The sequence below is a fragment of the Limimaricola sp. G21655-S1 genome, from assembly GCF_027213785.1.
In the GTDB taxonomy this organism is placed as follows: Bacteria; Pseudomonadota; Alphaproteobacteria; order Rhodobacterales; family Rhodobacteraceae; genus Limimaricola.
The window spans coordinates 1-54926 of record NZ_JAPWGO010000012.1 but is presented as its reverse complement, the minus strand read 5'-3'; the positions used below and the strand labels follow the sequence as shown (position 1 = coordinate 54926).

The following is a 54926-nucleotide window of genomic DNA, read 5'->3' as shown; positions in this document are numbered from 1 at the left end:
TGCGGCGTCGAATTGCGCGATCCCGGGCCGCGCCGTTTGCCCGGCGATATCGCCGCAGCGGTATCGCGCGACCGGCCGCATGTGGTGATCTTCGCCATCCATTCGCCGCAATCGGTCGAAATGGCGATCGAAAGCATCGACGCATTGAGACAAGCCGGTTTCGGCATGATCCCGATGCTCTGCCTCCTGGGCTTCGATTGCAAATACGCCACAAAAGATGAATTTCCGAAGGAGGTTCACCTCAGAGTGGCCGGCGAAATATCGGCTCAGGCCTTTCTGAATGACTTGGCCGAGCTCGTGACGTTGCGAAAATCCGATACATCCTGATACAAAATACTGGTTCGCCTGAACTTTTAGCCATCTCGCAGCTTTCCAATATTCACTACAATGAGCAGTGATGAAAACATCGCTCTAATACGGAAAGAGAAACCATGGCGCATAACCTGCACGAAATGTCCCGCAAGGAACTCGAGAAGCTTCGGAAGGATATCGACGAAGCTTTGTCGACCGTTTCCCAGCGGGAGCGTAAAGCCGCCCTCGAGGCTGCCGAGCGGGCCGCGGCCGAGCACGGGTTTTCGCTGGCCGAGCTGGCCGACGCCGCCGGCAAGGGCCGGAAATCCAAGACGAAGAATCCCGCGAAGTACCGCAACCCCGAAGATCCGACCCAGACCTGGTCGGGCCGTGGCCGCAAGCCGCGCTGGATCAACGAGGCGGAAGCGGCCGGCCGGCCCCTGTCGGATTTCGAAATCTGATTTATCGACGCCGGGTCGCAGGACCCGGCCTGACCCATCGTAATGAGCGAGGCGCATATGAGCACGCATATCGGAGCGGAACCGGGGGACATCGCATCGACCGTGTTGATGCCGGGCGATCCGCTGCGCGCCAAATGGGCCGCGGAGCGCTTTCTCGATGCGCCGCGCTGCATCAACGAGGTTCGCGGCATGCTCGGCTTTACCGGGAAATGGCGCGGAAACGAGGTCACGATTCAAGGGTCGGGCATGGGAATGCCCTCCCTTTCGATCTATGCGAACGAGCTGATCCGGGAATACGACGCCCGGACGCTCATTCGCATCGGCTCCTGCGGCGCGATGCAGGCGGATATCGCGGTTCGCGACGTGGTGCTCGCGATGACCGCCTCCAGCGTCGGAAATCCGTCGCGCGCGATGCTGCGCGAAATTCATTACGCGCCGCATGCCGATTACGCGCTGCTGCGCGCGGCGCATGACGCGGCCGCGCGTCGCGGCACGCCGGTGCATGTGGGCGGGATCTATTCCTCGGACACCTTCTATGACGAGCGCCCCGACCTGCACGAGCAGATGGTGCGGCACGGCATCCTCGCGGTCGAGATGGAGGCGGCGGAACTCTACACCCTCGCCGCGCGCCACGGGCGTCGCGCCCTCGCCGTGCTGACCGTCTCGGACCATCTCGTCACCGGCGAGGACCTGCCGGCGATCGAACGCGAACAGAGCTTCGGCGACATGGTCGAGATCGCGTTGGAGGCGGCCTTCACCTAGGCCCCGTGCCCGCCCGCATAGCCGTTGCGCGGCGGGCTCTCCCACCCGCTCAGCACACCCGGCTCCGGCTGTAGCACGGTCATGGAGAGCGGGTAGCAGGCTGCGCGGTCGCTCGAATGCCCGGCCCCGCAATCACCGCCCGGGCAGGCGCTCATCACCGCCAGCAGATCGATCTCGGCAAAGAGGTCGAGGTGGTCCCCCGCCCTGACCGGGCTCGCCTTCATGAAATAGCGCCCGGTATTGCGGGTGAAGCCGGTGCACATGAAGACGTTCAGCACATCATGCACATGGCGCTCCGCTTCGGCCAGCGACAGCCCCGCATGCGTCGCCAAGGCGCGGGTCAGATTGGAGTGGCAGCAGCGGTCGTAATCCTCACCCGAGAGCAGGTGTTGCGTATAGGGATCGCAGCGCGTGCCGATCACGTCATGCACCGAGGCGCCATCGGCGTCGATGCCGTACCAATCGAGGCTGTCGGCGATGATCGTGGCCATCGGGCGCAGATACGGGAAGCAGGACCAGAGCCGGTCGCCGGTACTCACATGGGTGCCGTGCAGGGCGCGGGTCTTGCCGGAGAAAAAGCGCTCGCAGAGGCCGCCGCGGGCGAAGAGGTTCAGATCCCCCACCTGGGGCCCCTCCGGGCAGCCCAGCCGCAGGATCGAACCCGCCGGGACCTCGATCGCGGCCGCGTCGCGCGGCGGCACGATCACCTCCGACACCGGCCGCGCCGTCGCGGCGGCGCGGGCGTAGAGGTGCATCGGCGGCGGACTCAGGCTCCCGTCAGGATAGACGAGAACCGGGGACGCCGCCCGGCGCGCATCGGCGTCGGGCGGCCGCTGCGTCATACGGCGCGCTCGACCATCATGTGCTTGATAGACTGGATCGCCTTCGCGGGGTTCAGCCCCTTGGGGCAGGTCTTGGCGCAGTTCATGATGGTGTGGCAGCGGTAGAGCTTGAACTCGTCCTCGAGATCGTCGAGCCGCTCGCCCGTGGCCTCGTCGCGGCTGTCGACGATCCAGCGATAGGCATGCAGCAGCGCCGCCGGCCCGAGATAGCGATCGCCGTTCCACCAGTAAGAGGGGCAAGCCGTCGAGCACGACGCGCACATGATGCACTCGTAGAGCCCGTCGAGCTTCTTGCGGTCCTCGATCGACTGGCGCCATTCCTTGGCCGGGGTGTTGGTCTCGGTCTCCAGCCACGGCTTGATGCTCGCGTGCTGGGCGTAGAAATGGGTCAGGTCGGGGATCAGGTCCTTGACCACCGGCATGTGCGGCAACGGGTAGATCTTGATGTCGCCCTTCACCTCGTCGAGGCCATAGGTGCAGGCCAGCGTGTTGATTCCGTCGATGTTCATCGCGCAGGAGCCGCAGATCCCCTCGCGGCAGGAGCGGCGGAAGGTCAGGGTCGGGTCGATCTCGCTCTTAATCTTGATCAGGGCGTCGAGAATCATCGGTCCGCAGCTGTCGACATCGACGAAATAGGTATCGACGCGCGGGTTCTTCCCGTCATCGGGGTTCCAGCGATAGATCTGCACCTTGCGCAAGTTGGTCGCGCCCTCGGGCTTGGGCCAGGTCTTGCCATGGGTGATGCGGCTGTTCTTCGGAAGGGTGAGCTGGACCATGGTCAGGTCTCCTTGGGGAAAGCGCCGGGGGTCGTGCCCCCGGTCGTCGTCGCATGGATCTGGATCATCTGAGGCGCGGCGGCCGCACCGGCGCCTGACCGCTGCGGGCCACGACGCAATCCTCGTAGACCGCGTAGGGGTCACGACCGCGCAGGTAGTCGTCGGTCACCCCGATCGAGATGCCCGAGGACAGGCCGCTGCGCGAGCTGGCGCCGACGCTGACGCTGCCGGTGGGGCCCTGCGCGGCGCGCGCGCGCTCCTCGCAGACCCGCGCCGCGTCGAGTGGCGAGAGCGGGGCCTGCGTACAGGCCCCGGCCAGCAGCGGCAGCGCCAGGAAGAGCGCCGCGCGCATCAGTAGACCCGCGCCTTGGGCGCGATCTTCTTGAGATCGATACCACCCTCTTCGGCCTTGGTCAGCGGATCGAGATGCACCGGGCGATAGTCGAGCCGCGCGGTGTTGCCCTCGATCCAGGCGAGGGAGTGCTTGCGCCAGTTCTCGTCGTCGCGGTCGGGATAATCCTCGTGCGCATGGGCGCCGCGGCTTTCCTTGCGTGCCTCGGCGGCGGTGATGGTGGCCAGCGCGTTCGGCATCAGGTTGGCCAGCTCCAGCGTCTCCATCAGGTCCGAGTTCCACACGAGGCTGCGGTCGGTAACATGGATGTCGTCCATCTTCGCCGCCGTGGCCTGCATCTTCTGCATGCCTTCTGCGAGGGTCTTGTCGGTGCGGAACACCGCCGCGTCGGCCTGCATGTTGCGCTGCATCTCAAGCCGCAGCTCGGCCGTCGGCACGCCGCCCTTGGCGTGGCGTAGACCGTCGAAGCGGTCGAAGGCCTTCTCGATCGACGCCTTGGCCGGGGCCTTCACGGAGGTCGCGGGATCGACCACCTCGCGCGCCCGGATCGCCGCGGCGCGGCCGAACACCACGAGGTCGATCAGCGAGTTGGAGCCGAGCCGGTTGGCGCCATGCACGCTGGCGCAGCCCGCCTCGCCCACCGCCATCAGACCCGGGGTCACCGCGTCGGGGTTCTCGGCCGTCGGGTTCAGCACCTCGCCCCAGTAGTTCGTGGGGATGCCGCCCATGTTGTAATGCACGGTCGGCAGCACCGGGATCGGCTCCTTGGTGAGATCCACGCCGGCGAAAATCCGCGCCGATTCCGAGATGCCGGGCAGACGCTCGGCCAGGGTCTCGGGCGGCAGGTGGTTGAGGTGCAGATGGATGTGGTCGCCATCCTTGCCGACGCCCCGGCCTTCGCGGATCTCCATGGTCATGCAGCGCGAGACCACGTCGCGAGAGGCGAGATCCTTGTAGGTCGGCGCGTAGCGCTCCATGAAGCGCTCGCCCTCGGAGTTGGTGAGGTAGCCGCCCTCGCCACGCGCGCCTTCGGTGATCAGGCAGCCCGCGCCGTAGATGCCGGTCGGGTGGAACTGCACGAACTCCATGTCCTGCAGCGGCAGCCCGGCCCGCGCCACCATGCCGCCGCCATCGCCGGTGCAGGTATGCGCCGAGGTGGCGGAGAAATAGGCGCGGCCATAGCCGCCGGTGGCCAGAACCACGGTCTTGGCGGCGAAGACATGCATCGTGCCGTCATCAAGCTTCCACGCCAGAACGCCACGGCAGGTGCCGTCATCGTCCATCAGCAGGTCGATGGCGAAATACTCGATGTAGAACTCGGCCTTCTGCTTGAGGCTTTGACCGTAGAGCGTGTGCAGGATCGCGTGGCCGGTCCGGTCGGCGGCGGCACAGGTGCGCTGCACCGGCGGGCCCTCGCCGAACTCGGTGGTGTGGCCGCCGAAGGGGCGCTGGTAGATCCGGCCCTCCTCGGTGCGCGAGAAGGGCACGCCGTAATGCTCCAGCTCGTAGACCGCCTTCGGGGCCTCGCGGGCGAGGTACTCCATGGCATCGGTGTCGCCGAGCCAGTCGGAGCCCTTCACCGTGTCGTACATGTGCCACTGCCAGCTGTCGGGGCCCATGTTGCCCAAGCTGGCGGCGATGCCGCCCTGCGCCGCGACGGTATGCGAGCGGGTCGGAAAGACCTTGGAGATGCAGGCGGTGCGCAGGCCCTGCTCGGCCATGCCGAGCGTGGCACGCAGGCCCGCGCCGCCGGCGCCGACCACCACCACGTCGTATTCGTGGGTCTCGTATTCGTAGGCTGCCATCAGGGGTCTCCGATCAGAGGGCGAGGCGGATCAGGGCGAGAACGCCGATCGCGGCCAGAGCATAGGAAAGACAGGTCACGCCGATGATCAGCGCCTTGCGGGTCAGGCCCTGCGCGTAATCCTCGATCATGATCTGGGCGCCGGCCCGGAAGTGCCAGAAGCCGACGAGGAAGGTCAGGACGGCGATCGCCGCCGGGATCGGCCGCTGGTAGTAGATCACCACCTCTTCATAGGTGCCGCCCAGCACGGCGCCGAAGGTGAAGACGAAGAGCGGGATCAGCAGCGCCAGCGCCACCGAGGACATGCTCATGCGCCAGTGCTGCCGGGTTCCGGAATGCGACGCCCCGAGGCCGTGCGCGCGCTTGCGATCGGTCAGATAAGCCATTGGGTGCCCCTTCAGAGAACGACGACGGTGAAGATGGTCAGCAGGACCGAGACGATCAGGATGATCTGGCTCAGCAGCTCGGCCTTGTCGATCTCGAGCATCTTCACCTCGTCCCAGATCAGGTGCCGGATGCCCGCGAGCGTGTGGTACCACAGGCCGAGAACCGAGAAGAACAGCACCAGATCGCCGAACCAACTGCGCAGGAAACCGTCGGCGGTGGCAAAGCTTTCGGGCCCGGCAGCGGCGGCGGCGAACCACCAGACGATCAAGGCGGCGGCGACGATCATCGCGTTGCCGGTGATCCGGGTCAGGATCGAGGTGATCGCGGTGATCGGCCATCTGTAGATCGTCATATGGGGCGAAAGCGGGCGGTTGCCCCGGTTCACGTCGGCCATGGCGTCGTCCTTATCTGGCGTGCGGGCCGGCCCTCGGGCGGCCCCGGCTGGCTTATCCCTAGCGATTTTGGGCCGTCTGTCACCCATGCCTTCGCTGAAACCCGTGGGAAATTCGGCAAATCAGGCGGGAAAATGCCGGCCGTGATCACAGTCCTCAAGACTGTGATCACGGGATCTTCCATGCGGGTTGCGCTGCGAATGACCGACATGCGCCTCATTTAGAGGCCGCGATTCCCCTGCCCAGCCTCTGCGGCGATCCGCCTCGTCCCGGGGCGGGCTCGAGGCCGGCTCAGAGTTGGCCGAGCTTGAGATCCGTGGAATAGTCGACATCCGCCTCCTTGGTGACGGCCTGCCCGCAGCGCATCACGCCATTGGCGGCGTCATAGGCGTAGCTGGGCTCGCCATAGAGTTCCCAGCCCTTCGACAGGGCCTCGGTCACCTTGTGGCAGAAGGCCGAGGTGTCGTCCCCGGTGAGAAAGCGGTAGATCTTCATGAAATGGCTCCGAATGGGTTGGGTCCGATCCAGCCATGCACCAGCCCGATCAGGATGAAAACCACCACCCCGCCGATCACGGCCCGCACCTCGCGCGCCGTGGTGGAAGGCGCGAATTGCGGGACGGGCGCGCGGGCGTCGAGCAGCGCCATCTCGGTCACGGCCCAGAGCCCGAGCCCTCCGAACAGCACGAAGGAGGCCCAGTCGCCATTGGCCAGCAGATGCGCCCCCGCCCAGAGCGTCACCGCGAGAAGCTGTGGATGGCGCAGCGCGGTGGCGGCGCGGGTCTTCAGCCCCGAGGCGGCGAAGAGATAGACGGCGACCAGCATCATCAGGTTGTTGAGGTGGCGCGTCCACGAGGCGGGCGCGTGGTGATGGGCCGCGTCCCAGGCGCCGTATCCGAAGATCATCAACAGCAGCCCGAGCAACACCAGCCCCGCCACGACCCCGCGCGCGGAGCCGCCCAGCCGGGCATGCAGCCCGGGCGCGAGGCGCGGCATCAGATGCGCCGCGCTCCACAGCGCAAGCCCGAGGACAAGCGCCGTCATGCGTCCGCTCCCGCTGCGATCCGCTCGGCGAGCGCCAAGGTCCTGCGGGCGGTTTCCACGTGCAGCGCCTCGACGATCTCGCCATCGACCACCGCCACCCCCTGCCCTGCCGCCTGCGCGGCCTCGAAGCCCGCGATGCGGCGCCGCGCCAGGTCGATCTCCTCGGCGCTCGGCGCGAAGGCCGCGTTGGCGGCGGCGATCTGGGCCGGGTGGATCAGGCTCTTGCCATCGAAGCCCATGTCGCGCCCCTGCGTGCATTCGGCGGCGAAGCGCTCGGGCTCGTCGAGCGCGTTGCACACGCCGTCGATCGCCGGCACCCCGGCGGCACGCGCCGCGAGCAGCACGCCCTGCAGCGCGGTCCAGAGCGGCATCCGATCGGCGCGCGATCTCGCGCCCAGTTCGCGCGCGAGATCGTTGGTCCCCATGATCACCCCGGCGAGGCGGGGATGCCCGCAGATCGCGGGCGCCGACAGCACCCCGCGCGCCGTCTCGATCATCGCCCATAGCGGCAGATCGCAGCTCGCGGCCACAGCGTCGAGATCGGCAGGGTCGGAGACCTTGGGTACCGCAACCCCGTCACAGCCGAGACCGCCCAGCGCGACGAGATCGTCTTGGCCCCAAGGGGTCGACAGCGCGTTGATCCGCACCAGCCGCAGCCGGTTACGGCTCCCGCCCCCCTCCAGAGCGGCGGGCAGCGCCGCACGCGCGGCCGCCTTCGCCTGCGGCGCGACCGCATCCTCGAGATCGATGATCAAGCCGTCGCATGTCAGGGAGCGCGATTTTTCCAGCGCGCGGGCATTCGAGGCGGGCACGTAGAGAAGGGAGCGGATCGGCAAGGCAGGCCTCCTGGAATGGACCACCCGGAGAGTGCAGCGCCGCGACCCCGGGCGCAACGGGGGCACCGTTAACGGCATTTTCGCCGGAAGGCGGCAGGCTGTCCGGTGACCGAAAGGCTGCCCGATACCGAGGAGACACCCATGGACCCGATCCGGACGATGCTATTCTCGCTGCCGCTCTGCGCGCTCGTTCTTCCTGCGGCCGCGATGCCACGCTGCGGTGCGCATGACGCGATCGTGGCGCAGCTGGCGGAACGCTACGGAGAGAGCCGGAAGGCCATCGCGCTCGACGGTGCGAATCAGGTGGTCGAGGTTTTCGCCTCGGACGACACGGGCAGCTGGACGCTGCTGGTGACCCGCGCCGACGGGCAAAGCTGCCTTCTGGCGGCAGGGCAGGCATACGAGCCGCTCGAAGAGCACCCCACCCTGACGGATCCCGAGGCCTGAGTGGCTGAAAACAGCTTGTTTTGCCCTCGGGGTTGCGCCGGTTTCAGCCACCCGCGCCCAGAGTGAAAAAAATTCGTTCCAGCCATGCAACCCGTGTCCACACCACGTGTTCAACCTTCGTGACGGGTAGCGCATCCGAACCGGATCGGCGCGGAACCCGGAAGGACGAAAGGTTCTGGAACGATGAAAATTCTTCTGACCACTGCGGCGACCGCGCTCGTCATGGGGACGACCGCCTACGCCGAATCGCATGCGATGGGCATGGGGAGCTACGAAGTCTCGGCAGACGACTTCTACGCCTCCAACCTGATGGGAATGCGCGTCTACTCCTCCGAGCAGGAGCTTGGCGAGAATGGCGACCCGATCAACTTCACTGAACAGCAGTGGGACGACATCGGCGAGATCAACGACCTGATCATCTCCGAAGACGGTTCGGTGCAGGCGGTGATCGTCGGCGTCGGCGGTTTCCTCGGGATCGGCGAGAAGGACGTCGCCCTCACCATGGATCAGATCCGCACCTATGATGACGAGAACGGCGAGCGGTTCCTCGTGATCAACTCCAGCCAGGAGGCTCTCGAGGCCGCCCCGGCCTTCGAGCGCGCGACCGCCGAAGAGACCGCGATGACCGAGGGCGAGGCCGCCGAGCCGGGCATGGTCGAGCAGACCGATGCCGCCGCCGCGACGGCGGCCGCCACGGCCACCATGGCCGAGGGCGAAGCCGAAATGGAAACCGAAGCCGAAGCCGAGACCGAGATGGTCGAGGGTGAGGCCGAGATGGAGACCATGGAAGCCGAGGTCGAGACCGAGATGGCCGAAGGCGAAGCCGAGATGGAGGCCATGGAGACCGAGGTCGAGACCGAGATGGCCGAGGGCGAGGCCGAGATGGAGGCCATGGAAGCCGAGGTCGAGACCGAGATGGCCGAGGGCGAAGCCGAGATGGAGGCCATGGAGACCGAGGTCGAGACCGAGATGGCCGAGGGCGAAGCCGAGATGACCGAGACCGCCCCGGTGGCCGGTGCCACCGGCATGGTCGATCGTGAAGGCTACACCACCGCGGCCGTCAGCGATCTCAGCACCGACGAGCTGAACGGTGCCACCGTCTACGGCGCCGATGACGACAATATCGGCGAGATCGAGGACCTCGTGGCTTCCGACAGCGGCGAGATCACCGAGGCCGTGATCGGCGTCGGCGGCTTCCTCGGCATCGGCGAGAAGAAGGTCGCCGTGAACTTCGAGGATCTGCAGATCCTGACCAACGAAGACGGCTCGGACATCCGTGTCTATATCAGCGCCACCGAGGACGAACTGAAGGCGCTGCCGGCCTATGAGGCGCCCGAAGAGGCGGCGATGGATGCCGGCATGGAGACCGAAACCGAGATGGAAGTGGAAACCGAAACCGCGCCCGCCGCGCAGTAAGGTCTTTCCCTGCCTGACGAGATGGCCGCCCTCCGGGGCGGCCATTTGCGTTTGCGCAAACATCCGGCGCCTCGGCCCCCGCCGGGCCCGTCAGCCTTGCAAGAGCGTTCCGCGCGGCTTAGGCAAAGCCTCGCAAACACATTCTCGACAGGAGCCATTCATGGCCAGACCCAAGATCGCCCTCATCGGCGCCGGTCAGATCGGCGGCACGCTCGCCCATCTCGCCGCGATCAAGGAACTCGGCGATGTCGTGCTGTTCGACATCGCGGAAGGCACTCCCCAGGGCAAGGCGCTGGATATCGCCGAATCCGGTCCGGCCGAGGGCTTCGACGCCGTCCTCAAGGGCACCAACGACTATGCCGACATCGCCGGCGCCGATGTGTGCATCGTCACCGCCGGTGTGCCGCGCAAGCCCGGCATGAGCCGCGACGACCTGCTCGGCATCAACCTCAAGGTCATGAAATCGGTGGGCGAGGGCATCGCCAAGCACGCCCCCGACGCCTTCGTCATCTGCATCACCAACCCGCTCGACGCGATGGTCTGGGCGTTGCGCGAATTCTCGGGCCTGCCGCATGAGAAGGTCTGCGGCATGGCCGGCGTACTCGACAGCGCCCGCTTCCGCCACTTCCTGAGCCTCGAGTTCAACGTCTCGATGCGCGACGTCACCGCCTTCGTGCTGGGCGGCCATGGCGACACGATGGTGCCGCTGGCGCGCTACTCCACCGTCGGCGGCATCCCCCTGCCCGACCTGGTGCAGATGGGCTGGACCACCCAGGAAAAGCTCGACGCGATCATCCAGCGCACCCGCGACGGCGGTGCCGAGATCGTCGGCCTGCTGAAGACCGGCTCGGCCTTCTACGCCCCGGCGACCAGCGCGATCGAGATGGCCGAGGCCTATCTCAAGGACCAGAAGCGCGTGCTGCCCTGCGCCGCCTATGTCGATGGCGCGCTGGGCCTGAACGGCATGTATGTCGGCGTGCCGACGGTGATCGGCGCCGGCGGCGTCGAGCGGATCATCGACATCAAGATGAACCGCGACGAGCAGGCGATGTTCGACAAATCCGTCGATGCGGTGAAGGGCCTCGTCGACGCCTGCAAGGGCATTGATCAGAGCCTCGCCTGATCGTAGGCCTTCGGGGCGGGCCATACCGGGCCCGTCCCAGCAAGGACCCCGGCGCAGATGACGGATCAAGACCTCGACCGCGGTTTCGTTTTCGCGGTGACCGGCAAGGACTACGTCACCCTCGCCCGGCGCGCGGCGCGCAACCTCAGGGGGGTCATGCCCTCGGCGAAGATCGACCTCTTCACCGATGCGCCCCTCGAAGACGAGGTCTTCGACAGGGTTCACCTTCTCGAACAGGTGTCCCGCCGCCCCAAGATGGAATCCCTGCAGCGATCGAGATTCGCGCGGACCATCTATCTCGATGCCGACATCGTCACGCTGGCGCCGCTCGACGACGTATTCGACATTCTCGACCGCTTCGACGTCGCCGTGACGGCGAGTCAGCGGCGCAACGACTACCGAAACCGCGAACAGTATCCGGGCCATCCGGTGCCGCCAGCCTTTCCGCAGATGAATGGCGGTGTGATGGCGATCCGGCGCAACCCCGCGACCGACCGCTTTCTCGAGGACTGGCATGCCATGGTGCATGACGGCACCCAGAAATTCGATCAACCGGCGCTGCGGGTGCTGCTCTACGAGGGCGACCTTCGGCTGCATGTGCTGCCGGTGGAATACAACGTCATGTTCTTCCGCCCCTTCATGCTGAACGGCAACGGCTACACGGCGCCGCGCCTGCTTCACGAACCCAAGCTGCACCAGAAGCCCGCAGGCGATCCGCTCCGCCCCTTTTCGGCGGATGAGGTTCTGGCCCCGCCGCAGATCGCCAAGCTGGCGGAGTTCCTCGACAACGACCAGACGCTGACCCACTACGCCCCGGTCACCGGTGGCACGCCGGTCGCGCCGACGCCGCACCGTACGGGCTGGCGCAGCTTTCTGGGCAACCTCAAGCGCCGGGTCATCTGAACGATCCGATACGGAGACTGCTGGTCACCTTTCGAAGCGCGCACAGATGTAGCCTGTATCGGCGGGACTCCGAATCTTCTGCCGGCAGAGGAGGCCCAATGACCTCTCCTGCAGGTTCTTTTCGGATATTGCGCAGGCGGGTTTTTGCCGGTGCGAAGACGCACCCTGAACATAACGATCATGCCCGTTCCAAACGTGATCACATGATTTTTTCTTGTGATCACGTTGGTCGCATTTATGGGCCGCGATCCGACAAACCGGTTCTTTTGTAGGTTTCGATATGGTTCAAGGGGCCAAATCACGGCAACCGAGGACCGGTCCATGAACATCCACGAATATCAGGCCAAGGCCCTTCTGCGCAGCTACGGCGCGCCCGTCTCGGACGGGCGACCCGTCATGCGCGCCGAAGAGGCGAAAACCGCGGCTGGCGAACTCGACGGCCCGCTTTGGGTGGTGAAGGCGCAGATCCACGCAGGCGGCCGCGGCAAGGGCAGCTTCAAGGAGGCCGATGCCGGCGAGAAGGGCGGCGTCCGCCTGGCCCGCTCCGTCGAGGAGGCGGCCGAGGAAGCCAAGAAGATGCTCGGCCGCACGCTGGTCACGCACCAGACCGGCCCGGCGGGCAAGCAGGTCAACCGCATCTACATCGAGGACGGCTCTGAGATCGAGACCGAACTCTATCTCGCGCTGCTGGTCGATCGCGCCACCTCGCGCATCTCCTTCGTCTGCTCGACCGAGGGCGGCATGGATATCGAGGAGGTCGCCGAGAAGACGCCCGAGAAGATCCTGAGCTTCTCGGTCGATCCGGCCACCGGCTACCAGCCCTATCACGGCCGCCGCATCGCCTTTGCCCTCGGCCTCAAGGGCCAGCAGGTCAAGCAGTGCGTCAAGCTGATGGACACGCTCTATCGTCTCTTCGTCGAGAAGGACATGGAGATGCTGGAGATCAACCCGCTGATCGTCACCGACAAGGGCGACCTGAAATGCCTCGACGCCAAGATGGGCTTCGACGGCAACGCGATCTACCGCCACGACGACATCGCCGCGCTGCGCGACGAGACCGAGGAGGACAGCAAGGAGCTGGCCGCCTCGAAATACGACCTGAACTACATCGCGCTCGACGGCGAGATCGGCTGCATGGTGAACGGCGCGGGCCTCGCCATGGCGACGATGGACATCATCAAGCTCAAGGGCGCGGAACCGGCCAACTTCCTCGACGTGGGCGGCGGCGCGACCAAGGAGAAGGTCACCGAGGCCTTCAAGATCATCACCTCCGACCAGAACGTCAAAGGCATCCTGGTCAACATCTTCGGCGGCATCATGCGCTGCGACGTCATCGCCGAGGGCGTGATCGCGGCGGTCAAGGAAGTCGGTCTGCAGGTGCCGCTGGTCGTGCGTCTCGAAGGGACGAATGTCGATCAGGGCAAGGAGATCATCAACAATTCCGGTCTCGACGTGATCGCGGCGGACAACCTGTCCGACGCCGCCGAGAAGATCGTCAAAGCGGTGAAGGGGTAACAGCAATGGCGATTCTCGTCGACGAAAACACCAAGGTCATCTGTCAGGGCCTGACCGGCTCGCAGGGCACGTTCCACACCGAGCAGGCGATCGCCTACGGCACCAAGATGGTCGGCGGCGTCACCCCGGGCAAGGGCGGCCAGACCCATCTCGACCTGCCCGTGTTCGACAGCGTGCACGAGGCCAAGGCCAAGACCGAAGCCAATGCGAGCGTCATCTACGTGCCGCCGCCCTTCGCGGCCGACAGCATCATGGAGGCGATCGACGCCGAGATGGAGCTGGTGATCTGCATCACCGAGGGCATCCCGGTGCTCGACATGATGAAGGTCAAGCGGGCGCTTCTGAACTCCAAGACCCGGCTGATCGGGCCGAACTGCCCCGGTGTCATCACGCCCGACGCCTGCAAGATCGGCATCATGCCCGGCCACATCCACAAGCGCGGCTCGGTGGGCGTCGTGTCCCGCTCGGGCACGCTGACCTACGAGGCGGTCAAGCAGACCTCGGATTCGGGCCTCGGCCAGTCGACGGCCGTGGGCATCGGCGGCGACCCGATCAAGGGCTCGGAGCATATCGACATCCTCGAGATGTTCCTCGCCGATGACGAGACCCAGTCGATCATCATGATCGGCGAGATCGGCGGCACCGCCGAGGAAGAGGCGGCGCAGTTCCTGGCCGACGAGAAGAAGCGCGGCCGCTGGAAGCCGACCGCCGGCTTCATCGCCGGGCGCACCGCCCCTCCGGGCCGCCGCATGGGCCACGCGGGCGCGATCGTCTCGGGCGGCCAGGGCGACGCGGAGAGCAAGATCGAGGCGATGAAATCCGCCGGGATCGTGGTCGCCGACAGCCCCGCCTCGCTCGGCGAAGCCGTGCTCAAGGCGATCGGCTGAACCCCTCGCGAAGGGGGCCGCGCCGCCCCCTTCGCATGACATCCGCGCCGCGCGCCCTATCTGGGCCCGGCGCATCCCCAGTTTTTGCCCCGAGGATCAAGGATCCTGCCATGACCGAGCAAAGCCCCAACGACGTGTTCCACGCCTCTTCCTTCCTGCAGGGCACGAACGCCGACTACATCGAACAGCTTCACGCGCGCTATGCCGAGAACCCGTCGAGCGTCGACGAGGCCTGGCAGGAGTTCTTCCGCAGCCTCGGCGACAGCGGCTCGGATGCCCGCGCCGAGGCCGCCGGCCCGTCCTGGGCCCGCGCCGATTGGCCGATGCAGCCCAATGACGACCTGACGGCCGCGCTCGACGGGCAGTGGGCCGCGCCTGCCGAAGCCAAGGGCGCGCGCGACAAGATTGCCGCCAAGGCCGCCGAGAAGGGCGTGGGCCTGTCCGAGCAGCAGCTGCGCGCCGCCGTGCTCGACAGCATCCGTGCGCTGATGATCATCCGCGCCTACCGGATCCGCGGCCATCTCGCCGCCGATCTCGATCCGCTGGGCCTGCGCGAGCAGACGCCGCATCCCGAGCTGGACCCCGCGAATTACGGTTTCACCAAGGCCGACATGGACCGGCCGATCTTCATCGACAACGTGCTCGGCCTCGAGATCGCGACGATGAACGAGATCCTGGCGCTGGTGAAGCGCACCTATTGCGGCACCTTCGCGCTGCAATACATGCACATCTCCGATCCCGAGCAGTCGGCTTGGCTCAAGGAGCGGATCGAGGGCTACGGCAAGGAGATCCAGTTCACCAAGGAAGGCCGCAAGGCGATCCTGAACAAGCTGGTCGAGGCCGAGGGCTTCGAGAAATTCCTGCATGTCAAGTACATGGGCACCAAGCGCTTCGGCCTCGACGGCGGCGAGGCGCTGATCCCGGCGATGGAGCAGATCATCAAGCGCGGCGGCCAGCTCGGCGTGAAGGACATCGTGATCGGCATGCCGCATCGCGGTCGCCTCTCGGTGCTCGCCAACGTCATGCAGAAACCCTACCGGGCGATCTTCCACGAATTCCAGGGCGGCAGCTTCAAGCCCGAGGAGGTCGATGGATCGGGCGACGTGAAGTACCACCTCGGCGCCTCCTCGGACCGCGAGTTCGACGGCAACAAGGTGCACCTGTCGCTGACCGCGAACCCCTCCCACCTCGAAGCGGTGAACCCGGTGGTGCTCGGCAAAGCGCGCGCCAAGCAGAGCCAGCTCGGCGACACCGACCGCACCCAGGTGATCCCGATCCTGCTGCATGGCGACGCGGCCTTCGCGGGACAGGGCGTCGTGGCCGAGGGCTTCGGCCTGTCGGGCCTCGTCGGTCACCGCACCGGCGGCACGATCCACATCGTCGTGAACAACCAGATCGGCTTCACCACCGCGCCGCATTTCTCGCGCTCCTCGCCCTACCCCACCGACATTGCGCTGATGGTCGAGGCGCCGATCTTCCACGTCAACGGCGACGACCCGGAGGCCGTGGTGCACGCCGCCAAGGTGGCGACCGAGTTCCGGCAGAAGTTCCACAAGGACGTCGTCATCGACATCTTCTGCTACCGCCGCTTCGGTCACAACGAGGGCGACGAGCCCATGTTCACCAACCCGGTGATGTACAAGAAGATCAAGAACCAGAAGACCACGCTCACGCTCTATACCGAGCGGCTCGTCCGCGACGGGCTGATCCCCGAGGGCGAGATCGAGGACATGAAGGCGCAGTTCCAGGCGATGCTGGGCGAGGAGTTCGAGGCCGGCAAGACCTACCGCCCGAACAAGGCCGACTGGCTCGACGGGCGCTGGAGCCATCTCGACCGGCGCGACCACGAAAGCTACCAGCGCGGCCAGACCGCGATCGACGAGAAGACGATGACCGAGATCGGCCGCGCCATCACCCGCGCGCCCGAGGGCTTCCCGTTGCACCGCACCGTCTCGCGCCTGCTCGACGCCAAGGGGCAGATGTTCGAGACCGGCAAGGGCTTCGACTGGGCCACGGCCGAGGCGCTGGCCTTCGGCTCGCTGCTGACCGAGGGCTACCCGGTCCGGCTCTCGGGCCAGGACAGCACCCGCGGCACCTTCTCGCAGCGCCACTCGGCCTTCATCAACCAGGAGAACGAGGAGCGCTACTACCCGCTCAACAACATCCGCGACGGACAGGCGCGTTACGAGGTCATCGACTCGATGCTCTCCGAATACGCGGTGCTGGGTTTCGAATACGGCTACACGCTGGCCGAGCCCAACGCGCTGGTGATGTGGGAAGCGCAGTTCGGCGATTTCGCCAACGGCGCGCAGATCATGTTCGACCAGTTCATCTCCTCGGGTGAATCGAAGTGGCTGCGCATGTCGGGCCTCGTGATGCTGCTGCCGCATGGCTACGAGGGCCAGGGCCCCGAGCACTCCTCGGCGCGGCTCGAGCGGTTCCTGCAGATGTGCGGCCAGGACAACTGGATCGTCGCCAACTGCTCGACCCCGGCGAACTACTTCCACATCCTGCGCCGGCAGCTGCACCGCACCTTCCGCAAGCCGCTGGTGCTGATGACGCCGAAATCGCTGCTGCGCCACAAGATGGCGATCTCGGACGCGGAGGATTTCACCACCGGTTCGTCCTTCCACCGCGTGCTGTGGGACGACGCCGAGAAGGGCCACAGCGACACCCAGCTCAAGCCCGACAGCGAGATCAAGCGCGTCGTAATGTGCTCGGGCAAGGTCTATTACGACCTTCTGGAAGAGCGCGACGCGCGCGGGCTGGACGATGTCTACCTGATGCGGATCGAGCAGTTCTATCCCTTCCCGGCGTTGAGCCTCGTGAAGGAGCTGGAGCGGTTCAAGGGCGCCGAGATGGTCTGGTGCCAGGAAGAGCCCAAGAACCAGGGCGCCTGGAACTTCATCGAGCCCAACATCGAATGGGTGCTGAGCCGGATCGACGCCGCGCATAAGCGCCCCACCTATGTCGGCCGCCATGCGAGCGCCTCGCCCGCGACCGGCCTCGCCAGCCAGCACAAGACCCAACAGCAAGCGCTGGTGAACGAAGCGCTGAGCATCGAAGGAAACTGAGAATGAGCACCGAAGTCCGCGTCCCCACCCTGGGCGAAAGCGTCACCGAGGCGACCGTCGCCACCTGGTTCAAGAAGCCGGGCGACGCCGTCGCGGTGGACGAGATGCTGTGCGAGCTGGAAACCGACAAGGTCACGGTCGAGGTGCCCTCGCCCGTCGCCGGCACGCTGTCGGAGATCGTCGCGGCCGAAGGCGACACCGTCGGCGTCGACGCGCTGCTCGCCCAGGTGAGCGAGGGCGACGCGCCCGCCAAGTCCGAGCCCGAGGCGCCGGCCGAGGATGGCCCCAAGGAGCAGCAGGCGGCGACCAATGTCTCGGGCGACCCCAAGGGCGAGCCCGCGGAGAAGGGCGAAGCCAAGGGTGACACCGAGGACGCGCCCTCGGCCAAGAAGCTGATGGCCGAGAACGACCTCAAGGAAGGCGACGTCAAGGGCACCGGCAAGGATGGCCGGGTGATGAAGGAAGACGTGCTGAAGGCGCTCAACGCGCCCAAGCCCGCCGAAACCTCCAAACCCGCCGCGCGCGGCCCGGTGTCGTCGGACGACGCCGACCGCGAGGAGCGGGTCAAGATGACCCGTCTGCGCCAGACCATCGCCCGCCGCCTCAAGGAGGCGCAGAACACCGCCGCGATGCTGACCACCTACAACGAGGTGGACATGACCGCGGTGATGGAGCTGCGCAACGAGTACAAGGCGCTGTTCGAGAAGAAGCACGGCGTGAAGCTCGGCTTCATGTCCTTCTTCACCAAGGCCTGCGTGCACGCGCTCAAGGAGGTCCCGGACGTCAACGCCGAGATCGACGGCGATCACGTGGTCTACAAGAACTACGTCCACATGGGCATCGCGGTGGGCACCCCCACCGGCCTCGTGGTGCCGGTGATCCGCAACGCCGACAGCATGGGCTTTGCCGAGATCGAGAAGTCGATCGCCGAGATGGGCGTGAAGGCGCGCGACGGCAAGCTCAGCATGGCCGACATGCAGGGCGGTTCCTTCACCATCTCCAACGGTGGCGTCTACGGCTCGCTGATGTCCTCGCCGATCCTGAACCCGCCGCAGTCGGGCATCCTCGGCATGCACAAGATCCAGGACCGCCCGATGGCGATCAACGGCAAGGTCGAGATCCGGCCGATGATGTATCTGGCGCTGAGCTACGATCACCGCATCGTCGACGGCAAGGGCGCCGTGACCTTCCTCGTGCGCGTCAAGGAAGCGCTCGAGGATCCGCGCCGGCTGTTGATGGATCTGTGAACATGTGAGGGGGCCGGGCGTTGAGCCCGGCCCCATTCTACAACGAAGGCCCGTGCCATGCAGATGCTCTGTCAGATCGACACCCCCGATTTCGCCTCATGGAAGGCCGCCTTCGACGATGATTACGAAGAGCGGATGCAGGCCGGCCTGAGCCAGCTGCAGATCTGGCGCGACGCCGATCACGGCTCCACCGTGCTGGTGCTGTTCGAGGTCAACGACCGCAAGCGCGCCGAGGCGTGGATCGCCAAGGAGCAGGGCTTTGGCGGCGCGATGACCTGCACCTTTCTCGAGACCGCCTGACATGGCCCCTGCCTCTTCCGAGCACTTGCCGCACGCGATCGTGTTACACTCGCCGCGTGCAGATCGGTTGTGGGAGGGGTTTCATGTCCAGCGAACTCAATATCTTGGCAATCTACGGGCTTCTGGTGCTCGCGCTGATCCTCGTGCAGGTGCTCTACGCCATATCGCAGGTCGGCCTGCCGATGCTGGCGCGACCGCGCGACGACATGCCCCGGCTGACCGGCGTGGCCGGGCGGATGGAGCGCTGCGTCGCCAACTCGGTCACCGCGATGACGCTCTTCGCGCCCGCCGTGCTGATCCTGGCGGTGCGCGAGGGCTTTGGCGGCGGCACGCTGCTGGCGGCGCAGGTCTTCCTGATCGCACGGCTGGCCTATGCGCTGCTCTACCCGGCCGGCATTCCCTGGGCGCGCACCGCCGTCTGGGGTCTGGGCTTCTTCGCGACGCTCTATCTCTACGCCGCCGCCCTCTAACGTCGCTGGGGCCGCGATGACGGCCCCCGAGCTTCAGGTTCTGGCCTTGGCCGGGCTGCTGCAGGCCGGGCAATATGTCTGGCTGTCGGTGCGCGCCAACCGCGAGCTGGGCTTTGGCCGCACGCTCGGGCCGCGCGATCCGCAGCGGCTCGGCGCGCCGCTCGAAGCCTTGGCCAGCCCGCGCACCGGGCGGCTCTATCGGGCGCTGAACAACCATTTCGAGGGGTTGATCCTGTTCACCCTCGCCGTCGTCGTGCTGATCCTCGGCGACAAGACCACTGGTCTGTCGGGCCTGCTGGCCTGGACCTATCTCGCGGCGCGGGTGCTCTACGTCCCCGCCTATTATTTCGGGCTCCGGCCCTGGCGGTCGCTGATCTGGCTGGTGGGGTTCTGCGCCACCATCGCGATGATCGGCCTCGCCCTCGTCTGACACCCCACAGGAGTTTTCCATGGCATCCTACGATCTCATCGTCATCGGCGCCGGCCCCGGCGGCTATGTCTGCGCCATCAAGGCGGCCCAGCTCGGCCTCAAGACCGCGGTGGTCGAGGGGCGCGAGACGCTGGGCGGCACCTGCCTCAACGTGGGTTGCATCCCCTCCAAGGCGCTGCTGCACGCCACCCACGCGCTGCACGAGGCCGAGCACAACTTCGCCAAGATGGGCCTGAAGGCCGAGACGCCGACGGTGGATTGGGACCAGATGCTCGCCTACAAGCGCGACAGCGTCGGCCAGAACACTGGCGGCATCGAATTCCTGTTCAAGAAGAACAAGATCGACTGGCTCAAGGGCTGGGGCTCGATCCCCGAGGCGGGCAAGGTCAAGGTCGGCGACGAGACCCACGAGGCCAAGCACATCGTCATCGCCTCGGGCTCCGTCCCCTCCTCGATCCCCAATGTCGAGATCGACGAGAAGGTCGTCGTGACCTCGACCGGCGCGCTGGAGCTGGGCCGCATCCCCGAGAAGATGGTGGTGATCGGCGCCGGCGTGATCGGGCTGGAGCTGGGCTCGGTCTATCGCCGTCTCGGCAGCGAGGTCACCGTGGTCGAGTATCTCGACGCGATCACGCCGGGCATGGATGCCGAAGTCGCTCGCAACTTCCAGAAGATCCTGACCAAGCAGGGGCTGAAGTTCGTGTTGGGTTCGGCGGTCCAGGGTGTCGCGGTCGAGGGCGAGAAGGCCACCGTGACCTGGAAGAGCCGCAAGGACGACAGCGAGGAAAGCCTGACGGCCGATTGCGTGCTCGTGGCCACCGGTCGCAAGCCCTATGTCGAAGGGCTGGGTCTCGAAGAGCTCGGCGTCGAGATGACCGATCGCGGTCAGATCAAGATCGACGATCATTTCAAGACCAGCGTCGACGGCGTCTATGCGATCGGCGACGCGGTGCCCGGGCTGATGCTCGCGCACAAGGCCGAGGATGAGGGCGTGGCGATCGCCGAGATCCTCGCGGGCCAGAAGGGCCACGTGAATTACGAGGTGATCCCCGGCGTCGTCTACACCCACCCCGAGGTGGCGACCGTCGGCAAGACCGAGGAGCAGCTCAAGGAGGAAGGCCGCGGCTACAAGGTCGGCAAGTTCCCGTTCCTCGGCAACGCGCGGGCAAAGGCCAACTTCTCGGCCGAGGGCTTCGTGAAGATCCTCGCCGACAAAAAGACCGACCGGATCCTCGGCGCGCATATCATCGGCCCGATGGCCGGCGACCTGATCCACGAGGTTTGCGTGGCGATGGAGTTCGGCGCCGCCGCCGAGGATCTGGCCCGCACCTGCCACGCCCACCCCACCTATAGCGAGGGCGTGCGCGAGGCGGCGCTGGCACTGGGCGACGGCGCGATCCACGCCTGATCGCCACGGCTGCCGCAAAACGAGAGACGGCCGCCCGGAGGCGGCCGTCGAAGTTCTCCGAGCTGGGCGCAGCCTCGATCAGGCGAGCCAGTCCTCGGCGCTCAGCGTGGTGAGGGTGAAAACCTCCCACTCGCCGGAGTCCTGCCCGTCGGAGGCCCGCACCTCGAGTTCTGTCTCGCCGAGACGGCGATTGACCCGCAGCCGGATCATGTCGAGATCGTCGGCGGCGATCCGAACCCCGTCATCGGCATCGATCCGGCCCTGGCCCTTGAAGATGAAGTTGTCGCGCCCCGCGGTGTCGCGCAGTTCGAACCACTTGATCGCGTCGCCATCGGTGTCGGCAACCTCGAGATGCTTGTCGAGACGGGTCCGATAGCCGCCCTTCGCCTTGCCGAGCGTCACATCGTCCACGGTAACGACCGGTGCGGTGTCCTGAGCGACCGGCGTGTTCTGGGGCGCCGAGGTGTCCGAGGGTGTCGTCGAAGCGCCATTATCCAGATCAACCTGTCCGCCGGTGCGGGCAAAGTTCTGGGTGACCATGACACCATCCCAACCCTTGAAATCGCCGCGCTCGATCCCGATGCCGACATATTCGAAGTCGGGGTTCAGGATGTTGGCGCGGTGGCCCGGGCTGTTCATCAGCGATTCGTGCAGATCGACCACGTCATCGGAGAGCCCGGAGGCGCCGCGCTCGGACTGCCAGGCGAGGTTCTCGCCCGAGGCCCAGCTTCCGGAGAAGTCGAAATCGGCGGCGCGCATGCGGTCGGTCGCGCTCGAGCCGCCCTGGCCGGTATGGGAGAAGGTATCGCTCTGCAGCATCCAATTGCTGTGATCCTCGCTCGAGTCGTTCAGGTTGAGTTCGAGCTTGAGGGAGCTGAGACCGAGCGTGCTCCGCTCTTCGTTGATCAGCGACAGCATCTGCCGTTCGAGGTCGTTCGCGATAGACATGTGTAGTGGTGATCCTTGATCGGTACCGGTTTGCGCCGGTTGCCCTATGCAGGATCATGCGAATTGCGAAGCCGGTGAGGCGGTACGGGGGAGAAAAGGCGGTTTCGCGCCGCGAAACGCCGTTCGACCTAGCCGAACTTTGCCGAACAAGTACCACTTAGCGGCTATGCCCCCCGGCCGCGAAAACATGCCTGATGGTTGTAAAAGCGCAACGGGACGGCCTGCGTATGGGGTGGCAGCCCCCGAACCCGCGGTCATGGGCTTACGGCAGACCGGGGCGGACGCACGCGGCGCGGAACGTGTGATTATCCTGCCGGGCGGCACTACGAAGAAGCGGAGATAGGCCGTTTGCACGCTCGAGGGCCCGTCGGGACCGCTCAGGGCAAATGAAGCATGTTCGGATCAGGTTCGATCCGCATAGCTAATATAAAGGCGTCTGGAGGATGATGGTGGAGCCTAGGGGGATCGAACCCCTGACCTCTTGCATGCCATGCAAGCGCTCTCCCAGCTGAGCTAAGGCCCCATCATGTCCGGCGTTTCCGCCGTGTCGGTCAGCGTCGCTGCCCGTGTGCCGCTCTCTAAGGGTGGCGCCGGGCGGGTGCAAGCGGAAAACACGCGCCCGGGCCGAAAAATCTTACTCGTCGTCCTCGGCCGGAACATCGGCCAGCTCGTCGAGCGACACGTCATCGCTGTCGTCGTCATCATCGAGCACGTCATCGCCCAGATCGACGTCGTCATCGTCGCTGTCGTCGTCGTCGAGCAGCAGCTCCTCGTCATCCTCCGAGGACTTCTTCATCTTCTTGGTCTGCGCGTCCTCGGCATCCGCCACCATGGTGCGGTGCTTGCCGGTGTCGAGCGTGACCACCTGCCCGGTATAGGGGCTGATGATCGGGTTTGCGTTCAGGTCATAGAAGCGCTTGCCCGTGGTCGGGCAGATGCGCTTGGTTCCCCATTCTTCCTTCGGCATGGGCTGTCCTTCCAGTTCCGTGCGACGATGATCGGCGGGCGCGCCGGCCCGGGCGCGAAACGCGCCTCGGCCTTGCGGCGGATCGCGCTCCCCTGCCATAAGCGCGGCAGGCTGTCAAAGCCTTTGGGCGGAGGGAGGCAAGCGGGATATGGGTGAACACGTGCTGCCGGGCAACCCGCCCCTAACGGTGGCGCTGCGCCGCTCGGATCGGGCGGGGCGAATCACGCTTCGGGTCTCGCATCGCGACGGGCGGGTGACGCTGACGCTGCCCCGCCGCACGCCCGAGCGCGAGGCGCTGGCCTTCCTGCGCGAACGCGAGGCCTGGGTGCGCGGTCATCTCGAACGGGTGGCGCCGCCACGCGCGGTGCGGCTGGGCGGCTCGCTGCCCTATCTGGGCGAGGAAATCGCGCTGCGGCCCGCCGCCCTGCGCAGCCCACGGCTCGAGGGGCGGGTGCTGCTCCTGCCCGATGACGCGGCGCGCGCCCCGGCGCGGGCGATGGCCTTCCTCAAGGCCCGCGCCCGCGATCGCCTTTCGGCCGCCGTGGACCGCCACGCCGCCGCGCTGGGCCGCCGTACCGGGCGGCTGAGCTTTCGCGACACCCGCTCGCGCTGGGGATCGTGCAGCTCGAAGGGCGACATCATGCTGTCCTGGCGGCTGGTCATGGCGCCGCCCGAGATCGGCGACTACGTCGCCGCCCACGAGGTCGCGCATCTGGCCGAGATGAACCACTCGCCCGCCTTCTGGGCGGTGTGCGAGCAGCTGTTCCCGCAGCATCGCGCCGCGCGCGACTGGCTGCGTCTGCATGGCGACGCGCTGCAGCGGATCGATTTCACCGCCCCCGCCGGAGCCACCGCGTGATCCCGCCCGCCGTCGCCACCCCCCGCGCCCCCGACCCCGCCGGGGCGGCGCATGACCGGGTGTATCGCTCGCTCAGAACCCGCATCATGCATGGCGAGATCGCCCCCGGTGAATCGCTGACGCTGCGCGGCATCGGCAAGCTGTTCGAGGTGTCGATGACCCCCGCCCGCGAAGCGGTGCGGCGGCTGGTGGCCGAGGGCGCGCTGTCGCTCTCCTCCTCGGGCCGCGTCGCGACGCCGGCACTCACCAACGAGCGGATCGAGGAACTGGCAGCGCTGCGCGCCATGCTCGAGCCGGAACTGGCCTCGCGGGCGCTGCCACGGGCGCATTTCGCGCTGATCGACCGGCTCGAAGCGATCAATGCCGGGGTCAGCCAGATGGTCGCCCGGCACGACGCCACCGGCTATATCCGCATGAATCTCGAATTTCACCGCACGCTCTACCTGCGGGCCCAGTCGCCCGCGATCCTCGCCATGACCGAGACCGTCTGGCTGCAGCTCGGCCCCACCATGCGGGCGCTTTACGGGCGACTGCGCCGCACCGAGCCGCCCTATCATCACAAGCTGATCCTCGCGGCGCTCAGGGCCGGGGACGAGCCGGGACTGCGGCTGGCGGTGCGGACCGATGTGACCCAGGGGCTGCGGCTGCTGAAGGGGTGATTGACATACACGACATTTATTGTCAGGTATGGCTCAGCCACGACGGACCAGCCGTCGCAAGCCGGACGCGTTCAGGACCATCGAGGCCCGTCATGCCCCGCGACTTTCCCCAAGATTTTCCTTCCGACGATTCCCGTCCCCGCAGTCCCATCGGCGGTGCGCCGGTGGGGCGTCTCGACGATCTCGGCGCGGTCGAGGCGCGCGCCGTGCGGCTGCTCAGGCTGTGGTGCGATGCCGGCTTCGAGGCCGTGGCCGCCCGGCTCGCCCCCGATCTCGACCCCGGCTCGGCCGGTGCGGCGGCGCGCGCGCTCGACGCGCTGGCGCGGCTCTGCGCCACGACGGGACGTCGGCCGCTGATGCGCCACGCCGCCGACTGCGCCTGTCTCGGTGCCGATGAAGCCTGGTTCGCGCGGCTGATCGGCCATGGCTCCGAAGCCGCGCGGGAAGAGGCGATGATGCTCGCCATGGCGTTCCTGCGGCCGGAGGCCGCGGCGGAGGCCGCCCATCTGGCCGAGGCGCTGGGCCTCGGCCTGCGCCGCGCCGGGATCAGCCGGCGACGGCTGCACTGAGCGCCGGCGCCCGCTCGATCCGGGTGCCGGTCTCGATGTCGAACAGGCACAGCCCCTCTCGCGCCACCGCGAGATCGACATGGTCGGTGGCGTCCTCGGGGATCCGGCCCGGCAGCCGCGCGGTGATGGTTTCGCCACCGAGCACGAAATTGACATAGGCCTCGGCGCCGGTGTTCTCGATCATCTTCGGCGCGACCACGAGGTCGGGGGTGCCGGTGGCCCGGCTCAGATGCTCGGGCCGGATGCCGAGCGTCACCCGCGCCGGCAGATCGGCCGCGCGCCAACCCGGCCCCATGGCGAGCGGGGTGCCGTCGATGTCGAGGCCGGTTTCTGTGACGCGGGCGGGTACGAGGTTCATCGGTGGCGAGCCCATGAAATCCGCGACGAAGGTATTGGCGGGCGTGTCGTAGATCTCCTGCGGCGTGCCGATCTGCTGCACCACACCGCCCTTGAGCACGACGATCCGGCTGGCCAGCGTCATCGCCTCGATCTGGTCGTGGGTGACATAGACGATCGAGGCATGGGTGGTCTTGTGGATGCGCTTGATCTCGGCGCGCATCTCGACGCGCAGCTTGGCATCGAGGTTCGACAGCGGCTCGTCGAACAGAAACAGCTTGGGATCGCGCACCAGCGCCCGGCCCATCGCGACGCGCTGGCGCTGGCCACCCGAGAGCTGGGAAGGCTTGCGGTCGAGCAGGTGGTCGATCCGCAGGAGCTTCGCGACCTCCTCGATCTTGCGCTGCGCCTCGGCCTTGGGGACCTTGCGCACCTTCATGCCGAAGCCGATGTTCTCGGCCACGTTCATCGTCGGGTAGAGCGCGTAGGACTGGAACACCATGGCGATGTCGCGGTCCTTTGGCGGCTCGTGCGTCACGTCGCGCCCCCCGATCTCAAGCGCGCCGCCCGAGATCTCCTCGAGCCCGGCGATGCAGTTGAGCAGCGTGGACTTGCCGCAGCCGGACGGGCCGACGAGGACGAGGAATTCGCCCGGCTTCATGTCGATATCGATCGAATGCAGCACCTCGACGCCGCCATAGCTCTTCTTGAGCCGGTCGGCGCGCAGCGCGCTGGTCACGGGGTCTGCCATGGTCTCTCCTCTCCCTTCGGGACGGGGCCGGTCGAGGCCCGGACGATCAGCCCGGCCCGGTTCACGGTTTGCAGGCGCGCGGGCGGCGCGCCGTTCAGATGGTCGACGAGCATCTGCGCCAGCGGTGCGCAGGCGTCGCGCAGCGGCGCGTGGGTCACGGTCAGGGCCGGGTTGAAATGCGCGGGCCGGATGCCGGGCAGCGCGTCGTCATGCGCGATGACCGAAAGGTCCCCCGGCATCGAAAGCCCGAGATCGCGCGCCGCGCGCAGCACGCCCTGTGCCACCGGGGTGGTGGCGCAGAGAATCGCGGTGGGCCGCGGCCCGGCTCGTCCCGAGAGCCACGCCAGCGCCTGCGTGTAGCCGGTGCTCTCGGTCGGCGCGCCACCCGCGACGAAGCCATCGGGCACCGCCAGCCCCTCCACCGCCATGGCGGCACGAAATCCCTGCTCGCGATCCTCGGCAAAGGCGAAGCGCGCCTCGCCGTTGATCAGCGCAATCCGGGCATGGCCGAGGCTGGCAAGCAGCTCGACCGCGTCGGCGCAGACGGCGCGATTGTCGATGCCGAAGAAGGCGTAATCCGGCGCGGCATGGGCCTGGCCGTGCATCACGAAGGGCACGCCGCGCGCACGCAGAAAGCCCGGCCGCGGATCGTTCGGCACCGGCGCGTTCAGCACGAAGCCGTCGAGCAGGTCGCGCTCCAGCATCCGCTCGTAGGGCGCGACCGGGTCGTTGCCCTGATCGACCGAGAGCACGAGGTCGAGATCGCGCGCCGCCAACTCGGCAGTCAGCGTGGTCAGCACGTCGAAGAAGGTCTGGTCGGCCGACATGTCGGCGCGCAGCTTGACGATCATGCCGACCACGCCCGAGCGGCCGGTCGCCAGCCGCTGCGCCGAGCGGTTGGGCCGGTAGCCCAGCCGCGTCGCCGCCTCCTGCACCCGGGCCCGGGTCCGGGCGCCGACCTCCGGAAAGCCGTTGAGCGCCCGGCTCACCGTGGCGACCGAGAGACCGAGCTCGGTGGAGATGTCCTTGAGAGTCGCCATGCCGCGACCCCTCCCCCGGCCGTTCAAAGCGCTTGCAGCGGCAATCTATGCCTCGCGCCCCCGCAATTGCAACGAAAAGCTCGGTGTCCCGCCGTCAGCCTCAAAGCGGTTTGAGAAAACCGGCCGCTTTGCTATCGTGCCGCGAATCGCGCCGTGGGGAGGACCCGGCGGCGGGACGATCTGGGAGGATGACATGACCAAGACCAAGACCCTCGGCGCCGTGGCGCTGTTGATGCTGTCGGCCGCGCCGGCGCTGGCCTTCGAGGATGGCAAGCTGCTGATCTGGACCGGCGACAACCGCGCCCCCGACGCGCTGCGCGAGATCGGCAAGACCTTCGAGGAGGAGTTCGGCGTGCCGGTCGAGGTGGCCGTGGTCGAGCCGCTGCCCGAGAAGTTCCAGCAGGCCGCCGCCACCGGTGACGGGCCGGACATCGTGATGCACGCGCATGACCGTCTCGGCGAATGGGCCACGGGCGGCATCATCGCCCCCGTGACCCCCGGCGCCGATTTCACCGACGGCATCCTGCCCGCCGCGATGGAGGCCGTGACCTTCGACGGCGCCACATGGGGCTACCCGGTCGCGGTCGAGGCCGCGCACCTGATCTACAACAAGGAATACGTCGACACCCCGCCCGCCGATTTCTCGGAGATTGCGGCGATGGAGCTGCCCGAGGGCGTGGCGCCGATCCTGTGGGACTACAACAACACCTATTTCACCTTCCCGATGCTCGCGGCCAACGGCGGCTTCGCCTTCCAGAAGGTCGAAGGCTCCTATGACGGTGCGACCTCGGGCGTGAACACCGAGGGCGCGGTCGAGGGCGCCGAGGTGCTGGCCTCGCTGATCGAGGACGGCGTCATGCCCAAGGGCGTCGATTACGGCGTCATGGAAGGCGCGATGAACAATGGCGAGGTCGCCATGGTCATCAACGGGCCGTGGGCCTGGGCCAACCTCGCCGGATCGGGCATCGATTTCGGCGTGGCGCCGCTGCCCAAGGTCGATGGCGAGCTGGCCCCGCCCTTCCTTGGGGTGCAGGCGCTGGCCCTGAACGCCGCCTCGCCCAATCTCGACCTCGCGCAGGAGTTCATCGAAAGCTACCTGCTCACCGACGAGGGGCTGAGCGTCTGGAACGAGAGCGGTGCGCTGGGTGCGCTGGCCGACCAGTCGGCCGCCGCGGCGCAGGACGACGAGAAGGTGAGCGCCATGCTCGACGTCGCCAAGGACGGCATCCCGATGCCCTCGAACCCCGAGATGGGCGCGTTCTGGGCCGCGATGCAGCCGGCGCTGACCAATATCACCAACGGCGCGCAGGAGCCGCAGGCGGCGCTCGACGACGCCGCCGCCCGGATCAAGGGCGAATAAGCGCCAAGCCCGGGGCGGCATCGTCGCCCCGGCCCCCTGCCCCGTCGCCGCCGGGGCAGCCCAAGGGCCAAGGACGCGGCGTGCTCCGGGAGGGATCACCGACATGACCATCGCCGATGCGGGCCCCGGCCCGTCCGAGACGCATATCGAAACCTGGCCTTGGCTGCGCCTGGCCGTCGTGGCGGTGCTGGGCGTGGCGATGCTCTACGGCGCCTTCTTCCTCTACCAGATCGCGCAGCCGCTCTTCGGCGCGATCCTGCTCGCGGTGGCCACTGGATTCGTGGTGATCTTCGGTGCCAACCGCTTCTACGGCGCGCGTTTCATCTTCCCCGGCGTCGCGGCGGTGCTGGTCTTCATCGCCTTCCCGGTCGCCTATACGATCTGGCTCGGCTTCACGAACTACTCCTCGTTCAACCTGCTGTCCTACGAGCGGACGATCGAGGTGCTGACCTCGCGCGGCACGGTTGATCCCGAGACCGAACAGCCTTTCACGGTGGCCCGCGATGGCGACGGCTACCGCATCTGGCTGCCCGAAAGCGGGCTCCTCTCCGAGCCGGTGACGCTGGCGGTCGAGGAGGAGGCGGTGACGCTTGCGCCTGCCGAGCCGCCGCTCGACCTGCTCAGCCCCCGAGAAGCGATCAAGCTGCGCGCGGGTCTGCAGAGCCTGACGCTGACCACCCCCGACGAGATCGACCTGCGCAATGCCGGGCTCAGGACCTTCGCCAGCGTCACGCCCGACTTCGTGCGCAGCGGCGAGGACATGCTGACCCGCAGCTCGGACGGGCTCGTCCTCACCGCTAATCACGACACCGGTTTCTTCGAGACGCCGGATGGCGAGCCGGTGCCGCCGGGCTGGCGCGTGGGCGTCGGCTTCGACAATTTTCAGCGCATCCTCGAATCCAAGGGCGTACGCGGCCCGATGCTCTCGATCTTCGCCTGGACCTTCGCCTTCGCGGCGCTGTCGGTGGCGGGCGTCTTCGCCGTGGGGCTGTTGCTGGCGGTGATCCTCCAGTGGGAGCATCTGCGTTTCAAGACGCTGTACCGGATCCTGCTGATCCTGCCCTACGCGGTGCCGGGCTTCATCTCGATCCTCGTGTTTCGCGGGCTGTTCAACCAGAATTTCGGAGAGATCAACCTGATCCTCGAGGCGCTGTTCGGCATCCGCCCCGACTGGTTCACCGACGGCAATCTCGCCCGGGTGATGATCCTCTTCGTCAATATCTGGCTCGGCTATCCCTACATGATGCTGCTCGCCATGGGCTTCCTGCAGGCGGTGCCGCAGGACCACAAGAAGGCCGCCGCCCTCGAAGGGGCATCCAGCCTGCGGGTGTTCTTCACCATCACCCTTCCGCAGATCATCCCGCCCTTCCTGCCGCTGCTGATCGCGGCCTTCGCCTTCAACTTCAACAACCTCGTACTGATCCTGCTGCTGACGCGCGGCGGGCCCGACATCCCCGGCACGGTGATCCCGGCGGGCGAGACCGACATTCTCGCGAGTTTCACCTACCGCCTCGCCTTTCAGGATTCGGGCCAGCAATTCGGCCTCGCGGGGGCGATCACGCTGCTGATCTTCCTCGTCGTGGCCGCCATCTCATATGCCAACTTCGTGGCCATGCGCCGCGCCGCAGCCAAGAGGTCCGGCCGATGATCGTCGAACGCCCGCGCGACCTGAGGATCAAGAAGATCGCCGCGCATGGCTTCATGCTGATCTTTCTGGCGCTGATCCTGTTCCCATTCTTCATGATCGTCTCGATCAGCTTCCGGGAGGGCAACTTTGCCACCGGATCGCTCTGGCCCGAGAACCCGACGTTGGAGCACTGGTACCTCGCCTTCGGGCTCGACTACACCCGCGCCGACGGCACGGTGGTCGCGCCGCCCTACCCGGTGCTCCTGTGGATGTGGAACTCGATCAAGATCGGGCTGATCGCCTCCGCGGGCGTGCTCGCGCTCTCGACCATCTCGGCCTATGCCTTCAGCCGGATCCGCATCCGTGGCAAGCAGGGCCTGCTCGACGGGCTGTTCCTGATCCAGATGTTCCCGACGACGCTGGCGCTGGTGGCGATCTTCGCGATCTTCGACGCGCTGGGCGAGGTGACGCCCGCGCTCGGGATCAACAGCCACCTCGCGCTGATCCTCGTCTATCTGAGCCAGATCACGCTGCATATCTGGACCATCAAGGGCTATTTCGACAGCGTCGACACCGCGCTCGACAAGGCCGCCGAGATCGACGGCGCGAGCGCGTGGCAGACCTTCCGCTACATCTTCCTGCCGCTTGCGGTGCCGATCATGGCGGTGGTCTTCGTGCTGAGCTTCATCGGCGTGATCAACGACTACCCCATCGCCAGCGTGCTGATCCGCTCCGAGGACCAGATGACTCTGGCGGTCGGCTCGCGGCTCTATCTCAACGAGTTCAAGTATCTCTGGGGCGATTTCGCCGCCGCCGCGATCCTCTCGGGCCTGCCGATCACCATCGTGTTCCTGATCGCCCAGCGCTACCTCGTCTCGGGACTCTCGGAGGGGGCGGTCAAGGGCTGAGGCCTCCGCCGAGCTTCGGAGAAAGGGGCCCGCAGCGGCCCCTTTCTTTTGTCTTCCGAGCGGCCTAGCGTCACCCCATGGCAGCGGCGCATTCCTCATATGACGTGGTGATCATCGGCGGCGCGATGATCGGCAGCGCCGTGGCATGGTGGCTCGCGCGCGATCCGGGATTCGACGGTCGCATCCTCGTGGTCGAGCGCGATCCCTCCTTCGAGTTCGCTTCGACCAGCCACACCAATTCCTGCATCCGCATGCAGTTCGGTACCGAGGTGAACGTCGCGATCAGCCGCTTCGGGCTGGAGTTCATTCGCGCTTTTCGGGATTACGCGGGCGAGGACGCGCCCGACATCCACCTCGACGATTTCGGTTATCTCTATCTCGCCGCCGATCAGGCCTCGGCCGACAGGCTGCGTGCGGCGCAGGCGCTGCAGGCGCGGATGGGCGCTGGCACGCGGCTGCTGTCACCGGCGCAGCTGCGTACGGCCTTTCCCTTCATGGCGTGGGACGACATCCTGCTCGGAAGCCACAATCCCGGCGAGGAAGGCTGCTTCGACGGCGGCACCATGTTCTCGGAGTTCCGCCGCCGGGCGCGGCGCATGGGCGTCGAGGAAATCCGCGCCGAGGCCACCGGGCTGCGGCTGGAGGGCGATCGCGTCACCCATGTCGAGCTGTCCGACGGCAGCGCCGTCGCCTGCGGCCAAGTCGTGAACGCCGCCGGGCCGCGTGCGGCGCGGGTGGCAGCGATGGCCGGCATCGCCATCCCGGTCGAGCCGCGCAAGCGCTATACCTTCATCTTCGAGGCCGAAGACAGGCTGCCGCGCAAGCTGCCGCTGACCGTCGATCCCTGCGGCATCCATTATCGCTCGGACGGCGCGCTCTACATGGCGGGCTGCCCGCCCGAGACGGACGGCGCCTGCGACGCCGGTGATTTCGCCATGGACCACGCGATCTGGGAGGACCGCGTCTGGCCGGCGCTGGCCGCCCGCATCCCCGCCTTCGAGCGGGTGAAGCTGCGCAATTCGTGGGTCGGTCACTACGCCTACAACACGCTCGATCAGAACGCGCTGCTGGGCCCGCATCCGGCGGTCGCGAACCTGTTCTTCGCCAACGGCTTTTCCGGCCACGGGCTGCAACAGGCCCCGGCGGTGGGGCGCGGCATCGCCGAGCACATCATCCACGGGGCCTGGCGCAGCCTCGACCTTGCACCGCTCTCGGTGGCACGCCTCGTCGAGGGCCGGGCGCTCACCGAAGCGGCGGTGATCTGACCCGACGACCAAGGAGACTCCCATGAAGAAGATCGTCCTCACCGGCGCCTGCGGCGCTCTCGGCTCGAAGCTGCGCGAACCGCTCTCGAAGCTCGCGGACGAGTTGCTCTCGACCGACATCGCCGAGGCTCCGGCCGAGCTCCTGCCGAACGAGCGCTTCGTGCAGGCCGATCTCGTCGATCTCCCCGCGATCGAGACGCTGATGCGGGACGCCGAGATGGTCGTGCATTTCGGCGCGATCCCCGACGAGCGGCCCTTCGAGGAGTTGCTCGGCCCGAACTACATCGGCGCCTACACGGTCTGGGAGGCGGCGCATCGTGCCGGCGCGCGGCGCGTGGTCTATGCCTCCTCGGTGCACGCGGTTGGGCTGCAGGAGACGATGGCCGGCCACGATACCGACGTGCCGCACAAGCCCGACAGCTTCTACGGCCTGTCGAAATGCTTCGCCGAGGACATGGGCCGGATGTTCTGGGAAAAGCGCGGTCTCGAGGCGGTCTGCCTGCGTATCTTTTCCTGCACGCCCGAGCCGCAGAACGCCCGGGCGCTGCACACATGGCTGAGCCATGGCGATCTGGTGCGACTGGTCGAGGCCTCCGTGACGACGCCGGTTACCGGCTTCACCGTGGCTTGGGGCGTCTCGGCCAACAGCCGCGCGCCGGTGTCGAACCACAAGGTCTCGTTCCTCGGCTACCACCCGCAGGACAATGCCGAGGACTGGGCCGACCGGCTGCTGCCGCCTACGAAGACGCCGGACCCGTCCGACCGGGCGCAGCGCTGCCTCGGCGGGCCCTTCGCGGTGGTGCCGCTCGGAGAAAGCGGGGTCGAGGCGATCCGGAGGATGAGCGCGGGCGACTGAGGACGCACGACCCCGCCCTCGCGCCAGCGGAAACGAGGGCATCCGCGTATTCGGGAGAAAGACGAAGGGGATGGCGCGACCGTCCCCTTCGTCTTTCGTCAAATACGCATGGCGCGCCGCCTCAGCCCTGCGCCGCGGCGCGAATCGCGGCGATGTTCTCACCATAGACCGAGGCCGTCTCGACCGAGCCGCCCCGGAACACCGCCGAGCCCGCGACCAGCGCGTCGGCACCTGCCCGCGCCACCAGCGGCGCGGTGGCGGTGTCGACGCCGCCATCGACCTCGAGATGGATCTCGCGGTCGCCGATCATCGCGCGCAGGGTCGCGATCTTGTCGAGCATCGAATGCAGGAATTTCTGCCCGCCGAAGCCCGGGTTGACGGTCATCGCCAGCACCAGATCCACGTCGTCGAGAAGCGGCGCCACCGCCTCGGCCGGCGTGCCCGGGTTGAGCGCCACGCCGGCCTTCATCCCGGCGCCGCGGATCGCCTGAAGCGTGCGGTGGATATGCGGCCCCGCCTCGACATGGGCGGTGAGGATGTCGGCGCCCGCATCGGCGAAGGCGTCGATATAGGGATCGACCGGCGCGATCATCAGATGCACGTCCATCACCGTCGTCACATGCGGCCGGATCGCCCGCACCAGCTGCGGCCCGAAAGTGATGTTGGGCACGAAATGCCCGTCCATCACGTCGACATGGACCCAATCGGCGCCCTGCGCCTCGATGGCGCGCACCTCGGCGCCGAAGGCGGCGAAATCGGCGGAGAGGATCGAGGGGGCGATCTTGAGATTGCGGTCGAAGGCGGTCATCGGCGGGGCTCCCTGTGCAGTCGCGCCATGCCCTAGCGCGAAATCGCGCGCACGTCACGCGCGGCGCGCAACCGGCCTTTCGCATCCGCAGAAACTCCTGCTAACGTGGCGTCATGCAACCCGCTCCGCTGATCCTGTCGCATGAGGACATCCTGCCGCCCGGCGCCTGCGCGGCGCTGACCCGCGCCATGCTCGGCACGGGACGGCCGGTGCTGCACGGGCACGACTTCTTCGAACTGGCCTGGGTGCAGAACGGGCGGGTGCGGCACCATTTGCCCGAGGGGCGCGAGGATCTGGTCGAGGGCGACGTGATCTTCGTGGCGCCGGGCCATTCGCACGGGCTGCAGGGTCGCGGCGCCGATGCGCTGCTGGTCTCGGTGACGCTGCATCCCGAGCTGATCGCAGAACTCGGACAGCGGTATCCCGACCTTGCGGGACGGCTGTTCTGGACCGGCGCCAAGGCGCCGCTGCGGCTGTCGCGCGACAGCCGCCAGATGGCCGAGCTGAACCGCGCCGCACTGCGGCTCGAGCGGGGCCGGCGCGACCGGCTCGGCGCCGAGGCCTTCTTGCTGCCCTTGCTGTGCGGGCTGGCCGAGGAGGCCGCGCCGCTGCCCGGCGGCGCCCCCGACTGGCTGGCGCGCGCCTGCGCCGCCTCGCGCGCGCCGGAGGTGTTTCAGGACGGGGCCTCGGGCTTTGCCCGCGTCGCGGGCAAGGCGCATCCGCATGTCAGCCGCTCGATGCGGCGCTTTCTCGACATGTCGCCCTCGGACTGGATCAACGCGCAGCGCATGGATTACGCGGCGCGGCGGCTCCTGGGGAGCGCCGACAGCCTTGCCGAGATTGCCGCCGAATGCGGCGTCCCGAACCTGTCGCATTTCCACAAGCTGTTCCGCCAGGCGCATGGCGAGACGCCGCAGCGCTTCCGCCGCGCTCGCCAGCGCGACGTGGTGCAACCCGGCTAGCTGTCGTCGCGGCGTCCCGCGCGGGCATCGCGGCGGCGGCGAATCGCATCGGTCCAGATCGCGACACGTCGGTCGCCCCGGTCGAGCCATGGCGAGACATGTCGGCGCGACCAGCGCCGCAGCCGCACGCCGACGGCCCAGACCACGGCGAGCAGCACCGTCAGGAAGACGATGTTGAACCAGGGGATCAACCGGGTATCGGGCCCCTCGACGGGCCGGACCGACAGCGCGTTCGGGTAGACCGAGAGCAATGGCAGCCGCCAGCCGTAATAACGGACCGCGACCCATTGCGGATCGCCGGCTGTGGAGACGAGGTTGCGCGCCTCGGCTTGCAGGTTGGCGCTGTCGAACTTGAAATAGGGCGGCCAGCCGCCGCCCGTGTCCTCGTTGCGAAACACCATGACGCCGCCATCGGCGCGTACCGTGTCGATGAAGCGCACGTCGCGCTCCACGAGCCCGGTGGTGGTGGTGACGTTCTCGGAGGCGGCCCAGAACACCGAGTTCGGATCGATCCGCTCGAGCTTGATCTCGACGCCGGTGATGCGGACGATCTCGCGACGCGGCAGGTTGTAGTGCAGCAGCGCGGCGACGAGCGCCAGCACCACCCCCCAAAAGATCCAGCCGACCCAGCGCATCGCGTTCATCCCTCTCCTGTCGGGCCCCGGCACATTCGGCCCCGCGCCCCGTGATCTACCATGTCGCGCGTCGCCAGCGCCGTGGCAAGCTCGCGATGGTCAGCACCAGCACCGGCCCCCAGATCAGCGCCGCCCCCATGCCGAGCCGAAGCAGGTGCAGCGCCAGCGCGCCGGGTCCGGGCCGCGCCAGCGTGGCCAGAGGCACGCCCTGCGCCATGTAGAGGCCGAGAAACAGCGCCATCGACAGGAGCAGCATCAAGACCGTCGCCGTCAGCCCGAGCCAGATCAGAGGCCCCCCCCTTCGGGCCAGACCCGCGCCAGAAGCAAAGGCACCGCCCAGCCGGCGAGGCCGAGGCCCAGCGCCGGCAGGACGAGGCCCCACCACATCTCAGTAGCCGAAGCTCTCGACGTTCGTGGCGGTGCCGAACTGCGGCGGGCCGCTCTCGGCGGCGGCCGTGTAGAGCTCCTCGGGCGGCACGTAGGTCGGCGGCAGCTCGCTGCCCCGGTTCGCCACGGCTGCCCCCTCGATCGCGACCGAATCCTCGTAATCGCGGATCACCACCTTGGTGCCGAGCGGCACCTTGGGGAACAGGAAGATCACGTCGTGATTGAACATGCGGATGCAGCCGGCCGAGCCCGAATTGCCGATCGAGGCGAGGTCGTTGGTGCCGTGGATCCGGTAATAGGTGTCGCGGTTGCCCTGGTAGAGGTAGAGCGCGCGCGCGCCCAGCGGGTTGGCGAGACCGCCCGGAACGCCATTGCGGTACTCGCCGTAGATCTCCGGCTCGCGGCGCAGCATGTTCTGGGTCGGGGTCCAGCTCGGCCACTGCTCCTTGCGCTTGATCGTGGTGTCGTAGCTCATCGACAGGCCCTGCCGGCCGACGCCGACGGGAAAGCGCCAGGCCATGCCACCCGGCTCGATCCAGTAGAGCAGCTTGGCGTGCAGGTCGGCCTCGATCGTGCCGGCGGGCTCATAGCCCCGATAGGGCACATAGGCGCGGCGATTCATACCCTGAAGGTATTTCGGCGGCACCGGCGGCAGGCGGTAGCCCGCATCCTCGATCAGCCCGTAGCCATCGACGATCTGGCTCAACGGCACGCCACCGATCTCCTGCTCGGAGCTGGTGGCGATGGAGGAGGACGGGACCTGCGCGGCGCAGGCGGGAAGCACGGTCAGCGCGGCCGCGCCGGTCAGCAGACGGCGGCGCGTCAGCGCGGAAGAATGGGACATCATCAATGACAGCCTTTGACGCAAGGTTTCGCGGCAACCTATCATCACGGGCCGGAACCGCAATGAGGCCGGTTCGCGCACCGCCCGGGGTGAGGCAATCGGAACGAGGGGGAGGAATATGTCAATTTCGCCAGAACCTTGGTCCCACGACAGGCTCCATGGTACGAATGGCCCTGCCACGAAGCGGGGTAAATTCTGCTTGAGCGCGGCGCGATGAGGCCGGGTCCGCGCAATGCCATCACCGATGTTGACGGTCTTCTGGTCGGCCAGTCGCAGGATGCGGCGCTGCGCTCGGGCGTCACGGTGCTGACTGGCGCTGCGCCCTTCACCGCCTCGGTCGATGTGATGGGCGGCGCGCCGGGCACACGGGAGACCGATCTGCTCGCGCCGGACCGGCTGGTGCAGGCCGTCGATGCGCTAGTACTGTCGGGCGGCTCGGCCTTCGGCCTCGACGCGGCCTCGGGCGTGGCCGAGGCGCTGCGCGCCGCCGGGCGCGGCTTCGAGGCGGCGGGGCAGCGCGTGCCGATCGTCCCCGCCGCGATCCTGTTCGACCTCGGCAATGGTGGCGACAAGGGCTGGAGCGCCAACCCCTATGCCGCTCTGGGCCGCGCGGCTTTCGAAGCGGCGGGCGAAAATGTGGCGCTGGGCAGCCACGGCGCGGGATACGGCGCCACCACCGCGACGCTGCGCGGTGGCATCGGTACGGCCTCGCTGATGCTGGAAAGCGGCCACATGGTCGGCGCGCTGGTGGCGGTGAACCCGGTCGGGTCGGCCACGATCGGCGGCGGTGCGGAGTTCTGGGCCGCGCCCTGGGAGATCGGCGCCGAGTTCGGCGGACGCGGTTTCGCGATGCCGCCCGGCGGGCCGCCGCCCACCAAGCTGGCGCGCGCGGGGGAGAGCACCACCATCGCCATCGTCGCCACCGATGCCGCGCTCGACAAACCCGGTTGCCGCCGCATGGCGGTGGCGGCGCAGGACGGGATCGCCCGGGCGCTTCTGCCCGCGCACACGCCGCTCGACGGCGATCTGGTCTTTGCCGCCGCCACGGGGGCCCGCCCGCTCGCGGACCCGGTCGGCGACGCGCTCTGGATCGGTCATGCCGCGGCGACCTGCCTTGCCCGCGCCATCGCCCGCGCCGTGTTCCACGCCGCCCCGGGCGGCCCGCAACCCTGCTGGCAGGAGCGGTTCGGGCCCTGACCTCCTTCATCTTTGTTCAATCGCGCGAATCCCGGCTCCGATGCGAAGCGCATGGTGGCGGGTGGAGCGATGCGTATTTTCGGAAAGATGAACGAGGCGACGCGCCTAGCGCATCAGCCGGTCCACCAGCGGAGCCGCAGGGTCGGCCAGCTCCTCGATCACGTCGAAATGGTGCCGGTCCGGTGCCTCGACCAATTCGCAGTCGCGCCGCTCGGCGAGCCAGCGCGCCTGATCGATGAAGGCGGGACGTTCGGCCGCGCCGACCCAGACCGTCATCGGCAGATCGACCTGATCCAGCAATGCCGGGCTCTCGGCCATGGCCTCCTCCTCATCGAGCCGCAGATCCTCGTTCATCGTGGCCCCCATGAGCGGGCGCAGATCCGACAAGGGCGAGATCGGCACGATCCGCACCACCCGGTCGCGCCAAGCGGGGGTGAGATCGGCACAGGCCATCCGCGCCACCAGATGCCCACCCGCCGAATGCCCGGTGAGCCTGAGCGGCCCCGGCACGGCATCGGCCACCGCGCCGATGGCAGCCTCGATCTCGCGCGTCATCGCGCCGATCCGCGCCTCGGGCGCCAGCGTGTATGAGGGCATCGCCACGGCCCAGCCCCGCGCCAATGCGCCCGCCGCCAGATGCGACCAGGCGCTCTTGTCGAACGCCTTCCAGAAACCGCCATGCACGAAGACCATCGCGCCCTTCGCCTCGCCTTCGGGCCGAAACAGGTCGAGCCTTTGCCGCGCCCCGTCACCATAGGCGATCTCGCGGGGCGGGTGCGCCTCGCGGAAGGCAGCGGCGGCGGCGGCCCAGCGCGCGGGGTATTCCATGCCGCCGGGGATGTGGCTGGCATTGGCATAGGCCTCGTCGATCTCGGCACGGCTCTGCCCATGCGCCGCGATGCGGTTCTCGGTCATTTCGTTCCTCCCTGTCAGGGGGCTGGACCCGCCCTACCCTCGCGGTGAAGGATGCGCCCGAACTCCTGGAGGAAAAGTCATGCTCGACGACCGCACCGACATCAAGTCACTGCTCCGCCGCCCCGACCTCGTCCGCGACCGTGCCTTTCTCGGCGGCAAGTGGGTCGCCGCCAAGGACGGCAGGACCTTCGACGTCACCAACCCGGCGCGCGGCGACGTCCTCGCCTCGATCGCCGATCTGAGCCGGGACGAGATCGCGCAGGCCATCGACATCGCCCATAAGGCGCAAAAGCCCTGGGCCGCCCGGACCGGCAAGGACCGCGCCAAGATCCTGCGCCGCTGGTACGACCTGATGATGGAGCATCAGGAGGATCTGGCGATCCTGATGACCGCAGAGCAGGGCAAGCCCCTGGCCGAGAGCCGGGGCGAGGTCGCCTATGGCGCCAGCTTCGTCGAGTGGTTCGGCGAGGAGGCCAAGCGGGTCTATGGCGAGACCATCCCCGGCCACATGCCCGACAAGCGGATCACCGTGATCCGCCAGCCGATCGGGGTGGCCGCCGGGATCACGCCATGGAACTTCCCCAACGCGATGATCGCGCGCAAGGTCGCCCCGGCGCTGGCCGCCGGTTGCTCTTTCGTGATCCGCCCCGCCTCGCTCACCCCGCTCTCGGCGCTCGCCATGGCGGTGCTGGCCGAGGAGGCCGGCGTGCCCGAGGGCGTGTTCTCGGTGGTCACCTCGACTTCCTCCTCGGAGGTGGGAAAGGAGTTCTGCGAGAACCCTAAGGTGCGCAAGCTGACCTTCACCGGCTCGACCGAGGTGGGCCGGACGCTGCTGCGGCAGGCCGCCGACCAGGTCATGAAATGCTCCATGGAGCTGGGCGGCAACGCGCCCTTCATCGTGTTCGACGACGCCGATCTCGACGCGGCGGTCGAGGGCGCGATCCAGTGCAAGTTCCGCAACAACGGCCAGACCTGCGTCTGCGCCAACCGGATCTACGTGCAGACGGGCGTCTATGACGAGTTCGCCAAGCGCCTGAAGGTCGCGGTCGAGAAGCTGCGCGTGGGCGACGGGCTCTCCGACGGCACCGATCTCGGACCGCTGATCGAGGCTTCGGCCATCGACAAGGTGCGCGATCACCTGAAGGACGCGCTCGATCACGGCGCGACGCTGCTCACCGGCGGCGAGGCGCATGATCTCGGCGGCCAGTTCTTCCAGCCCACCGTCGTCACCGGGGCGAAACAGGGGATGAAGGTCGCCCATGAGGAAACCTTCGGTCCCTTCGCGCCGCTTTTCGCCTTCGAGGACGAGGATGAGGTGATCGAAATGGCGAACGACACGATCTTCGGCCTCGCCTCGTATTTCTACGCCAAGGATCTGAGCCGCGTGACCAAGGTGGCCGAGGCGCTGGAATACGGTATCGTCGGGGTGAACACCGGCATCATCTCGACCGAGGTCGCGCCCTTCGGCGGGGTCAAGCAATCGGGGCTGGGCCGCGAGGGCTCGCGGCATGGAATCGACGACTATCTGGAGATGAAATACATCTGCAGCTCGATCTGATCCGTCCGAGAAGACGGCATGGCGACGTGCAGATGGCGCCTGCTTGCCGGGCATCCGTGCCACTTCCTCGCGCGGATGCCCAAACTTTAGCGAAGGGGCGCTCCCGCCGCACATTGCCGTCGCGTCAATGTCGTAGTTCTTCGGCATGATACGAGATGACGCCCGATGCGGCCCCGTGGCGTCGTCTTGACGAGTGACCTTGGTAACGCGTGGCGCGGAAGCCCGGTCTCCGGGCTTCCGCGTGCCATCACGTCAGGGAAGTTCCGCCGCCGGGATGATCGGGAAGAAGATGCCGTTCGACCGTACGCCGAACCAGTCCTCGCCCTCATGCGGCGCGGTTTCGCCCAGCTCCACCAGCCGGTAGAAGCTCTTGCGGTCGATCAACGCCTCCAGCCCCGACCGGATCTCGATATAGGGCGCGGGCTCCCCCGTTTCCGGGTCGCGGACCACCCGGATCGGATGCTCGGGCCCCGCCACCGCCGTCTCGTCGAGATTGGTGGTAAAGCGCAGCCCCTCCCCCTCCCGCGCGACGTCAACCGCGACGAAGGGCGCGTCGTCGACGGTGATGCCCACCTTTTCGACCGGGGTGACGAGGTAGTGCCCGTCGCCCTCGCGCTTGAGGATCGAGGCGAAGAGCTTGACCATGCGCTCGCGGCCGATCGGCGTGCCCTCATGAAACCAGGTGCCGTCGCGCGCGATCCGCATGTCGAGATCGCCGCAGTAGGGCGGATCCCACAAATGCACCGGCGCCGGGCCGCGCGCGCCGGCGCGGCTCGCCGCCGATGCGAGGTTTTCCGCCGAAGGCGCCTCGGTCGTCTCACTGTTCTTTGTGTTTGCCATCCGGACCCGCCACGGTATCTGCTGGGACTGCAATGCTAGACCAGGACGGGAGTGCTGTCATGCCAGAGCAGGTGAGCGACGCCGATCTTCTTGCCGAAATCGAGCGCCTCGGCGACCGTCTCGCGCAGGCCCGCGACAGCGTGGCGCGGCGCTTCGTCGGGCAGGAACGCGTGGTCGAGCTGACGCTCTCGGCGCTGCTATGCGGCGGCCATGCGCTGCTGGTCGGCCTGCCGGGGCTGGGCAAGACCCGGCTTGTCGACGCGCTCTCGACGGTGATGGGGCTCGTGGAGAGCCGGATCCAGTTCACCCCCGACCTGATGCCGGCCGACATCCTCGGCTCGGAGGTGCTCGAGACCGGTGCCGACGGCTCCCGCGCCTTCCGCTTCATCGAAGGCCCGGTGTTCTGCCAGCTGCTGATGGCCGACGAGATCAACCGCGCCTCGCCCCGCACCCAGTCGGCGCTCCTTCAGGCGATGCAGGAGCGCGAGGTGACGATCGCCGGGCAACACCGACCGCTGGGCCGTCCGTTCCACGTCCTCGCCACGCAGAACCCGCTGGAGCAGGAGGGCACCTACCCGCTGCCCGAGGCGCAGCTCGACCGGTTCCTGTTCCAGATCGACGTGCCCTACCCGACCCGCGACACCGAACGCGCGATCCTTCTGGCCACCACCGGCATCGAGGAGGCCGAGGCCGAGCCGGTCTTCACCGCGCAGGAGCTGCTGGAGGCACAGCGCCTGCTGCGCCGCATGCCGGTGGGCGAAGGCGTGATGGAGCTGATCCTCGACTTGGTGCGCGCCTGCCGCCCGGACGAGCCCGAGGCGCTGCCGGAGTTGCGGCAATCGGTGAGCTGGGGGCCGGGACCGCGCGCGGCGCAGGCCCTGATGCTCGCGGTGCGCGCCGAGGCGCTGCTCGACGGCCGCCTCGCGCCGGGGCCGCAGGACGTGGCGCGGCTGGCGGTGCCGGTGCTGGAGCACCGCATGGCGCTGGGCTTTGCCGCCCGGGCGCGGGGCGAAAACCTGCCCGCATTGATCGAGAGCGTGGCGGAGAGGGTGACGCGGGCCGAGGCGGCCGCGTGAGCGCCAGCCCCGCCACGACCACGGCCCCGCTCGGCCTGCGCGGCCGGGCCGAGGATCTCGCGAGTCCGCTGCCGCCGCTCCTGGCCGAGGCCGAGCAGCTGGCCCAGACCGTGCTGATGGGCGAGCATGGCCGCAGGCGGGCCGGCGCGGGCAGCAATTTCTGGCAATACCGCGCGGCGCAGCCGCACGACACCGCGCGCGCCATCGACTGGCGCCGCTCGGGCCGGGCCGATCAGGCCTTCGTGCAGGAGAAGGAGTGGCAGATCGCGCAGAGCGTCGCGCTCTGGGTCGATGACGGTGCCTCGATGGGCTTTGCCTCAACGCCGAAGCTGCCTCCCAAGGGCGACCGCGCCCGGCTCATCGCGCTGGCCATCGCGGTGGTGCTGACCCGGGGCGGCGAGCGGGTGGGCCTCGCCGATGCGCGGCTGCCGCCGCGCCGTGGTCGCGGACAGCTGTCGCGGCTGGCGCAACTCCTGTCGCAGGACACGGCCGAGGATCACGGTGCTCCCGAGGCGAAAGGCCTCGCGCCGCAAAGCCGGGCGGTGCTGGTCTCGGATTTCCTCGGGCCGGTCGAGCCGGTCGAGACGATGCTCACCGCCGCGGCAGACCGTGGCGTGCGCGGGGCGCTCCTGCAGGTGCTCGACCCCGCCGAAGAGGCGTTTCCCTATGATGGCCGCACCATTTTCGAGAGCATGTCGGGCGCGCTGCGCCACGAGACCCTGAAGGCCGGCGATCTGCGCGACCGCTATCTCCAGCGGCTGGCCGAGCGTCGCGACCGGCTGGCCGATCTGGCCCGCGCCACCGGCTGGCAATTCTCGACCCACCGCACATCCGACAGCGCCGCCTCGGCGCTGCTGTGGCTCTATGCCGCGCTGGAGCGGCGCTGATGTGGAGCCTCGGCCCCGTCGGTTTCCTCTCGCCCTGGCTGTTGGCGGGGCTGGTGCTGTTGCCGGTGCTGTGGCTGATCCTGCGCGCCGTGCCGCCCGCGCCGCTGCGCCGCCGTTTTCCGGGCGTCGTGCTGCTCCTGGGTCTCGACGACCGCGAAAGCCAGTCCGACCGCACGCCTTGGTGGCTCCTGCTGCTGCGCATCCTTGCCGTCGCCGCCGCGATCATCGGCTTCGCGGGGCCGGTGCTGAACCCGTCCGAGCGCGCCGCGCCGGGTAGCGGTCCGCTGCTGATCCTCGCCGATGCCACATGGGCCGATGCGCGTGACTGGCCGGCCCGCGGGGCCCGGATCGAAGCGCTGCTGGGCGAGGCGCGCCGCGCCGGTCGCCCCGCCGCCTTGGTGGCGCTGACCGATCCGCCGCCCGAGACGCGCTTCGACCCCGCCGAAGCGGTGCTGTCCAGCCTGCCCGGCCTCGCGCCGCGGCCATGGCAGCCCGATCCGGCCGCGCTCGATGACTGGGCCGAAACGCTGGAGGGGCGGTTCGAGACGGTCTGGCTCTCCGACGGCCTCGCCCGTGACAGCCGCGACACCCTTCTGACCGCGCTCGAAGCGCATGGCCCGGTCCGGGTGATCCAGACCCCGCGCCGGATCGCGGCGTTACGGCCGCCACAACTCGACGGCACCGCCATCGCTCTGGAGGCCGTGCGCACGCCAAGCGGCGGCGCCGAGAGCGTGACCGTCGCCGCGCATGGTCTCGACCCGGCCGGGATCGAGCGCCGCCTCGCCGCCGCCACGCTCGACTTCGCGCCCGGCGATGCGGTGGCGCGGGCCGATCTGTCGCTGCCGCCGGAGCTGCGCAACCGCGTCACCCGCTTCGAGATCGATGGCGCGCGCTCCGCCGCCGCAGTGGCGCTCACCGACGATGCGCTCCGGCGGCGCGAGATCGGCCTCGTCGAAAGCCGCGAGTCGCGCGAATCCACTGAGCTGATGTCGCCGCTGCATTACCTGCGCGTGGCGCTGGAGCCGCAGGCCGATCTCGTCTCGGGCGACCTGCCGGCGCTGATCCCCGCCAATCCGGACGTGATCGTCCTCGCCGATGCCGGCAGCCTGCCGCCCGCCGAGGCCGAGGCGCTGCAGGCATGGGTGGAAGATGGCGGGCTGCTGCTGCGCTTCGCCGGGCCCAGGCTCGCCGCCTCGGATGCGGGCCGCGACGGCGACGATCCCCTGATGCCGGTGCGGCTGCGCACCGGTGGCCGCTCGGTCGGCGGCAGCATGAGCTGGGGCGAGCCCAAGACCATCGCCCCCTTCGCGGCCGACAGCCCGTTTCAAGGCCTCGCCGTGCCCGACGACGTGACCGTGCGCGCGCAGGTCATGGCCCAGCCCGGCCCCGATCTGGCCGCCCGCGTCATCGCCCAGCTTTCGGATGGCACGCCGCTGGTTACCCGCAAAGCACTCGGCGACGGTCAGGTGGTGCTGATGCATGTCACCGCCAATGCCGAGTGGTCCTCGCTGCCGCTGTCGGGGCTGTTCGTGTCGATGCTCGAGCGGCTCGCCATCTCGGCCCGGGCCGATGCGGACGCCGCCGCGGATCTCGCGGGGACGACCTGGCAGCCGGTCGAGGTAATGGACGCCGAGGGCCGCCTGACCGGGACCGACACCCGCGCCGCCGTGGCGGGCGAGGATCTCGCGACAGGCGATCTGGGTCCCGAATTGCCGCCGGGCCTCTACGAGGGCGAGGCCGGGCGCTACGCACTCAACGTCACCCGTGCCGACACCACGCTCGCGCCGGCCCGCTGGCCCGCCAGCATCGCGGTCGAGGGGCTCGACCGTCCGGCGGAACGGCCGCTCGGCGGGCTGCTGCTGGCGCTGGCCGTGGCGTTGATGGCCATCGACGCCGTCGCCTCGCTGCTGGTCGGTGGCCGACTGCGCGGCCTGCGGGCCGCCTCCGTGGTGCTGGCGCTGCTGCTGGCGCCGGTCCCGCCGGCCGAGGCACAGGAGGGCACCGTCCCCTCTGCGCCGCCGGTCAACACGCCTCCATCCGGCTCCGTCGCCGCCGAACCACCGATGGACCCGCAGGCCGAGGACTTTGCCCAGGCCGCTACCGGTTCCGTCGTGCTGGGGCATATCCTGTCCGGCGATCCGGCGGTGGACGATATCGCCCGAGCCGGGCTCGAAGGGCTCGGCCGAACGCTGTGGCAGCGCACCTCGGTCGAGCCCGCCGCCCCGATGGCGGTCGATCCCGAGACCGACGAGCTGGCCTTCTTCCCCCTGCTCTACTGGCCGATCACCGCCGCGACGCCGATCCCCTCCGGGGCGGCCTATGACAAGCTCAACGCCTATCTGCGCGGCGGCGGCATGATCGTCTTCGACACGCGCGACGCCGGGATCGCGGGGCTCGGCGCGACCACGCCCGAGGGCCGCCGCCTGCAGGCCATCGCCCGCCCTCTCGACGTGCCGCCGCTCTCGCCGGTGCCCGAGGACCACGTGCTCACGCGCACCTTCTACCTGCTGCAGGATTTTCCGGGCCGCCATCAGGGCCGCGACGTCTGGGTCGAGGCGGCGCCGGACGAAGAGCCGACCCCTGGAATGCCGTTTCGCAACCTCAACGACAACGTGACCCCGGTGGTGATCGGTGGCAATGACTGGGCCTCGGCCTGGGCGATGGACGAGATCGGCATGCCGCTCTACCCGGTCGGGCGCGGCATGGCGGGCGAGCGCCAGCGCGAGATGGCCTATCGCTTCGGGGTGAACCTCGTGATGCATGTGCTCACCGGCAACTACAAATCCGACCAGGTCCACGTGCCGGCGCTGCTCGAGAGGCTTGGCCAGTGAACGGCACGGTGATCTTCGACCCGCTGCTGCCATGGCCCGCGCTTTGGGCGCTGGCGGCGCTGACCGTTCTCGTGGTCGCGCTGGCGCTTTGGCGCGGCCTGCCGGGCTGGTGGCTGCGGGCGCTCGCCGGGCTCGCTCTGCTGGCGGGTCTGGCCAACCCGGCGCTACGGCGCGAGGAGCGCCAGCCGCTCTCGGACATCGTGATCGCCGTCGTGGACGAAAGCGCGAGCCAGACCCTGTCGGATCGGGCCGAACAGACCGAGGCCGCGCTCGAGGCATTGCAGGGCCGGATCGCCGTACGCGAGAACACCGAGTTGCGCGTGGTGCGCCTCGGCGACGCGCCGGAGGATGGCGGCACCAAGCTGATGACCGCGCTCTCCGAGGCCTTGGCCGAGGAGCCCGCGGGCCGGGTCGCGGGCATCGTCATGCTGACCGACGGACGGCTGCACGACGCCGCCCGTGCGCCCGACCTGCCTGCCCCCGCCCATGTGCTGCTGTCGGGGCGCGACAGCGACTGGGACCGCCGCGTCGTGGTGCGCAACGCCCCGGCCTTCGCGATTCTCGGCGAGGAAGTGGAGCTGACCCTGCGGGTCGAGGATAGCGGCGCGGCGCCACGGAGCGCCGGGCCTGTGCCGCTCACCATCGCCATCGACGGCGGCGAGCCGATGCGTTTCGAAGTGCCCCTCGGGCGTGACATCCGGCTTCCCGTCGCGCTGCCGCATGGCGGCATGAACGTGCTGCAATTCGCCACGCCGGAGGTCGAGGGCGAGCTGACCGCGCGCAACAACGAAAGCGTCGTGCAGATCAACGGCGTGCGGGACCGGCTGCGCGTGCTTCTGGTTTCGGGCGAGCCCTATGCCGGCGAACGGACCTGGCGCAACCTTCTGAAGTCCGACCCCTCGGTCGATCTGGTGCATTTCACCATCCTGCGCCCGCCCGAGAAACAGGACGGGGTGCCGGTCGAGGAGTTGTCGCTGATCGCCTTTCCGACCCGCGAGCTGTTCATCGAGAAGATCGACGAGTTCGACCTGATCGTCTTCGACCGCTACCGCAGGCGCGGCATCCTGCCCTCCGACTACTTCGCCAACGTCGCCCGCTACGTCGAAGAGGGCGGCGCGGTGCTGGTCACCGCCGGGCCGGAATATGCGGGTGCCGACAGCATCTTTCGCAGCCCGCTGGGCTTCGTCCTGCCCGGCATGCCCAGCGCCCGCGTGGTCGAGCGCGCCTTTCGCCCGGAATTGACCGATCTGGGAGCGCGCCATCCCGTCACCTCCGGCCTCGCCGATCCGTGGCTCGAGGCCGGGGCCGATCCGCTCACCCCCGATTGGGGCCGCTGGTTCCGTCAGATCGAGATCGAGCCGACCCTGAGCGCCACCATCGCCCTGACCGGACCGGGAGAACGGCCGCTTCTGGCGCTCGATCGGGTCGGCGAGGGTCGCGTCGCGCTTCTGGCCTCGGACCAGGTCTGGCTCTGGGGGCGCGGCTATGACGGCGGCGGCCCGCAGCTCGACCTGCTGCGCCGTCTCGCGCACTGGATGATGAAGGAGCCCGAGCTCGAGGAAGAGGCGCTCTGGGCGGAGCCCTCGGGGCTCGTCATGCGTATCGTGCGCCGCTCGCTCGCCGATGAGGTCGGCCCCGTCACCGTGACCGCCCCGGATGGCAGCGAAACCGAGGTCGAGCTCGAGGAGGTCGAGCCGGGTCGTTTCGAGGCGCTGTGGGGCGCGCCGCGCATGGGGCTCTACCGCCTGTCGGAAGGCGAGCAGGAGGCGGTGATCGCGCTCGGCCCGGCCGCGCCGCGCGAGTTCGAGGACACCATCGCCAGCGCCGTGGCGCTGGAGGATACCGTGTCGGAAGCGCGCGGCGGCATCGTGGCGATGGAGGACGGAATGCCGGCGCTGCGCGACGTGCGCCCCGGTCGACCGGCCGCGGGGCGCGGCTGGATCGGGCTGACGCCGCGCGGCGCCTACCGCACGCTCGATCTCACGGTGATCCCGCTCGTTCCTGCCTGGGCATTGCTGCTGCTGGCGGCGGCGCTGATGCTGGGCGCATGGCTGCGCGAGGCGCGGCGATAGTCGGAAAATTCGGGCTTTGCGTATTTGAAGAAAGATGAACGGGGCTGGCATGCCCTCCGCTTCATCTTTCTCGAATACGCGCCGGGGGGCCGCGCAGCGGCGGAGGCGGCGGCCCCCTCAGCTTTGTTCCAGAAGCACCGCGCGCGGAACCGAGGCGAACTCCCGGCTCCACAACACCCACAACACCGCCGCCATCGCAAGGATCAGCGCCCAGCCGCCGAGCAACCAGGCCAGCGCGCCGAGCGCGAAATACATGGCCCTGAGGCCGCGATTGAAGTTCCACGCCGCGCGGATATTCAGCTCCGCCGCCTGCATCGCGCCCGGCAAAGCGCGCGGGTCCTCGGCGGCGTTGGGCACCGAGGCCATCAGCACCGAGCAATAGCCGAAGATCCGATGGGCCCAGACGAATTTCAGGAAGGCATGCGTCAGCAACAGCGCCACCGGCAGCAGCTTGATCTGCCATAGCACGTCCGGCTGGCGTTCCTGGCCGAAGCCCTCTGCCACGCCCTGCAATGGCTCGGTATTGCCGATCAGCGCCAGCACGCCACCCACCGCCAGTAGGCAGGTCGAGGCGAAGAAGGAGGTGCCCTGCCGCAAGCTGCCCATGATCGTCGCGTCGAAGATCCGGTTTCCGCGCAACACGAATTCGCGCATCCACTCACGCCGGTGCTCGGCCATCAGCACCGTCACCGAGGGGCGCCGGCCCGGATGCTCGATGCGCCAGCCGATGAGCCAGTAGCCCACCACCAGGAACGCGAGCCCGAGGGTATCGAACAAGGTGAGATGCGGCAGGCTGGCAAGCGGATCCATGCCGCGCAACCTAGCCGCGCTGCTACGCGCTTGCCATGGGGCGATTTTGGTTATATTTCCTTACCAATCCCGGAAAGACCCCTTGCGTGATTGGAGGCGCGAGCCATGCAGATGCCATCTCCCGACGCCCGCATCATGGCCCGGAAGGCACAGGTCGTGCAGCGCCTGACCGAGGCGCTGGGCGAGAGGGGCGTGATTCATGATCCCTCCGAAACCCGCGCCTATGAATGCGACGCGCTCACCGCCTATCGCTGCCCGCCGCTTTGCGTGGTGCTGCCCTCGACCACCGAGGAGGTCTCGGCGGCGCTCAGGATCTGTCACGAGGAGAACGTGCCGGTGGTGCCGCGCGGCTCCGGCACCTCGCTCGCGGGGGGCGCGTTGCCGACCGCCGATTCCGTGATCCTGGGCGTGTCGCGGATGAACCGGGTGCTCGAGACCGACACCATGGACCGGATCATCCGGGTGCAGACCGGGCGCACGAATCTGAGCGTCACCGGCGCGGTGGAGGAGCTGGGCTTCTTCTATGCCCCCGACCCCTCCTCGCAGCTCGCCTGCGCCATCGCGGGCAACATCGCGATGAATTCCGGCGGCGCGCATTGCCTGAAATACGGGGTGACCACCAACAACCTGCTCGGCGTCACCATGGTGCAGATGGACGGCACCGTGGTCGAGATCGGTGGCGCGCATATGGATGCGGGCGGGCTCGACCTTCTGGGCGTGATCTGCGGCTCCGAGGGACAGCTCGGCGTCGTCACCGAGGCGACGCTGCGCATCCTGCCCAAGCCCGAGGGCGCGCTCCCGGTACTCATGGGCTATGACAGCGCCGAAGCGGCGGGCGCCTGCGTCGCCGACATCATCAAGGCGGGCGTTCTGCCGGTGGCCATCGAATACATGGACCGTCCCTGCATCCGCGCCTGCGAGGCCTTCGCCAAGGCGGGCTACCCCGATTGCGAGGCGCTCTTGATCGTCGAGGTCGAGGGCTCGGCCGATGAGATCAACCACCAGCTCGAAACCATCCTGAAGATCGCCCGCGACCACGACCCCGTCGAGATCCGCGCGGCGCAGGACGGCGACGAGGCGGCGCGGATCTGGCTGGGGCGCAAATCCGCCTTCGGCGCGATGGGCCAGATCAACGACTACATGTGCCTCGACGGCACGATCCCGGTCTCTGCCCTGCCCGAGGTGCTCAAGCGCATCGGCGAGCTGAGCGACCAGTACGGGCTCGGCGTCGCCAACGTGTTCCACGCCGGCGACGGCAACATGCATCCGCTGATCCTGTTCGACGCGAACAAGGAAGGCGATCTGGAGAAATGCGAGGAGATGGGCGCCGACATCCTGCGGCTCTGCGTCGAGGTGGGCGGCTGCCTGACCGGTGAGCACGGGGTCGGCGTGGAAAAGCGCGATCTGATGACGGTGCAGTTCGAACCGGAGGATCTCGAGGCGCAGATGAAGGTGAAGGACGTGTTCGACCCCAAATGGCTGCTGAACCCCGCCAAGGTGTTTCCGCTGGCGGCCAGCGAAGGACGCCGGGCATGATCCGCCCCGGATCAGAGGCCGAGCTGGCCGAAGCGCTGCGCGATGCGACCGGTCCGCTCTCGGTGCGCGGCGGCGGCACGCGCGGGCCGCTGCCCGATGGCACGCCGCTCTCCACCGCGGCCCTGTCGGGCATCACCCTGCACGACCCGGCGGCGTTGACGCTGGTGGCACAGGCGGGCACGCCGGTCGAGGAGATCGACGCGGCGCTGGCCAAGGCCAACCAGCGGCTCGCCTTCGAGCCGATGGATCACCGCGCGCTGCTTGGCACCACCGGCGCCCCGACCATCGGCGGCGTCGTCGCGGCCAACGTGTCGGGTCCGCGCCGGATGCAGGTCGGTGCGGCGCGCGACCACCTGCTAGGGCTGCGCTTCGTCGATGGCGAGGGCACGGTGGTCAAGAATGGCGGTCGGGTGATGAAGAACGTCACCGGCTACGATCTCGCCCGCCTCGTCGCGGGAAGCCGCGGCGCGCTGGGCGTGATCACCGAGGTCGCGCTCAAGGTGCTGCCGGGGACCGAAACCGCCGCCAGCCTCGTGATCCGCGGTCTCGACGATGCCACGGCGGTACGGGCGATGTCCGAGGCGCTTGGCACGCCCTTCGAGGTGTCGGGCGCCGCGCATGACCCACAGGCCCAAGGCGGGGCGCGCACGGTGCTGCGGATCGAGGGCTTTGCTCCCTCGGTCGAGTATCGTTGCCGGGCGCTGGCCGAACGGCTGGCATCGCACGGCGCCTGGGAGGTCGAGGCCGACCGCGAGGCGGTGCGCGCCGATTGGCGCGGCATCCGCGACGTCGCCCCCTTCCACGGTACCGCCGGCGATGTCTGGCGCGTCTCGGTACGCCCCAGCCAGGCCGCCGATCTCGTGGCCCGCGCCGGGGCCGAGCAGGTCCTCTACGACTGGGGCGGCGGTCTGATCTGGCTGCGCTGCGCGGAGGGAGACGACCTGCGGGAGCGGCTCGGCCGCTATGACGGCCATGCGACGCTGGTGCGCGCCGCCCCGGAAACCCACGCGAAGCTGCACACGCTGCAGCCCGAGCCGCTGGCGGTGCAGGCGCTGACCCGCGGCCTGCGCGAGACATTCGACCCGCGCGGCATCCTCGCCGCCTGACGGAGACCACATGCAGACCAGTTTCACCCCCGAGCAGCTGCGCGATCCGAAGATCGCCGAGGCCAACGCGATCCTGCGATCCTGCGTGCATTGCGGCTTCTGCACGGCGACCTGCCCGACCTATCAGGTGCTGGGCGACGAGCTGGACAGCCCGCGCGGCCGGATCTACCTGATCAAGGACATGCTCGAGAACGAGCGCGTCCCCGACGACAAGACCGTCACCCATCTCGACCGCTGCCTCGGCTGCCTCGCCTGCATGACCACATGTCCGTCGGGCGTGCATTACGGCCACCTGATCGACCAGGCCCGCGGCTATATCGAGAAGAACTACGAACGGCCGGTGATGGACCGTTTCCTGCGCTGGGTGCTGGCGCGGATCCTGCCCTATCCGGGCCGGTTCCGGCTGGCGCTTCTGGCCGCGAAACTCGGCAAACCGTTCAAGGGGCTGATGCCCGACCGCCGGCTGCGCGCGATGCTGGAGATGGCGCCCGCGAAGATCCCCCCGGTGTCGCGCAACGACGACCCGCAGGTGTTCCCCGCCATGGGCGAGCGGCGGATGCGCGTCGGGCTGTCGATCGGCTGCGCCCAGCGCGCGCTCGACACCGAGATCAACGATGCGACGATCCGGCTGCTCACCCGGCTGGGCTGCGAGGTGGTGATCCCCGAGGGCGTCGGCTGCTGCGGCGCGCTGACCGAGCATATGGGCAAGCACGACGAGGCGCGCGGCACCGCAGCCAAGCTGATCCGCTCGATGGCCTCGATCGAGGGGCTCGACGCCGTGGTGATCAACACCTCGGGCTGCGGCACCACGATGAAGGATTACGGCCACATGTTCGCGGGCCATGAGATGGAGGCCGAGGGCGCGCGGATCGGCGGGCTGTGCCGCGACGTGTCGGAGATCGTGGCCGAGCTGGGCCTGCCCGAGAAGGCGAAGGTCGCGCCGATGCGCGTGGCCTACCACGCCGCCTGCTCGCTGCAGCATGGCCAGAAGCTGAAGGCCGGGCCGAAGAACCTGTTGAAACAGGCCGGGTTCGAGGTGCTCGAGCCGGCCGACAGCCACCTGTGCTGCGGCTCGGCCGGCACCTACAATCTGATGCAGCCCGAGATTTCCGCCGAATTGCGCGACCGCAAGGTCGAGACGCTGGAGGTGCTGAAGCCGCAGGTGATCGCCGCCGGCAACATCGGTTGCATGATGCAGATCGGCCGCGGCACCGGTGTGCCGGTGGTGCATTCCGTGCAGCTTCTCGACTGGGCGACCGGCGGGCCGCAACCTCCCGCGATTTCGAAACAATCGGCTTGATTGCCCTTTGAAGCCATCGCCGTCTGGCCTAGTCTCGCCTGCGAACCGGGTGCTCCCTGCCCGGCGACCCGAAGGAGGGCAGATGCGGCAGGCCATCGCGGTCGCCTTGCTGGTTCTGGTGGCGCTGTCGCTGCCGGTGCGCGCGGATCGTCACGATCTCGTCGAGATGGTGACGGGCGATGACGCGCGCGGCTGGGAGGCTGTGGGGCGTCTCGATCTCGGGGGCCGCGGCTTCTGCACGGGGGCGCTGATCGCGCCCGACCTCGTCCTCACCGCCGCGCATTGTCTTTACGACCGCGACAGCGGCGATCGGATCGATCCGTCCGAGATCGAGTTCAAGGCCGGGATGCGGGGCGGCCGGGCGCTGGCCTACCGCTCGGTGCGCCGGGCGCTGGCCCCCGAGGGCTACGCCTTCGTCGGCACCGGATCCGGCGCGGCCAGCGCCGAGGACGTGGCGCTTCTCGAACTCGCGCAGCCGATCCGCTCGGCCCGCATCACTCCGTTCGAGACGTTGGAGGGGGTCGTCGCGGGCGCCGAGGTCGGCGTGGTCTCCTACGCCCATGACCGCGCCGAGGCACCCTCGCTGCAGGAGACCTGCGACGTGCTGGGCGAGGAGAACGGCCTTCTGGTGATGGGCTGCGACGTCGATTACGGCTCCTCGGGTTCGCCCGTCTTCAGCTTCGAGGGCGGCAGGGCGCGGATCGTCTCGGTGATCTCGGCCAAGGCCGAGATGGATGGTCGCAACGTTGCCATCGGCGTCGCGCTCGACCGGCCCCTGCCCGATCTGCGGGCCCGCATGGAGAGCGGCACCGGCGCCTTCGGCGGCCTGTCCACGGGTCAGGTCCGGGTGGTCGGCGCCGGCCAGAGAACCGAGATCGGCGCCCGCTTCATCCGCCCCTGAGATCGCGGTCGCGGGGCTCTTGAAAGCCCGAAAATCCCTACCCACATTGCGGTTACGGAGCGCCAGACAGGGCTCCGGATCTCCGGCCCGTCCCCCGTCGGGAGGGCCATCACGACGTTATCGCTTTGAGACAGAGGATGACCATGATGCGTACGTTCGATCTTGCCCCGCTCTACCGCGCCACCGTGGGCTTCGATCAGGTTGCCGACCTGATGGACCGCGTGCTTGCCGGCGAGACCGCGCAGAACAACTACCCGCCTTACAACATCGAGAAGACCGACGAGAGCGCATGGCGCATCTCGATCGCCGTTGCCGGCTTTGGTGCCGACGACCTCGCCGTCGAGGTCCGCGAGAACGCCCTGATCGTGACCGCGCGCAAGGCCGAGGACGATCAGGAGGGCCGCACCTTCCTGCATCGCGGTATCGCGACGCGCGCCTTCGAGCGCCGCTTCCACCTCGCCGACCACGTGAAGGTGACGGGCGCCAGCCATCTCGACGGCATGCTGCATATCGACCTCGTGCGCGAGGTGCCCGAAGCGCTGAAGCCGCGCCGCATCGAGATCTCGAGCCAGAAGCCGCAGGACGCGAACCTGATCGAGGAGAAATCGGTCAACTGAGGATACGGTCGGGCACTCCAGCCGGCCGTGCGCGACGCGGTCGGCAGGTGAGGCGCCGGTCGTGACCGCCACCGCGCGAGGGCGCGGGTCCGCAAGGGCCCGCGCCTTTCTTCGTGCCGTAACCTGTACCGGATAGGTATCGTTCGGACCGGCGGATACGGGAAGGGCGGCCCCGGGGGCGCCCGTCCCCCCGGGGGGGCCCCGGGGGTGAGCCACGGAGGGGGGGATTTTTGCCCCCCGGGGGGGGGGGGGGGGCGCGGGGGGGCGGCCCCCGGCCCCCCCGGCGACCGAGGCCGAAACGCTGATGCGCCACGCCGATGCGGCGCTCTACGC

55 protein-coding genes and 1 tRNA gene (1 of these 56 running past the window's edge) are annotated in these 54926 nt (G+C 68.3%); 35 read left to right on the top strand and 21 right to left on the bottom strand.

The features are described from left to right. The 3 genes from O4G76_RS12860 to deoD all read left to right on the top strand — a co-directional run. Positions 1 to 327, top strand: the 3' portion of a protein-coding gene (locus O4G76_RS12860; protein ID WP_306467298.1) for a methylmalonyl-CoA mutase family protein. It extends 1227 nt beyond the left edge of the window; only the last 327 of its 1554 coding nucleotides appear in the window; its start codon lies off the left edge, out of view; the stop codon is at positions 325 to 327. Positions 328 to 431: 104 nt separating this feature from the next. Then, positions 432 to 752: an H-NS family nucleoid-associated regulatory protein gene (locus O4G76_RS12855; RefSeq protein ID WP_085896819.1), complete on the top strand. Its 321-nt coding sequence runs from the start codon at positions 432 to 434 to the stop codon at positions 750 to 752. Positions 753 to 809: 57 nt separating this feature from the next. Further along, positions 810 to 1514: a purine-nucleoside phosphorylase gene (deoD, locus tag O4G76_RS12850; RefSeq protein ID WP_269397708.1), complete on the top strand. Its 705-nt coding sequence runs from the start codon at positions 810 to 812 to the stop codon at positions 1512 to 1514. On the opposite strand, the gene O4G76_RS12845 is transcribed toward deoD, so the two are convergent. From O4G76_RS12845 to O4G76_RS12805, 9 genes are all read right to left on the bottom strand, one after another. Beyond that, positions 1511 to 2356 carry a DUF1989 domain-containing protein gene (locus O4G76_RS12845; RefSeq protein WP_269397707.1) on the bottom strand — a complete coding sequence of 282 codons (846 nt, stop codon included), beginning with the start codon at positions 2354 to 2356 and terminating at the stop codon, positions 1511 to 1513. The genes deoD and O4G76_RS12845 overlap by 4 nt on opposite strands. Then, positions 2353 to 3132 (bottom strand): succinate dehydrogenase iron-sulfur subunit, encoded by a 780-nt coding sequence (locus O4G76_RS12840; protein ID WP_085896817.1) that lies wholly within the window; start codon positions 3130 to 3132, stop codon positions 2353 to 2355. The genes O4G76_RS12845 and O4G76_RS12840 overlap by 4 nt, the downstream gene beginning before the upstream one ends. A gap of 64 nt (positions 3133 to 3196) precedes the next feature. After that, positions 3197 to 3484 (bottom strand): hypothetical protein, encoded by a 288-nt coding sequence (locus O4G76_RS12835; RefSeq protein WP_269397706.1) that lies wholly within the window; start codon positions 3482 to 3484, stop codon positions 3197 to 3199. Continuing rightward, positions 3484 to 5289, bottom strand: a complete 1806-nt coding sequence (gene sdhA, locus O4G76_RS12830) for a succinate dehydrogenase flavoprotein subunit (protein ID WP_269397705.1) — start codon at positions 5287 to 5289, stop codon at positions 3484 to 3486. Before sdhA ends, O4G76_RS12835 begins: the two co-directional genes overlap by 1 nt. A 13-nt stretch (positions 5290 to 5302) precedes the next feature. After that, complete coding sequence (gene sdhD, locus O4G76_RS12825; protein WP_269397704.1) at positions 5303 to 5674, bottom strand: succinate dehydrogenase, hydrophobic membrane anchor protein; 372 nt, start codon at positions 5672 to 5674, stop codon at positions 5303 to 5305. An 11-nt stretch (positions 5675 to 5685) separates the two neighbouring features. Continuing rightward, positions 5686 to 6069 carry a succinate dehydrogenase, cytochrome b556 subunit gene (gene sdhC, locus O4G76_RS12820; RefSeq protein ID WP_269397703.1) on the bottom strand — a complete coding sequence of 128 codons (384 nt, stop codon included), beginning with the start codon at positions 6067 to 6069 and terminating at the stop codon, positions 5686 to 5688. A gap of 289 nt (positions 6070 to 6358) precedes the next feature. After that, complete coding sequence (locus O4G76_RS12815) at positions 6359 to 6562, bottom strand: DUF1737 domain-containing protein (protein WP_269397702.1); 204 nt, start codon at positions 6560 to 6562, stop codon at positions 6359 to 6361. Beyond that, entirely contained in the window at positions 6559 to 7110 is a 552-nt protein-coding gene (locus O4G76_RS12810; protein ID WP_269397701.1) for an NnrU family protein, read from the bottom strand. The genes O4G76_RS12815 and O4G76_RS12810 overlap by 4 nt, the downstream gene beginning before the upstream one ends. Beyond that, positions 7107 to 7946, bottom strand: a complete 840-nt coding sequence (locus O4G76_RS12805; RefSeq protein WP_269397700.1) for a CoA ester lyase — start codon at positions 7944 to 7946, stop codon at positions 7107 to 7109. The genes O4G76_RS12810 and O4G76_RS12805 overlap by 4 nt, the downstream gene beginning before the upstream one ends. A 141-nt stretch (positions 7947 to 8087) precedes the next feature. On the opposite strand from O4G76_RS12805, the gene O4G76_RS12800 reads away from it, so the two are divergent. The 12 genes from O4G76_RS12800 to lpdA all read left to right on the top strand — a co-directional run bounded on the left by O4G76_RS12800 (position 8088) and on the right by lpdA (position 21166). Continuing rightward, positions 8088 to 8393, top strand: a complete 306-nt coding sequence (locus O4G76_RS12800; RefSeq protein WP_269397699.1) for a hypothetical protein — start codon at positions 8088 to 8090, stop codon at positions 8391 to 8393. 183 nt (positions 8394 to 8576) lie between these two features. Further along, a complete protein-coding gene (locus tag O4G76_RS12795; RefSeq protein ID WP_269397698.1) occupies positions 8577 to 9809 on the top strand; it encodes a PRC-barrel domain-containing protein in 1233 nt (410 codons plus the stop codon). 160 nt (positions 9810 to 9969) lie between these two features. Beyond that, on the top strand, positions 9970 to 10932 hold the full coding sequence (mdh, locus tag O4G76_RS12790; protein WP_085896807.1) for a malate dehydrogenase: 963 nt from the start codon (positions 9970 to 9972) through the stop codon (positions 10930 to 10932). Positions 10933 to 10989: 57 nt separating this feature from the next. Next, positions 10990 to 11835: a putative nucleotide-diphospho-sugar transferase gene (locus O4G76_RS12785; protein ID WP_269397697.1), complete on the top strand. Its 846-nt coding sequence runs from the start codon at positions 10990 to 10992 to the stop codon at positions 11833 to 11835. A 321-nt stretch (positions 11836 to 12156) separates the two neighbouring features. Further along, on the top strand, positions 12157 to 13350 hold the full coding sequence (sucC, locus tag O4G76_RS12780) for an ADP-forming succinate--CoA ligase subunit beta (RefSeq protein WP_085896805.1): 1194 nt from the start codon (positions 12157 to 12159) through the stop codon (positions 13348 to 13350). Between the two features lie 5 nt (positions 13351 to 13355). Next, positions 13356 to 14237 carry a succinate--CoA ligase subunit alpha gene (gene sucD, locus O4G76_RS12775; protein ID WP_085896804.1) on the top strand — a complete coding sequence of 294 codons (882 nt, stop codon included), beginning with the start codon at positions 13356 to 13358 and terminating at the stop codon, positions 14235 to 14237. A gap of 110 nt (positions 14238 to 14347) precedes the next feature. Further along, a complete protein-coding gene (locus O4G76_RS12770) occupies positions 14348 to 17311 on the top strand; it encodes a 2-oxoglutarate dehydrogenase E1 component (protein ID WP_269397696.1) in 2964 nt (987 codons plus the stop codon). Positions 17312 to 17313: 2 nt separating this feature from the next. Next, the gene (gene odhB / locus O4G76_RS12765) at positions 17314 to 18558 is read left to right on the top strand and encodes a 2-oxoglutarate dehydrogenase complex dihydrolipoyllysine-residue succinyltransferase (protein WP_269397695.1); all 1245 of its coding nucleotides are present in this window, start codon (positions 17314 to 17316) and stop codon (positions 18556 to 18558) included. 57 nt (positions 18559 to 18615) lie between these two features. Continuing rightward, the gene (locus O4G76_RS12760; protein ID WP_269397694.1) at positions 18616 to 18858 is read left to right on the top strand and encodes a hypothetical protein; all 243 of its coding nucleotides are present in this window, start codon (positions 18616 to 18618) and stop codon (positions 18856 to 18858) included. Between the two features lie 83 nt (positions 18859 to 18941). Next, the gene (locus O4G76_RS12755; protein ID WP_269397693.1) at positions 18942 to 19328 is read left to right on the top strand and encodes an MAPEG family protein; all 387 of its coding nucleotides are present in this window, start codon (positions 18942 to 18944) and stop codon (positions 19326 to 19328) included. Positions 19329 to 19344: 16 nt separating this feature from the next. After that, on the top strand, positions 19345 to 19758 hold the full coding sequence (locus O4G76_RS12750) for an MAPEG family protein (RefSeq protein WP_085896799.1): 414 nt from the start codon (positions 19345 to 19347) through the stop codon (positions 19756 to 19758). A 19-nt stretch (positions 19759 to 19777) separates the two neighbouring features. Continuing rightward, the gene (lpdA, locus tag O4G76_RS12745; RefSeq protein ID WP_269397692.1) at positions 19778 to 21166 is read left to right on the top strand and encodes a dihydrolipoyl dehydrogenase; all 1389 of its coding nucleotides are present in this window, start codon (positions 19778 to 19780) and stop codon (positions 21164 to 21166) included. 78 nt (positions 21167 to 21244) lie between these two features. Here the strand turns inward: lpdA and O4G76_RS12740 are convergent, their stop codons facing one another. The 3 genes from O4G76_RS12740 to O4G76_RS12730 all read right to left on the bottom strand — a co-directional run bounded on the left by O4G76_RS12740 (position 21245) and on the right by O4G76_RS12730 (position 23081). Beyond that, on the bottom strand, positions 21245 to 22114 hold the full coding sequence (locus O4G76_RS12740) for a CAP domain-containing protein (RefSeq protein WP_269397691.1): 870 nt from the start codon (positions 22112 to 22114) through the stop codon (positions 21245 to 21247). Between the two features lie 447 nt (positions 22115 to 22561). Next, positions 22562 to 22637: transfer RNA gene (locus O4G76_RS12735), tRNA-Ala, on the bottom strand. A gap of 111 nt (positions 22638 to 22748) precedes the next feature. After that, on the bottom strand, positions 22749 to 23081 hold the full coding sequence (locus O4G76_RS12730; RefSeq protein WP_085896796.1) for a TIGR02300 family protein: 333 nt from the start codon (positions 23079 to 23081) through the stop codon (positions 22749 to 22751). A gap of 148 nt (positions 23082 to 23229) precedes the next feature. Here O4G76_RS12730 and O4G76_RS12725 point away from each other — a divergent pair, with 148 nt between their 5' ends. The 3 genes from O4G76_RS12725 to O4G76_RS12715 all read left to right on the top strand — a co-directional run bounded on the left by O4G76_RS12725 (position 23230) and on the right by O4G76_RS12715 (position 25168). Then, the gene (locus O4G76_RS12725) at positions 23230 to 23940 is read left to right on the top strand and encodes a M48 family metallopeptidase (protein WP_269397690.1); all 711 of its coding nucleotides are present in this window, start codon (positions 23230 to 23232) and stop codon (positions 23938 to 23940) included. Then, positions 23937 to 24599: a GntR family transcriptional regulator gene (locus O4G76_RS12720; RefSeq protein ID WP_269397689.1), complete on the top strand. Its 663-nt coding sequence runs from the start codon at positions 23937 to 23939 to the stop codon at positions 24597 to 24599. Before O4G76_RS12725 ends, O4G76_RS12720 begins: the two co-directional genes overlap by 4 nt. Positions 24600 to 24763: 164 nt before the next feature. Beyond that, the gene (locus O4G76_RS12715; protein ID WP_269397688.1) at positions 24764 to 25168 is read left to right on the top strand and encodes a hypothetical protein; all 405 of its coding nucleotides are present in this window, start codon (positions 24764 to 24766) and stop codon (positions 25166 to 25168) included. On the opposite strand, the gene O4G76_RS12710 is transcribed toward O4G76_RS12715, so the two are convergent. Further along, a complete protein-coding gene (locus tag O4G76_RS12710) occupies positions 25146 to 26255 on the bottom strand; it encodes an ABC transporter ATP-binding protein (RefSeq protein WP_269397687.1) in 1110 nt (369 codons plus the stop codon). The genes O4G76_RS12715 and O4G76_RS12710 overlap by 23 nt on opposite strands. Next, on the bottom strand, positions 26240 to 27295 hold the full coding sequence (locus O4G76_RS12705) for a substrate-binding domain-containing protein (protein ID WP_269397686.1): 1056 nt from the start codon (positions 27293 to 27295) through the stop codon (positions 26240 to 26242). Before O4G76_RS12705 ends, O4G76_RS12710 begins: the two co-directional genes overlap by 16 nt. Before the next feature lie 193 nt (positions 27296 to 27488). Between O4G76_RS12705 and malE the strand changes: the two genes are divergently transcribed. From malE to O4G76_RS12680, 5 genes are all read left to right on the top strand, one after another. After that, complete coding sequence (malE, locus tag O4G76_RS12700) at positions 27489 to 28655, top strand: maltose/maltodextrin ABC transporter substrate-binding protein MalE (RefSeq protein ID WP_269397685.1); 1167 nt, start codon at positions 27489 to 27491, stop codon at positions 28653 to 28655. Positions 28656 to 28758: 103 nt separating this feature from the next. Beyond that, positions 28759 to 30303 (top strand): maltose ABC transporter permease MalF, encoded by a 1545-nt coding sequence (malF, locus tag O4G76_RS12695; protein ID WP_269397684.1) that lies wholly within the window; start codon positions 28759 to 28761, stop codon positions 30301 to 30303. Further along, a complete protein-coding gene (malG, locus tag O4G76_RS12690) occupies positions 30300 to 31190 on the top strand; it encodes a maltose ABC transporter permease MalG (RefSeq protein WP_269397683.1) in 891 nt (296 codons plus the stop codon). The genes malF and malG overlap by 4 nt, the downstream gene beginning before the upstream one ends. 77 nt (positions 31191 to 31267) lie before the next feature. Then, a complete protein-coding gene (locus O4G76_RS12685) occupies positions 31268 to 32455 on the top strand; it encodes an FAD-binding oxidoreductase (protein ID WP_269397682.1) in 1188 nt (395 codons plus the stop codon). A 22-nt stretch (positions 32456 to 32477) separates the two neighbouring features. Further along, entirely contained in the window at positions 32478 to 33311 is an 834-nt protein-coding gene (locus O4G76_RS12680; RefSeq protein WP_269397681.1) for an NAD(P)-dependent oxidoreductase, read from the top strand. Positions 33312 to 33432: 121 nt separating this feature from the next. Here O4G76_RS12680 and rpe read toward each other — a convergent pair whose 3' ends face one another. Beyond that, a complete protein-coding gene (rpe, locus tag O4G76_RS12675; RefSeq protein WP_269397680.1) occupies positions 33433 to 34119 on the bottom strand; it encodes a ribulose-phosphate 3-epimerase in 687 nt (228 codons plus the stop codon). A 113-nt stretch (positions 34120 to 34232) separates the two neighbouring features. Between rpe and O4G76_RS12670 the strand changes: the two genes are divergently transcribed. After that, positions 34233 to 35081 (top strand): helix-turn-helix transcriptional regulator, encoded by an 849-nt coding sequence (locus O4G76_RS12670; protein WP_269397679.1) that lies wholly within the window; start codon positions 34233 to 34235, stop codon positions 35079 to 35081. Here the strand turns inward: O4G76_RS12670 and O4G76_RS12665 are convergent. The 3 genes from O4G76_RS12665 to O4G76_RS12655 form a co-directional block, all read right to left on the bottom strand. Beyond that, a complete protein-coding gene (locus O4G76_RS12665) occupies positions 35078 to 35725 on the bottom strand; it encodes a DUF1523 family protein (RefSeq protein ID WP_269397678.1) in 648 nt (215 codons plus the stop codon). The two genes, O4G76_RS12670 and O4G76_RS12665, sit on opposite strands and share 4 nt — an antisense overlap. Positions 35726 to 35771: 46 nt before the next feature. Then, positions 35772 to 35972 (bottom strand): hypothetical protein, encoded by a 201-nt coding sequence (locus tag O4G76_RS12660; RefSeq protein ID WP_269397677.1) that lies wholly within the window; start codon positions 35970 to 35972, stop codon positions 35772 to 35774. Between the two features lie 132 nt (positions 35973 to 36104). Next, positions 36105 to 36947, bottom strand: a complete 843-nt coding sequence (locus O4G76_RS12655) for a L,D-transpeptidase (protein ID WP_269397676.1) — start codon at positions 36945 to 36947, stop codon at positions 36105 to 36107. A gap of 213 nt (positions 36948 to 37160) precedes the next feature. Here O4G76_RS12655 and O4G76_RS12650 point away from each other — a divergent pair, with 213 nt between their 5' ends. Beyond that, positions 37161 to 38144 (top strand): P1 family peptidase, encoded by a 984-nt coding sequence (locus O4G76_RS12650; protein WP_269397675.1) that lies wholly within the window; start codon positions 37161 to 37163, stop codon positions 38142 to 38144. Positions 38145 to 38249: 105 nt separating this feature from the next. On the opposite strand, the gene O4G76_RS12645 is transcribed toward O4G76_RS12650, so the two are convergent. Next, entirely contained in the window at positions 38250 to 39059 is an 810-nt protein-coding gene (locus O4G76_RS12645; protein ID WP_269397674.1) for an alpha/beta hydrolase, read from the bottom strand. A 79-nt stretch (positions 39060 to 39138) separates the two neighbouring features. On the opposite strand from O4G76_RS12645, the gene O4G76_RS12640 reads away from it, so the two are divergent. Further along, the gene (locus O4G76_RS12640; protein WP_269397673.1) at positions 39139 to 40617 is read left to right on the top strand and encodes an NAD-dependent succinate-semialdehyde dehydrogenase; all 1479 of its coding nucleotides are present in this window, start codon (positions 39139 to 39141) and stop codon (positions 40615 to 40617) included. Between the two features lie 252 nt (positions 40618 to 40869). Here O4G76_RS12640 and O4G76_RS12635 read toward each other — a convergent pair whose 3' ends face one another. Further along, positions 40870 to 41457 carry a DUF1285 domain-containing protein gene (locus O4G76_RS12635; protein WP_269397672.1) on the bottom strand — a complete coding sequence of 196 codons (588 nt, stop codon included), beginning with the start codon at positions 41455 to 41457 and terminating at the stop codon, positions 40870 to 40872. A gap of 59 nt (positions 41458 to 41516) precedes the next feature. On the opposite strand from O4G76_RS12635, the gene O4G76_RS12630 reads away from it, so the two are divergent. The 4 genes from O4G76_RS12630 to O4G76_RS12615 are packed head-to-tail and all read left to right on the top strand — an operon-like array spanning position 41517 to position 48323. Beyond that, the gene (locus tag O4G76_RS12630) at positions 41517 to 42533 is read left to right on the top strand and encodes a MoxR family ATPase (protein WP_269397671.1); all 1017 of its coding nucleotides are present in this window, start codon (positions 41517 to 41519) and stop codon (positions 42531 to 42533) included. Next, on the top strand, positions 42530 to 43420 hold the full coding sequence (locus O4G76_RS12625) for a DUF58 domain-containing protein (RefSeq protein WP_269397670.1): 891 nt from the start codon (positions 42530 to 42532) through the stop codon (positions 43418 to 43420). The genes O4G76_RS12630 and O4G76_RS12625 overlap by 4 nt, the downstream gene beginning before the upstream one ends. Further along, positions 43420 to 46251, top strand: coding sequence for a DUF4159 domain-containing protein (locus O4G76_RS12620; RefSeq protein WP_269397669.1), 2832 nt, complete (start codon positions 43420 to 43422; stop codon positions 46249 to 46251). Before O4G76_RS12625 ends, O4G76_RS12620 begins: the two co-directional genes overlap by 1 nt. Then, positions 46248 to 48323, top strand: a complete 2076-nt coding sequence (locus O4G76_RS12615; protein WP_269397668.1) for a hypothetical protein — start codon at positions 46248 to 46250, stop codon at positions 48321 to 48323. Before O4G76_RS12620 ends, O4G76_RS12615 begins: the two co-directional genes overlap by 4 nt. A 117-nt stretch (positions 48324 to 48440) precedes the next feature. On the opposite strand, the gene O4G76_RS12610 is transcribed toward O4G76_RS12615, so the two are convergent. Next, positions 48441 to 49133 carry a DUF599 domain-containing protein gene (locus tag O4G76_RS12610; protein ID WP_269397667.1) on the bottom strand — a complete coding sequence of 231 codons (693 nt, stop codon included), beginning with the start codon at positions 49131 to 49133 and terminating at the stop codon, positions 48441 to 48443. Between the two features lie 105 nt (positions 49134 to 49238). Here O4G76_RS12610 and O4G76_RS12605 point away from each other — a divergent pair, with 105 nt between their 5' ends. The 5 genes from O4G76_RS12605 to O4G76_RS12585 all read left to right on the top strand — a co-directional run bounded on the left by O4G76_RS12605 (position 49239) and on the right by O4G76_RS12585 (position 54593). Continuing rightward, positions 49239 to 50669 carry an FAD-linked oxidase C-terminal domain-containing protein gene (locus O4G76_RS12605; protein WP_269397666.1) on the top strand — a complete coding sequence of 477 codons (1431 nt, stop codon included), beginning with the start codon at positions 49239 to 49241 and terminating at the stop codon, positions 50667 to 50669. Beyond that, the gene (locus tag O4G76_RS12600; RefSeq protein WP_269397665.1) at positions 50666 to 51775 is read left to right on the top strand and encodes an FAD-binding protein; all 1110 of its coding nucleotides are present in this window, start codon (positions 50666 to 50668) and stop codon (positions 51773 to 51775) included. The genes O4G76_RS12605 and O4G76_RS12600 overlap by 4 nt, the downstream gene beginning before the upstream one ends. A 10-nt stretch (positions 51776 to 51785) precedes the next feature. Then, positions 51786 to 53075: a glycolate oxidase subunit GlcF gene (gene glcF / locus O4G76_RS12595; protein ID WP_269397664.1), complete on the top strand. Its 1290-nt coding sequence runs from the start codon at positions 51786 to 51788 to the stop codon at positions 53073 to 53075. An 82-nt stretch (positions 53076 to 53157) separates the two neighbouring features. Continuing rightward, positions 53158 to 53976, top strand: coding sequence for a serine protease (locus O4G76_RS12590; RefSeq protein WP_085896769.1), 819 nt, complete (start codon positions 53158 to 53160; stop codon positions 53974 to 53976). Positions 53977 to 54122: 146 nt separating this feature from the next. After that, on the top strand, positions 54123 to 54593 hold the full coding sequence (locus tag O4G76_RS12585; protein ID WP_269397663.1) for an Hsp20 family protein: 471 nt from the start codon (positions 54123 to 54125) through the stop codon (positions 54591 to 54593). The last annotated feature ends 333 nt before the right edge of the window (positions 54594 to 54926 follow it).

Excerpts from the sequence above, each read along its gene's own strand:
- O4G76_RS12855 (WP_085896819.1), top strand. The coding sequence starts at position 432 with ATGGCGCATAACCTGCACGAAATGTCCCGCAAGGAACTCGAGAAGCTT.
- deoD (WP_269397708.1), top strand. The coding sequence starts at position 810 with ATGAGCACGCATATCGGAGCGGAACCGGGGGACATCGCATCGACCGTG.
- O4G76_RS12845 (WP_269397707.1), bottom strand. The coding sequence starts at position 2,356 with ATGACGCAGCGGCCGCCCGACGCCGATGCGCGCCGGGCGGCGTCCCCG.
- O4G76_RS12840 (WP_085896817.1), bottom strand. The coding sequence starts at position 3,132 with ATGGTCCAGCTCACCCTTCCGAAGAACAGCCGCATCACCCATGGCAAG.
- O4G76_RS12835 (WP_269397706.1), bottom strand. The coding sequence starts at position 3,484 with ATGCGCGCGGCGCTCTTCCTGGCGCTGCCGCTGCTGGCCGGGGCCTGT.
- sdhA (WP_269397705.1), bottom strand. The coding sequence starts at position 5,289 with ATGGCAGCCTACGAATACGAGACCCACGAATACGACGTGGTGGTGGTC.
- sdhD (WP_269397704.1), bottom strand. The coding sequence starts at position 5,674 with ATGGCTTATCTGACCGATCGCAAGCGCGCGCACGGCCTCGGGGCGTCG.
- sdhC (WP_269397703.1), bottom strand. The coding sequence starts at position 6,069 with ATGGCCGACGTGAACCGGGGCAACCGCCCGCTTTCGCCCCATATGACG.
- O4G76_RS12815 (WP_269397702.1), bottom strand. The coding sequence starts at position 6,562 with ATGAAGATCTACCGCTTTCTCACCGGGGACGACACCTCGGCCTTCTGC.
- O4G76_RS12810 (WP_269397701.1), bottom strand. The coding sequence starts at position 7,110 with ATGACGGCGCTTGTCCTCGGGCTTGCGCTGTGGAGCGCGGCGCATCTG.
- O4G76_RS12800 (WP_269397699.1), top strand. The coding sequence starts at position 8,088 with ATGGACCCGATCCGGACGATGCTATTCTCGCTGCCGCTCTGCGCGCTC.
- O4G76_RS12795 (WP_269397698.1), top strand. The coding sequence starts at position 8,577 with ATGAAAATTCTTCTGACCACTGCGGCGACCGCGCTCGTCATGGGGACG.
- mdh (WP_085896807.1), top strand. The coding sequence starts at position 9,970 with ATGGCCAGACCCAAGATCGCCCTCATCGGCGCCGGTCAGATCGGCGGC.
- O4G76_RS12785 (WP_269397697.1), top strand. The coding sequence starts at position 10,990 with ATGACGGATCAAGACCTCGACCGCGGTTTCGTTTTCGCGGTGACCGGC.
- sucC (WP_085896805.1), top strand. The coding sequence starts at position 12,157 with ATGAACATCCACGAATATCAGGCCAAGGCCCTTCTGCGCAGCTACGGC.
- sucD (WP_085896804.1), top strand. The coding sequence starts at position 13,356 with ATGGCGATTCTCGTCGACGAAAACACCAAGGTCATCTGTCAGGGCCTG.
- O4G76_RS12770 (WP_269397696.1), top strand. The coding sequence starts at position 14,348 with ATGACCGAGCAAAGCCCCAACGACGTGTTCCACGCCTCTTCCTTCCTG.
- odhB (WP_269397695.1), top strand. The coding sequence starts at position 17,314 with ATGAGCACCGAAGTCCGCGTCCCCACCCTGGGCGAAAGCGTCACCGAG.
- O4G76_RS12760 (WP_269397694.1), top strand. The coding sequence starts at position 18,616 with ATGCAGATGCTCTGTCAGATCGACACCCCCGATTTCGCCTCATGGAAG.
- O4G76_RS12755 (WP_269397693.1), top strand. The coding sequence starts at position 18,942 with ATGTCCAGCGAACTCAATATCTTGGCAATCTACGGGCTTCTGGTGCTC.
- O4G76_RS12750 (WP_085896799.1), top strand. The coding sequence starts at position 19,345 with ATGACGGCCCCCGAGCTTCAGGTTCTGGCCTTGGCCGGGCTGCTGCAG.
- lpdA (WP_269397692.1), top strand. The coding sequence starts at position 19,778 with ATGGCATCCTACGATCTCATCGTCATCGGCGCCGGCCCCGGCGGCTAT.
- O4G76_RS12740 (WP_269397691.1), bottom strand. The coding sequence starts at position 22,114 with ATGTCTATCGCGAACGACCTCGAACGGCAGATGCTGTCGCTGATCAAC.
- O4G76_RS12730 (WP_085896796.1), bottom strand. The coding sequence starts at position 23,081 with ATGCCGAAGGAAGAATGGGGAACCAAGCGCATCTGCCCGACCACGGGC.
- O4G76_RS12725 (WP_269397690.1), top strand. The coding sequence starts at position 23,230 with ATGGGTGAACACGTGCTGCCGGGCAACCCGCCCCTAACGGTGGCGCTG.
- O4G76_RS12710 (WP_269397687.1), bottom strand. The coding sequence starts at position 26,255 with ATGGCAGACCCCGTGACCAGCGCGCTGCGCGCCGACCGGCTCAAGAAG.
- O4G76_RS12705 (WP_269397686.1), bottom strand. The coding sequence starts at position 27,295 with ATGGCGACTCTCAAGGACATCTCCACCGAGCTCGGTCTCTCGGTCGCC.
- malE (WP_269397685.1), top strand. The coding sequence starts at position 27,489 with ATGACCAAGACCAAGACCCTCGGCGCCGTGGCGCTGTTGATGCTGTCG.
- malF (WP_269397684.1), top strand. The coding sequence starts at position 28,759 with ATGACCATCGCCGATGCGGGCCCCGGCCCGTCCGAGACGCATATCGAA.
- malG (WP_269397683.1), top strand. The coding sequence starts at position 30,300 with ATGATCGTCGAACGCCCGCGCGACCTGAGGATCAAGAAGATCGCCGCG.
- O4G76_RS12685 (WP_269397682.1), top strand. The coding sequence starts at position 31,268 with ATGGCAGCGGCGCATTCCTCATATGACGTGGTGATCATCGGCGGCGCG.
- O4G76_RS12680 (WP_269397681.1), top strand. The coding sequence starts at position 32,478 with ATGAAGAAGATCGTCCTCACCGGCGCCTGCGGCGCTCTCGGCTCGAAG.
- rpe (WP_269397680.1), bottom strand. The coding sequence starts at position 34,119 with ATGACCGCCTTCGACCGCAATCTCAAGATCGCCCCCTCGATCCTCTCC.
- O4G76_RS12670 (WP_269397679.1), top strand. The coding sequence starts at position 34,233 with ATGCAACCCGCTCCGCTGATCCTGTCGCATGAGGACATCCTGCCGCCC.
- O4G76_RS12665 (WP_269397678.1), bottom strand. The coding sequence starts at position 35,725 with ATGAACGCGATGCGCTGGGTCGGCTGGATCTTTTGGGGGGTGGTGCTG.
- O4G76_RS12660 (WP_269397677.1), bottom strand. The coding sequence starts at position 35,972 with ATGCTGCTCCTGTCGATGGCGCTGTTTCTCGGCCTCTACATGGCGCAG.
- O4G76_RS12655 (WP_269397676.1), bottom strand. The coding sequence starts at position 36,947 with ATGTCCCATTCTTCCGCGCTGACGCGCCGCCGTCTGCTGACCGGCGCG.
- O4G76_RS12650 (WP_269397675.1), top strand. The coding sequence starts at position 37,161 with ATGAGGCCGGGTCCGCGCAATGCCATCACCGATGTTGACGGTCTTCTG.
- O4G76_RS12645 (WP_269397674.1), bottom strand. The coding sequence starts at position 39,059 with ATGACCGAGAACCGCATCGCGGCGCATGGGCAGAGCCGTGCCGAGATC.
- O4G76_RS12640 (WP_269397673.1), top strand. The coding sequence starts at position 39,139 with ATGCTCGACGACCGCACCGACATCAAGTCACTGCTCCGCCGCCCCGAC.
- O4G76_RS12635 (WP_269397672.1), bottom strand. The coding sequence starts at position 41,457 with ATGGCAAACACAAAGAACAGTGAGACGACCGAGGCGCCTTCGGCGGAA.
- O4G76_RS12630 (WP_269397671.1), top strand. The coding sequence starts at position 41,517 with ATGCCAGAGCAGGTGAGCGACGCCGATCTTCTTGCCGAAATCGAGCGC.
- O4G76_RS12620 (WP_269397669.1), top strand. The coding sequence starts at position 43,420 with ATGTGGAGCCTCGGCCCCGTCGGTTTCCTCTCGCCCTGGCTGTTGGCG.
- O4G76_RS12610 (WP_269397667.1), bottom strand. The coding sequence starts at position 49,133 with ATGGATCCGCTTGCCAGCCTGCCGCATCTCACCTTGTTCGATACCCTC.
- O4G76_RS12605 (WP_269397666.1), top strand. The coding sequence starts at position 49,239 with ATGCAGATGCCATCTCCCGACGCCCGCATCATGGCCCGGAAGGCACAG.
- O4G76_RS12600 (WP_269397665.1), top strand. The coding sequence starts at position 50,666 with ATGATCCGCCCCGGATCAGAGGCCGAGCTGGCCGAAGCGCTGCGCGAT.
- glcF (WP_269397664.1), top strand. The coding sequence starts at position 51,786 with ATGCAGACCAGTTTCACCCCCGAGCAGCTGCGCGATCCGAAGATCGCC.
- O4G76_RS12590 (WP_085896769.1), top strand. The coding sequence starts at position 53,158 with ATGCGGCAGGCCATCGCGGTCGCCTTGCTGGTTCTGGTGGCGCTGTCG.
- O4G76_RS12585 (WP_269397663.1), top strand. The coding sequence starts at position 54,123 with ATGCGTACGTTCGATCTTGCCCCGCTCTACCGCGCCACCGTGGGCTTC.